The sequence below is a fragment of the Pseudomonas sp. GL-R-26 genome (assembly GCF_019947365.1).
Classification (GTDB): Bacteria; Pseudomonadota; Gammaproteobacteria; order Pseudomonadales; family Pseudomonadaceae; genus Aquipseudomonas.
Genome location: NZ_JAGYGI010000026.1, coordinates 1 through 55691, shown reverse-complemented (window position 1 = coordinate 55691; position 55691 = coordinate 1). Strand labels below are relative to the sequence as shown.

Annotated in this window: 55 protein-coding genes and 1 pseudogene (1 of these 56 running past the window's edge); 25 read left to right on the top strand and 31 right to left on the bottom strand. The window is 61.2% G+C overall.

Translation table 11 applies throughout. The features are described from left to right. Positions 1–502 carry the 5' portion of a phosphatidylcholine synthase gene (gene pcsA, locus KGA96_RS23165; RefSeq protein WP_046040311.1) on the bottom strand. The gene continues 221 nt to the left of window position 1, outside the view, so the window shows 502 of its 723 coding nt (coding positions 1–502); the start codon lies at positions 500–502; its stop codon lies beyond the left edge, outside the window. A gap of 257 nt (positions 503–759) precedes the next feature. On the opposite strand from pcsA, the gene KGA96_RS23160 reads away from it, so the two are divergent. After that, positions 760–1491 (top strand): tellurite resistance TerB family protein, encoded by a 732-nt coding sequence (locus tag KGA96_RS23160; RefSeq protein WP_223515085.1) that lies wholly within the window; start codon positions 760–762, stop codon positions 1489–1491. 102 nt (positions 1492–1593) lie between these two features. Here KGA96_RS23160 and KGA96_RS23155 read toward each other — a convergent pair whose 3' ends face one another. The 8 genes from KGA96_RS23155 to potE form a co-directional block, all read right to left on the bottom strand. Then, complete coding sequence (locus KGA96_RS23155; protein WP_223515083.1) at positions 1594–2268, bottom strand: DUF3313 domain-containing protein; 675 nt, start codon at positions 2266–2268, stop codon at positions 1594–1596. 50 nt (positions 2269–2318) lie between these two features. Continuing rightward, positions 2319–3587 (bottom strand): OmpP1/FadL family transporter, encoded by a 1269-nt coding sequence (locus KGA96_RS23150; protein ID WP_046040315.1) that lies wholly within the window; start codon positions 3585–3587, stop codon positions 2319–2321. Between the two features lie 68 nt (positions 3588–3655). Continuing rightward, on the bottom strand, positions 3656–5269 hold the full coding sequence (locus KGA96_RS23145; RefSeq protein WP_046040316.1) for an arylsulfatase: 1614 nt from the start codon (positions 5267–5269) through the stop codon (positions 3656–3658). A gap of 216 nt (positions 5270–5485) precedes the next feature. Continuing rightward, entirely contained in the window at positions 5486–5767 is a 282-nt protein-coding gene (locus KGA96_RS23140) for a DUF3303 domain-containing protein (protein ID WP_046040318.1), read from the bottom strand. A gap of 204 nt (positions 5768–5971) precedes the next feature. After that, positions 5972–6511 (bottom strand): HD domain-containing protein, encoded by a 540-nt coding sequence (locus KGA96_RS23135; RefSeq protein WP_046040320.1) that lies wholly within the window; start codon positions 6509–6511, stop codon positions 5972–5974. Next, positions 6511–6912 (bottom strand): hypothetical protein, encoded by a 402-nt coding sequence (locus KGA96_RS23130; protein WP_046040322.1) that lies wholly within the window; start codon positions 6910–6912, stop codon positions 6511–6513. Before KGA96_RS23130 ends, KGA96_RS23135 begins: the two co-directional genes overlap by 1 nt. Before the next feature lie 180 nt (positions 6913–7092). Next, on the bottom strand, positions 7093–9378 hold the full coding sequence (locus tag KGA96_RS23125; RefSeq protein WP_223515080.1) for an Orn/Lys/Arg decarboxylase N-terminal domain-containing protein: 2286 nt from the start codon (positions 9376–9378) through the stop codon (positions 7093–7095). Then, positions 9375–10784, bottom strand: a complete 1410-nt coding sequence (gene potE / locus KGA96_RS23120; protein ID WP_046040324.1) for a putrescine-ornithine antiporter — start codon at positions 10782–10784, stop codon at positions 9375–9377. The genes KGA96_RS23125 and potE overlap by 4 nt, the downstream gene beginning before the upstream one ends. Positions 10785–10970: 186 nt before the next feature. Between potE and KGA96_RS23115 the strand changes: the two genes are divergently transcribed. Further along, the gene (locus tag KGA96_RS23115) at positions 10971–11300 is read left to right on the top strand and encodes a hypothetical protein (RefSeq protein ID WP_046040326.1); all 330 of its coding nucleotides are present in this window, start codon (positions 10971–10973) and stop codon (positions 11298–11300) included. Between the two features lie 123 nt (positions 11301–11423). After that, positions 11424–11840 (top strand): organic hydroperoxide resistance protein, encoded by a 417-nt coding sequence (locus KGA96_RS23110; protein WP_046040328.1) that lies wholly within the window; start codon positions 11424–11426, stop codon positions 11838–11840. 117 nt (positions 11841–11957) lie between these two features. Here the strand turns inward: KGA96_RS23110 and KGA96_RS23105 are convergent, their stop codons facing one another. From KGA96_RS23105 to KGA96_RS23095, 3 genes are all read right to left on the bottom strand, one after another. After that, complete coding sequence (locus KGA96_RS23105; protein WP_046040329.1) at positions 11958–12467, bottom strand: copper chaperone PCu(A)C; 510 nt, start codon at positions 12465–12467, stop codon at positions 11958–11960. 1 nt (position 12468) lies between these two features. After that, entirely contained in the window at positions 12469–13074 is a 606-nt protein-coding gene (locus KGA96_RS23100; protein ID WP_046040331.1) for an SCO family protein, read from the bottom strand. A gap of 227 nt (positions 13075–13301) precedes the next feature. Continuing rightward, on the bottom strand, positions 13302–14984 hold the full coding sequence (locus tag KGA96_RS23095; protein WP_046040332.1) for a sigma-54-dependent Fis family transcriptional regulator: 1683 nt from the start codon (positions 14982–14984) through the stop codon (positions 13302–13304). Between the two features lie 378 nt (positions 14985–15362). On the opposite strand from KGA96_RS23095, the gene KGA96_RS23090 reads away from it, so the two are divergent. The 7 genes from KGA96_RS23090 to KGA96_RS23060 all read left to right on the top strand — a co-directional run bounded on the left by KGA96_RS23090 (position 15363) and on the right by KGA96_RS23060 (position 21097). Next, a complete protein-coding gene (locus KGA96_RS23090) occupies positions 15363–15638 on the top strand; it encodes a phenol hydroxylase subunit (RefSeq protein WP_046040333.1) in 276 nt (91 codons plus the stop codon). A gap of 17 nt (positions 15639–15655) precedes the next feature. Further along, on the top strand, positions 15656–16651 hold the full coding sequence (locus tag KGA96_RS23085; RefSeq protein WP_046040335.1) for an aromatic/alkene monooxygenase hydroxylase subunit beta: 996 nt from the start codon (positions 15656–15658) through the stop codon (positions 16649–16651). Beyond that, positions 16648–16920: an MmoB/DmpM family protein gene (locus KGA96_RS23080; protein ID WP_223464972.1), complete on the top strand. Its 273-nt coding sequence runs from the start codon at positions 16648–16650 to the stop codon at positions 16918–16920. The genes KGA96_RS23085 and KGA96_RS23080 overlap by 4 nt, the downstream gene beginning before the upstream one ends. A 53-nt stretch (positions 16921–16973) precedes the next feature. After that, positions 16974–18521 (top strand): aromatic/alkene/methane monooxygenase hydroxylase/oxygenase subunit alpha, encoded by a 1548-nt coding sequence (locus tag KGA96_RS23075; protein ID WP_046040337.1) that lies wholly within the window; start codon positions 16974–16976, stop codon positions 18519–18521. A 131-nt stretch (positions 18522–18652) separates the two neighbouring features. After that, positions 18653–19012, top strand: a complete 360-nt coding sequence (locus KGA96_RS23070; RefSeq protein WP_046040338.1) for a phenol hydroxylase subunit P4 — start codon at positions 18653–18655, stop codon at positions 19010–19012. Between the two features lie 10 nt (positions 19013–19022). Further along, positions 19023–20084 (top strand): NADH:ubiquinone reductase (Na(+)-transporting) subunit F, encoded by a 1062-nt coding sequence (locus tag KGA96_RS23065; RefSeq protein WP_046040339.1) that lies wholly within the window; start codon positions 19023–19025, stop codon positions 20082–20084. Between the two features lie 101 nt (positions 20085–20185). Continuing rightward, a complete protein-coding gene (locus tag KGA96_RS23060) occupies positions 20186–21097 on the top strand; it encodes a transporter (protein ID WP_080925304.1) in 912 nt (303 codons plus the stop codon). A gap of 59 nt (positions 21098–21156) precedes the next feature. Here KGA96_RS23060 and KGA96_RS23055 read toward each other — a convergent pair whose 3' ends face one another. From KGA96_RS23055 to KGA96_RS23040, 4 genes and pseudogenes are all read right to left on the bottom strand, one after another. After that, positions 21157–22041, bottom strand: coding sequence for a ChaN family lipoprotein (locus tag KGA96_RS23055; RefSeq protein WP_223515076.1), 885 nt, complete (start codon positions 22039–22041; stop codon positions 21157–21159). Between the two features lie 52 nt (positions 22042–22093). After that, the gene (locus tag KGA96_RS23050; protein WP_223515074.1) at positions 22094–22861 is read right to left on the bottom strand and encodes a heme ABC transporter ATP-binding protein; all 768 of its coding nucleotides are present in this window, start codon (positions 22859–22861) and stop codon (positions 22094–22096) included. Continuing rightward, a complete protein-coding gene (locus KGA96_RS23045; RefSeq protein ID WP_185754776.1) occupies positions 22861–23844 on the bottom strand; it encodes a FecCD family ABC transporter permease in 984 nt (327 codons plus the stop codon). Before KGA96_RS23045 ends, KGA96_RS23050 begins: the two co-directional genes overlap by 1 nt. A 149-nt stretch (positions 23845–23993) precedes the next feature. Then, positions 23994–24128: pseudogene (locus KGA96_RS23040) on the bottom strand (hemin-degrading factor); the annotation flags it as partial. A 138-nt stretch (positions 24129–24266) separates the two neighbouring features. On the opposite strand from KGA96_RS23040, the gene metE reads away from it, so the two are divergent. After that, entirely contained in the window at positions 24267–26555 is a 2289-nt protein-coding gene (gene metE / locus KGA96_RS23035) for a 5-methyltetrahydropteroyltriglutamate--homocysteine S-methyltransferase (protein ID WP_223515071.1), read from the top strand. Between the two features lie 139 nt (positions 26556–26694). Here metE and KGA96_RS23030 read toward each other — a convergent pair whose 3' ends face one another. The 8 genes from KGA96_RS23030 to KGA96_RS22995 form a co-directional block, all read right to left on the bottom strand. Next, the gene (locus KGA96_RS23030) at positions 26695–27366 is read right to left on the bottom strand and encodes a class I SAM-dependent methyltransferase (protein ID WP_223464984.1); all 672 of its coding nucleotides are present in this window, start codon (positions 27364–27366) and stop codon (positions 26695–26697) included. 94 nt (positions 27367–27460) lie between these two features. Then, positions 27461–27679 (bottom strand): DUF4287 domain-containing protein, encoded by a 219-nt coding sequence (locus KGA96_RS23025; protein ID WP_046040348.1) that lies wholly within the window; start codon positions 27677–27679, stop codon positions 27461–27463. Positions 27680–27789: 110 nt separating this feature from the next. Beyond that, positions 27790–28311 carry a cytochrome C gene (locus KGA96_RS23020; protein ID WP_223464988.1) on the bottom strand — a complete coding sequence of 174 codons (522 nt, stop codon included), beginning with the start codon at positions 28309–28311 and terminating at the stop codon, positions 27790–27792. Positions 28312–28410: 99 nt separating this feature from the next. After that, the gene (locus tag KGA96_RS23015; RefSeq protein WP_008050506.1) at positions 28411–28932 is read right to left on the bottom strand and encodes a methylamine dehydrogenase light chain; all 522 of its coding nucleotides are present in this window, start codon (positions 28930–28932) and stop codon (positions 28411–28413) included. Between the two features lie 18 nt (positions 28933–28950). Beyond that, the gene (gene mauD, locus KGA96_RS23010) at positions 28951–29577 is read right to left on the bottom strand and encodes a methylamine dehydrogenase accessory protein MauD (RefSeq protein WP_223515069.1); all 627 of its coding nucleotides are present in this window, start codon (positions 29575–29577) and stop codon (positions 28951–28953) included. A 5-nt stretch (positions 29578–29582) separates the two neighbouring features. After that, positions 29583–30122, bottom strand: a complete 540-nt coding sequence (locus tag KGA96_RS23005) for a MauE/DoxX family redox-associated membrane protein (RefSeq protein WP_223464990.1) — start codon at positions 30120–30122, stop codon at positions 29583–29585. A gap of 11 nt (positions 30123–30133) precedes the next feature. After that, positions 30134–31282 carry an amine dehydrogenase large subunit gene (locus KGA96_RS23000; protein ID WP_223515066.1) on the bottom strand — a complete coding sequence of 383 codons (1149 nt, stop codon included), beginning with the start codon at positions 31280–31282 and terminating at the stop codon, positions 30134–30136. Between the two features lie 383 nt (positions 31283–31665). Beyond that, the gene (locus KGA96_RS22995) at positions 31666–33138 is read right to left on the bottom strand and encodes an ATP-binding protein (protein ID WP_223515063.1); all 1473 of its coding nucleotides are present in this window, start codon (positions 33136–33138) and stop codon (positions 31666–31668) included. Positions 33139–33369: 231 nt separating this feature from the next. On the opposite strand from KGA96_RS22995, the gene KGA96_RS22990 reads away from it, so the two are divergent. The 8 genes from KGA96_RS22990 to KGA96_RS22955 all read left to right on the top strand — a co-directional run bounded on the left by KGA96_RS22990 (position 33370) and on the right by KGA96_RS22955 (position 40306). Beyond that, complete coding sequence (locus KGA96_RS22990) at positions 33370–34533, top strand: acyl-CoA dehydrogenase family protein (protein ID WP_046040354.1); 1164 nt, start codon at positions 33370–33372, stop codon at positions 34531–34533. Between the two features lie 37 nt (positions 34534–34570). Beyond that, positions 34571–34942 (top strand): hypothetical protein, encoded by a 372-nt coding sequence (locus KGA96_RS22985; RefSeq protein ID WP_046040355.1) that lies wholly within the window; start codon positions 34571–34573, stop codon positions 34940–34942. Between the two features lie 3 nt (positions 34943–34945). Continuing rightward, entirely contained in the window at positions 34946–35452 is a 507-nt protein-coding gene (locus KGA96_RS22980) for a nuclear transport factor 2 family protein (RefSeq protein WP_223515061.1), read from the top strand. Beyond that, complete coding sequence (locus tag KGA96_RS22975) at positions 35449–36597, top strand: amidase (RefSeq protein WP_223515058.1); 1149 nt, start codon at positions 35449–35451, stop codon at positions 36595–36597. The genes KGA96_RS22980 and KGA96_RS22975 overlap by 4 nt, the downstream gene beginning before the upstream one ends. A 23-nt stretch (positions 36598–36620) precedes the next feature. Next, the gene (locus KGA96_RS22970) at positions 36621–37904 is read left to right on the top strand and encodes an aromatic ring-hydroxylating oxygenase subunit alpha (RefSeq protein ID WP_046040359.1); all 1284 of its coding nucleotides are present in this window, start codon (positions 36621–36623) and stop codon (positions 37902–37904) included. Further along, positions 37901–38401 carry an aromatic-ring-hydroxylating dioxygenase subunit beta gene (locus KGA96_RS22965; RefSeq protein ID WP_046040360.1) on the top strand — a complete coding sequence of 167 codons (501 nt, stop codon included), beginning with the start codon at positions 37901–37903 and terminating at the stop codon, positions 38399–38401. The genes KGA96_RS22970 and KGA96_RS22965 overlap by 4 nt, the downstream gene beginning before the upstream one ends. 10 nt (positions 38402–38411) lie before the next feature. Continuing rightward, the gene (locus KGA96_RS22960; RefSeq protein WP_223464997.1) at positions 38412–39152 is read left to right on the top strand and encodes an SDR family NAD(P)-dependent oxidoreductase; all 741 of its coding nucleotides are present in this window, start codon (positions 38412–38414) and stop codon (positions 39150–39152) included. A 203-nt stretch (positions 39153–39355) separates the two neighbouring features. Then, positions 39356–40306, top strand: coding sequence for a PDR/VanB family oxidoreductase (locus tag KGA96_RS22955; protein WP_223464998.1), 951 nt, complete (start codon positions 39356–39358; stop codon positions 40304–40306). Here KGA96_RS22955 and KGA96_RS22950 read toward each other — a convergent pair. Next, on the bottom strand, positions 40303–40458 hold the full coding sequence (locus KGA96_RS22950) for a hypothetical protein (RefSeq protein WP_223457861.1): 156 nt from the start codon (positions 40456–40458) through the stop codon (positions 40303–40305). The genes KGA96_RS22955 and KGA96_RS22950 overlap by 4 nt on opposite strands. Between KGA96_RS22950 and feaR the strand changes: the two genes are divergently transcribed. Continuing rightward, positions 40457–41377 carry a transcriptional regulator FeaR gene (feaR, locus tag KGA96_RS22945; protein WP_223464999.1) on the top strand — a complete coding sequence of 307 codons (921 nt, stop codon included), beginning with the start codon at positions 40457–40459 and terminating at the stop codon, positions 41375–41377. The two genes, KGA96_RS22950 and feaR, sit on opposite strands and share 2 nt — an antisense overlap. Before the next feature lie 153 nt (positions 41378–41530). Here the strand turns inward: feaR and KGA96_RS22940 are convergent, their stop codons facing one another. Further along, a complete protein-coding gene (locus tag KGA96_RS22940; RefSeq protein WP_046040364.1) occupies positions 41531–42160 on the bottom strand; it encodes a response regulator transcription factor in 630 nt (209 codons plus the stop codon). A gap of 259 nt (positions 42161–42419) precedes the next feature. On the opposite strand from KGA96_RS22940, the gene hpaC reads away from it, so the two are divergent. Together hpaC and KGA96_RS22930 are read left to right on the top strand one after the other, a co-directional pair. Beyond that, positions 42420–42932, top strand: coding sequence for a 4-hydroxyphenylacetate 3-monooxygenase, reductase component (gene hpaC, locus KGA96_RS22935; RefSeq protein WP_046040366.1), 513 nt, complete (start codon positions 42420–42422; stop codon positions 42930–42932). Between the two features lie 508 nt (positions 42933–43440). Further along, positions 43441–43737, top strand: coding sequence for a DUF6124 family protein (locus KGA96_RS22930; RefSeq protein ID WP_223465000.1), 297 nt, complete (start codon positions 43441–43443; stop codon positions 43735–43737). 167 nt (positions 43738–43904) lie between these two features. Here the strand turns inward: KGA96_RS22930 and KGA96_RS22925 are convergent, their stop codons facing one another. The 4 genes from KGA96_RS22925 to KGA96_RS22910 form a co-directional block, all read right to left on the bottom strand. Further along, positions 43905–44936 (bottom strand): phosphotransferase enzyme family protein, encoded by a 1032-nt coding sequence (locus KGA96_RS22925; RefSeq protein ID WP_223465002.1) that lies wholly within the window; start codon positions 44934–44936, stop codon positions 43905–43907. Positions 44937–44946: 10 nt separating this feature from the next. Further along, positions 44947–46227 carry an aspartate aminotransferase family protein gene (locus tag KGA96_RS22920; RefSeq protein WP_046040370.1) on the bottom strand — a complete coding sequence of 427 codons (1281 nt, stop codon included), beginning with the start codon at positions 46225–46227 and terminating at the stop codon, positions 44947–44949. Continuing rightward, the gene (locus tag KGA96_RS22915) at positions 46220–47533 is read right to left on the bottom strand and encodes an amino acid permease (protein WP_046040371.1); all 1314 of its coding nucleotides are present in this window, start codon (positions 47531–47533) and stop codon (positions 46220–46222) included. Before KGA96_RS22915 ends, KGA96_RS22920 begins: the two co-directional genes overlap by 8 nt. A gap of 458 nt (positions 47534–47991) precedes the next feature. Then, entirely contained in the window at positions 47992–49314 is a 1323-nt protein-coding gene (locus KGA96_RS22910) for an alginate export family protein (RefSeq protein WP_223465003.1), read from the bottom strand. A 282-nt stretch (positions 49315–49596) separates the two neighbouring features. Between KGA96_RS22910 and KGA96_RS22905 the strand changes: the two genes are divergently transcribed. The 3 genes from KGA96_RS22905 to KGA96_RS22895 all read left to right on the top strand — a co-directional run bounded on the left by KGA96_RS22905 (position 49597) and on the right by KGA96_RS22895 (position 53357). Then, positions 49597–49986 carry a c-type cytochrome gene (locus KGA96_RS22905; protein WP_223465004.1) on the top strand — a complete coding sequence of 130 codons (390 nt, stop codon included), beginning with the start codon at positions 49597–49599 and terminating at the stop codon, positions 49984–49986. A gap of 48 nt (positions 49987–50034) precedes the next feature. Continuing rightward, the gene (locus KGA96_RS22900; RefSeq protein ID WP_223465005.1) at positions 50035–51525 is read left to right on the top strand and encodes an aldehyde dehydrogenase family protein; all 1491 of its coding nucleotides are present in this window, start codon (positions 50035–50037) and stop codon (positions 51523–51525) included. Positions 51526–51773: 248 nt separating this feature from the next. Continuing rightward, on the top strand, positions 51774–53357 hold the full coding sequence (locus KGA96_RS22895) for an ABC-F family ATP-binding cassette domain-containing protein (RefSeq protein ID WP_223515055.1): 1584 nt from the start codon (positions 51774–51776) through the stop codon (positions 53355–53357). Between the two features lie 45 nt (positions 53358–53402). Here KGA96_RS22895 and KGA96_RS22890 read toward each other — a convergent pair. Then, on the bottom strand, positions 53403–55691 hold a 2289-nt coding region (locus tag KGA96_RS22890), incomplete at its 5' end, for a DUF3772 domain-containing protein (protein ID WP_223515053.1).

Sequence of the window (55691 nt, the reverse complement as noted above, 5' to 3'; positions counted from 1 at the left end):
TCACGGTCAGCAGCGCCAGGCCGATGACCGTGACGAAGGTGATCCACGGCGACGGGGCGATGATGTACAGGCACAGGGCAACTACGTTCCAGGCGGCGGGGAAACCCTGGAAGTAGTTGTCGGTGCTCTTCATGTTGACGTTGCAGAAGCAGAACAGCGACGACACCAGAATCAGCGACACGCTCAGCAGCAAGGTGTAGTCCGGCAACGGGATGTAGCGATAGATGAACAGTGCCGGGATAAACACGTACGTCAGGTAGTCGATCACCAGGTCGAGGATCGAGCCATCGAAACTCGGCAACACCGACTGCACGTTGACCTTGCGTGCCAGCGCACCGTCCAGTCCGTCGACGATCAGGGCGACACCCAGCCACAGCAGGCAATGGGTCGGCTGGTTATCCAGCAGGGACAGGGTGGCGAGGAAAGCGGTGACCACGCCAGTGGCGGTAAAGCCATGGGCGCCCCATGCTTTGAGCCTGGCGATGTACAGGGTTGAAATCACGGGGGCGTTCTCCAGTGAATGAAGCAAGCCAGTTGTCACCCCGCGTACGGGGCGGTGGCAAACCGGGTCGGGTTGCAGGTATCGACCGGGTATCCGGGAATAAGGTTCACCACCTATGAATCTTAGCTGCGCCCTAAAGAAATACCCCGGAGCAATCCGCGGTAGCGCGGGCGGGTCAGCCCAACGGTGCTGGCACATTCGCCGGCGGGGGCTATCGTTGCCTGACTGGATAAACGCCCTTCAAGAGGAAAAACGTCATGAACACCAGCGATCTGCTCGAACAATTACTGCGCGCCGGCCAGGGCTCGATGGCGCAACAGGGTGGCGCTGGCGCGTCGGCCCAGGGCGGGCTCGGCGATCTGGGTGGTTTGCTCGGCGGCTTGTTGGGCGGTGGTGCTGGTGCAGGTGGCGGCGGTGGTGGCGCAGGGTTGGGCGATTTGCTCGGTGGCTTGCTCGGCGGTGGTTCGCAGATGGGCGGCGCACCGCAAAGTCGTTCCGCTGGCGGCACCCATTATGCGGCGCTGGCGTCCCTGGGCATGATGGCGTTCCAGGCGTACCAGGCCTGGCAGCGCAGTCAGGCGTCAGCACCGCAAGAAGCGCCACGGACCGTGGACTTGCTGGCTGGCCCGGAGGCCGAGGAGCACAGCCATGCGATCCTGCGGGCATTGATTGCCGCGGCCAAGGCCGATGGCCGCATCGATGAAGCCGAGAAGCAGATGATCAGCACTGAAATCGGCCGTCACACCGACGATCCGCAATTGCAGCAATGGCTGGACGACGAGGTCGCCAAGCCACTGGACGCCAATGACGTCGCGCAATCGGCCACCGACCCCGGCATAGCTTCGGAGATGTATCTGGCCAGCGTGATGCTGGTGGACGACCAGCAGGACGCCGAGCGCAACTATCTGGATGAACTGGCCGCGGCGTTGCGGATCGACCCGCAGCTGCAATTGCATCTGGAGCAGCAGGCAAAGGGCAGAGCGGCCTGAATCGCCTTGGGCAACTGAAACGAGGGGATGAAGGAGTGACCGCAAGAGTCAGGAAGGAACTCCATGTGGCGAGGGAGCAAGCTCCCTCGCCACCTGAGCGTGTTACTTGAGGAACGCCTGGAAGTCGGTACCCAGTTTGTCGATCGCCGCCTTGAAGTCCTTGGCGGTAATCTTCTGGCTTTCGTTTTCCAGGGCGGTACCGAACACCTTGCGTACCACTTTGGCCACGGTCTGGTTGCTCTTCGCGTCGATGAACTCGGCTTCGATGAACAGGGTGGTGTCCTGGTCACGGTGACCGGTGGCTGCCTGAGTCGCCCCGACTATGGCCGCGACGGGGACCACTTCATACCACTTCATGCCTTCGTTCTCGGCATTCACCCCGGTAATCGCCGCACGCATGATCAGAGGGCGGGAACCCGCCGGAGCGGACGAGGTGTTGGACACTACGCGGTACTTCTGACCCAGGGAGGCCTTGGCCTTGCTGGTCATGTAGTTCTGAATGTCAGTCAGCGTCTGTTTGTTGACACGCTCGTCGGGTTTGGGGGCCGGGTAGAGCTCCAGTTTGTTGAACACCACGGTGTCATAGGCATTCGGGTTCCACGAAGGGCTGACCCAACGCATCGCGGTACCGCCGCTCGGCGTTTCGACTTCCTGCAGGTTGTTGTAGTTGGACAGGAAGCCTGAGTATTGCTCCTTCTCCGTCACTTTCGAGGTGCAACCGCCTAGCAGCAGGCTGGCCAGCGTGGCGCCGACGAGCAGTTTTCGGGACAGATTCATAGTGGTGTTTACTCCTTGGAAGAAATCTTCGTTCTTTTGTTTACAAGACATCAAAATCGCCAGGTCATGTTCCCGGTCAAAGCTTGAATCCAGGCATTGTCGAATTGACCGGATACTCGATCGCCCGATACGGATTTGGTCTGCTCAACCGGCATGTCGCCGAGCCAGACCATGGCCCAACTGACGTTGACATCGGTGTCCTTGTTCAGAGCATAGGTGGCTCCTGTGGCAATACGCCAGGATTCATTCATTGGCACCACCACACTGCGGTTGCTGTCCGAGACGGCGCTGCTGTCGTAGGCCACGCCGAAGTTCCACAACCACTGCTCGGTGGCCTGGTATTGTGCGCCAAGGGAGAGGTGCCAGGTGTCCTTGAAGCCGGCGTCGACCGTTTTCGATTGCGCTCCAAACGCGGTGGTGTCGACCTCTACGGCAATGTCGCCGAACTCCGACCAGTCCTGCCAGTTGGCCGAGGCCAGCAGCGCCCATTGCCGGTCCAGTTGCTGGAACAGGCTCAGGGTGACGGTTTGCGGCACCTTCATGTCCAGTTCGGTATTGGTGTTGTTCACGCGGTCCAGCAGCCGGCCATCGCCCTTCACGTCGAGCCGGTCCTCGAAGTCCAGGTCGACCTGGCTGGTGTAGGTCAGGCCGATGCGCGTGCCGGGTTGCGGGGCGTAGATCACGCCGACGTTGGCGCCATAGCCCCAGGTGTTGTCCCGGTACTTGTATTGGCCGTCAGCGCGGTCAGTGAAGCCGAAAGGGGAGCGGTCGATGGCGGTGTCGGCCTTCAACATGCCGTACATGGCCTTGATGCCAAGGCCCACCGACCACTGCTCGTTGAAGCGATACGCCACGCTGGGCACCAGCGACAAGCCGAGCAGGCTGGAGTTTTGTGCGAAGTAGCGGCCGGACCAGTCATTGTCGTAATTGACCGCCAGGCCGAAGTCACCGTACTGGCCGAAACCGACGCTCCAGTGCTCGTCCAGTTCATGGCTGATGAAGAAGCTGCCACCGGGAATCGGATCAAGGGCATTGCCACTGCCGCTGCCCGGGGTATTGCTGCCAGAGTCGCGGTCGAAGCTCAGGTCGCCGTACAGGACCTGCAGGCCGGCGGTGATTTGTGTACCGGGCAGAAAGCTCATGCCCGCGGGGTTGCTGGCGATGGTCGAGGGGCCTTGGGCACGGGCGGCGGCACCGGCGTTGGCCAGGCCGGCGTTATCGGTGCCGATTTCATAGAGCATGATGCCGCCGGCCCAGGCTTGCTGGCAGCACAGGGCAAGTAGCGCAGAGGCGGGCAGGGTAGTTGTTTTTATCTGCATTGAAATCCCTCAGCAATTGTCCATTTCGAATACGGGTGGACTGCACCAGCCACCCGTGGATTCGGCTGTTACTTGGCCATCTCTGCTCGAGCCTTGGCGATCTTGGCTTTAACCGAGTCGAGGTTGAAACTCGCGCCTTTTTGCATCGGCGGGAACTCGATCGCTGTTTCAGCCAGTTTGGCCACCTGCTGCTGGACGAACACGAAACGCCAGAATTGGAACTTGAACCAGTCGAAGTATTGTTGCGAACCCTGTGCGGCCTGATTTTCCGGCCAGCCCATGCGCTCGAATGGGTCGAGTCGAAGATTGGTCAGGTTCGGCACGTCCACATCAACTTTAGCCCCCAACCAGCCACCCGGTTGGTCAATGAAGCGATATTTGTAGTCGTCTATGCGCACTGCACCCAAGGAGCTTTCTCCGAAGTAGAAAACTTCATGTCGGTTCGACGGACCTTTTCCGGTGATCATTGGAGTTTGATCATAGCCGTCCAGGTGAACTTTGTAGGTGGTATCGCCCAATTGTTTGCCTTTGAGCAGTTCGGCGGTGATGTTCGGGTTGCCTGCCGCCGCGACCAGGGTCGGGAACCAGTCCATGCCGGACATGATGCCGTTGGCGATCTGATTGGCCGGCACCTTGCCTGGCCAGCGAATGATTGCCGGCACCCGGAAGCCACCTTCCATGACCGTGCCTTTGCCCATGGCGAACGGGGTGGTGCCGCCATCGGGCCAGGTGAAGTTTTCCGCACCGTTGTCGGTGGTGAAGATCACGATGGTGTTGTCGTCCATGCCGTCTTTCTTCAGCTTCGCCAGGACGTCGCCAACGATGTCATCGAGCTGCGCCATGCCGGCTTCCTGTTCCGACCAGCCATTCTGCGAGTTGCGCATGGCTTCGTACTTGTCGGACAGGTGCGTGACGATGTGCATGCGGGTCGGGTTGAGCCAGACGAAGAACGGTTTGTTGTCCTGCTTGGCCTTGTCGATGAAAGAGAAGGCCTTGTCGCGAATCTCCTCGTCGACAGTTTTCATCCGCTCCGGATAGAGCGTGCCGGCATCCTCGATTTTCTGCTTGCCCACCTTGCCCCAGCGCGGCATCACGGTCGTGTCATCGGTGGTGGAGGCCCAACTGTGGACCATGTTGCGTGGGCCGACGCTGTCCAGCAGCTCCTTCGGATAATTGGGGTGCGCCGGGTCTTCCATGGCGTCGAGGTGATAGAGGTAGCCGAAGAATTCATCGAAACCGTGGACGGTGGGCAGGAACTGGTTGAGGTCGCCCAAGTGGTTCTTGCCGAACTGGCCGGTGGCATACCCCATGGCCTTGAGCGCGGTCGCGATGGTGACGGCTTCGGCGGGAATCCCCACGGGCGAGCCGGCCTGGCCGACGGTGGTCATGCCCGTACGAATCGGCAGTTCGCCGGTGATGAAGTTGGCGCGTCCGGCGGTGCAACTGGCTTCGGCGTAGTAATCGGTGAAACGCATGCCTTCATTCGCCAGTTGGTCGAGGTTGGGGGTTCTGCCGGCCATCATGCCCTGGTTGTAGACGCCGATATTCGACCAGCCGATATCGTCGCCCATGATCACCAGGATGTTGGGGGCCTTGTCGGCGGCCAGGGCCTGACCGGGAAACGCCATTGCAGACAGCAACAGGGGGACTGCAAACATCGAGGATAAGGTTGTCCGGTTCATGTCGAGCTCCTGCGTACTAGCGTGAGTACATCGAGACGAGCCCCCAACCGTCGTTGAAATGCGTTACCCCCCGCGAAGAGAGTAGGTTTGAATTGCGAAATATCCAGTAATGAATAGTCAGAAAGTGAGTGTTTCAGGCACTTTTCTGCGAAATAGCGTTCCGCTAAAGCAGCCGCTCAAATCGGGCGGCGAGCGATACTCGCCGCCCTCCCTTCGTCATTTCCGGTCGGCAGTGGCGGCCAGCAATGGCGCGATTTGCTCATCGGTCAATGCGGCATGCACGTCCATGCTCATCAGGTCGTTCCACTCCAGTACCCATTTTTGAATCGGCACAAAATCACTCGCCTCGGCAATGCCGAAGCCGGCCGAACTCCCTACAGCGTGCCAGCGCCCGTGCATGGTGACGCCTGCGGGCGGTGCGCCACCGGTCTTGAGAAAACGTGCGATTGCGGCATCACGGTTGTCCGGGCTGATTGTCCAGCTGACGATGAATAACATCGGCCACCTCCTGTTGCACATCGGCACCTGTTGTCTGCGCGTACCTGGCTGGCGCCGGGGCCGTGGCCACGCTTGGGTTTCCAGTTCCGTCCTGGCTGGCTTGCGGCAAAATCTCCCAAGGAAGGCATAGCAGTGCCTCGCGATTCCTGTATGACCGCTGATCCTGTTCCGGTGCATTTTCGAGGGGGGTAACAGACGCCTGTTTCACCAGCGCAACATGGGCAGCGGGCGCAGCGGCGAGCGGATGAGTTGCCGGGCTGAAAGCTTCATCAGCATCGAGTGAAAACCGTGATCGGGAAAGGTCGCCTGCACGGTTTTGATGAAGCTGCGGGGCAAGCCGAAACGCACCAGACCCAGGGACACGTCCACCAGATCGGCCTGGCGGAAGGGTTCGACGCTGTCGGCGTAGGCACCGCGATATCGGCGCAGCTTGTGATGCTCAAGTATCAACGCGCTGACTTCATCCTTCAGTTCCGGCCGTTGCTGGTTGTCGAGGTACTCGGTGGCCAGGGCAATGGACGGCGGCAGGTAGTCGAGGGTGTCATCGGTCCAGATACCCATGTCATGAAACGCCGCCGCGATTTGTACGGCGTCCGGGGACAGGCCATCGGCACCGCGCAGGGCACCATGGAAATTCAGCACTCGGTAAATGTGGTTGCGGTAGCCCTGCAGGTCGGCCCCGATGGCCAGGGCGAACGAGGTGAGAATCTCGTCGGTGAGGGGGAATTCGAGAGGAGGTTTCATCAGGCGTCACGCAACAGGTCGTTGGCATTGAGCAGGTCGTAGGCGATCTCCGGGCGCTTTTCCAAGGCCCGGCGGATGGCGGCGGGGATGTTGGCGCGGGTCTTGCGACACAGCCCCGGCAGTTCACCAACCTGGATACCGATGCCGCGCATGGTGCGCACTTCGTTGAAACCGGGGGCGATGTCCACGCGGATGCCCAACTGTTCGAGCATGCGCCGTTGCAGGTGCTCCAGATCGCTCAGGCTCTGCAGGTTCTCCAGGCGTTCGATCAGGCGTTTTTCTTCGTTGCGGGTCAGAAACAGAATGCGCAGGTCCGCCCCTGGTGTTTCCAGCAACGGGTCACGCCCGCAGTCGCAGGCGCCGGGCGGGCAGGGTGAGCGGATCGCAGCGGTGGTGGTCATGGGGATCAATCATAGAGCGCTGTGATCGAGTTTGCCCATAGGGATTTTTTGGGGGATGCAAAGCAATGTGGGAGCGAGCTTGCTCGCGATGGCGTCGTGTCAGGCAACAGTGATGTTGACTGCAAAAACGCTATCGCGAGCAGGCTCGCTCCCACAGGTGTTGCAGTGAAACTGCGTGACCTATTTCAGTACCAGCATCCGATAAACGCCGTCTTCGACTTCGATCCCGTGGGTGTCATGGGTGAAGCCGGGGAAGGATTTGTCGAAGGCTTCCAGTGCCTTGAGATACGCCAGCAACGGACCGTCCGCTGGGCCCGCGTTCTCTCCCGGCATGAGCAACGGGATACCTGGTGGATACGGCACGATACCGGTCGCGGCGAGGCGTCCGGCGGCTTCGTTGAGCGTCACCAGCTCGATGTCGTTGCGCACCAGTTTTTCGTAGGCCTCCACCGGGCTGAACTCGGCTTTTGGCAGGGTGCCGAAGGCCTGGGACATGTTGGCGGTGGTCTTGTGTTTCTTCATGGCGGCGAAGATTTCGTCGGCCAGATCCTTCAGGCCCATGCCGGCATAACGATGCTGGTTGGCGTTGTACAGGTCGGGCAGGCACAGCTCGAGCTCGGCGTTGTCGTCGTAGTCACGCTTGAAGTCGAGCAGGGCGTTGAGCAGCGTGCCCCACTTGCCTTTGGTGATGCCGATGGAGAACAGGAACAGGATGGTGAAGTCGGTAGTCTTCTCGACCACGATACCCTGACGACCCAGGTACGCCGTGACCACGCAGGCGGGGATGCCGTTGGCGAGCAGGTTGCCGTCGTCGCCCATGCCCGGGGCAAGTACCGAAACCTTGATCGGGTCGAGCATGCAGTAGCCGTCTTCGATGTCGCCGAAGCCGTGCCAGACCGCGTTCGGGTGCAGGACCCAGCAGTTCGGGTCGGTTTTCAGCGTGGCCGGGTCGACCTCATGGAACGGCACGGTCGCTGCGCCAACCTGTACGGTCGGCGGCTGCCAGCAGGTGAAGAACCAGTCATCCTTGCTCAGCATCTCGTTGTGCATGCGCGAGAGAACCTGGCGGAAACTGATGGCTTCTTCGATCGACTCGTTGGTGAGAATCTGCCCGCTCGGAGCTTCCATCATCGCCGAGCTGACGTCGCAGGAGGCCATGATCGCGTAGTTCGGCGAGGTCGAGGCGTGCATCATGTACGACTCGTTGAAGCGCGCATGTTCGATCGGGTTACGCCCGTTACGCACGTGGATCATCGAGGCCTGGGACAGTGCGGCCAGCAACTTGTGGGTCGACTGGGTGGCGAACACGGTCGGCTTGGACTTGTCGTGATCGGCCGGGTTGCCGTGCATGGCATGGCGTCCGCTGTACAGCGGGTTGAAGCGCGCATAACCGTACCAGGCTTCGTCGAAATGCAGACGATCCACGCTTTCGCCCAGCAACTCTTCGACGCGGGTGACGTTGTAGGTCAGGCCGTCGTAGGTGGAGTTGGTGACAATGGCGTGCACTGGCGTCGGGTCGATGCCTGCCTTGACCAGCGGGTTGTTGGCGATGGCGGCTTTCACGCCTTCGGCGCTCAGGGTCTGCGGCAGGATCGGGCCGATGATGCCGTAGCGGTTGCGGGTCGGTACCAGGTAGGTCGGAATCGCCCCGGACAGGGTCATCGCGTGCTCGGCGGACTTGTGGCAATTGCGGTCGCACAGGGCGATCTGGTTGCGCGTGACGCTGGCCATGAGGATGACGCGGTTGGACATCGACGAGCCGTTGGTCACGTAGTACGTGCGGTGAGCACCGAAGACCTTGGCGGCATAGCGTTCGCCCTGGCCGATAGGGCCGCTGTGATCGAGCAGCGAACCGAGTTCGCCCACCGAGATCGACAGGTCGGAACGCAGCAGGTTCTCGCCGAAGAACTCGTAGAAGGCTCGGCCTGCGGTGCTTTTCAGGAACGCGGTGCCGCCGGCATGGCCGGGGGTGTGCCACGAGTATTCATAGCTGCGGGCAAACCTCACCAGCGCGCCGAACATCGGCGGCAGGGCGGCCTGGCGATAGCGTTCGATGGCCGCCAGGATGCGCCCGCTGAGGAAACGGGAGGTGTCCTCGGGCAGCCAGATGAAGTCGTCGGCGTGTTGCATGACCAATAACGGAATGGTCGACGCGGTGGTACGGTCACTGATCAGGAACACCGGCACCCGGGTGTTGCGCTCGCGCAGCTTGACCAACAGTTTGGTGCAGTCGGCGTGGCCTTCGCTGGTGTCCATTTCCCATCGGATGAGCACGCATTGAATGGCAGGGTCCGAGCGCAGGATCGAGGCGGCATCGGTGAGGCTTTCCGAGGCCAGTACGCTGACACCACGTCCCTCTACGTCGTGGACCAGTTGATCCAGGGCGCGGCCAAACACCGTTCGTTTGTCCGGCGGACTGCTGACCAGTAGCGCCAACATGCCCAGCGAGTGTTTATATTCCGTCATGCTTGAACCTCCATAGTGGCTGTATTCAGATTGTTCACCGGCACTGGCTCGGCAGTGAGGTGCTGCGCGCTGACGGTTTGCGTCGGTACGCTATTGTTGAGTGCTTCGAGGCGGATCAGACGGTTGTTGACGAAGCCGAACAAGGTGTAACCAACGATCGTGGCCACGCCGCCCAGCATCAGGGCCTGCTCACCGGAACTGTACAGCGCCAGGTAGCTGTAGGCCGCCGCGATCAGGGCAATGACGTTGGTCACCAGTGCCTTGCCTTCCGGCACGTTGGAGACTTTCTGCATGGTCATCAGCGCGGCCATGGACAGGATGTAAGGCACCAGGTTGGTCACCACCGCGAGATTGACCAGGGTATCGAACTGCTTGCTCAAGTCGGGGCTGATGGTGAGCAGGGCCAGCGCGGTCTGTGCGGCGAGCAGTACCAGCATGCCGACAATCGGTGTGCCCGCCTTGTTGGCCTTGGCGAAGATCGACAGGAAGTAACCGGTGTCGGCCGAGCTTTTGTACACCTGGGCAATCGTGAACTGCCAGCCCAGCAACGAACCGATGCAGGCGAGCACCATCGCTGCCATCACGATGTCGCCAACCATTGGAGTGAACATCTTGGCGAACACCAGGCCGAACGGCGCGGTGGACGCGACCAGTTCTTCGTTGCCGACGATACCGAAGATGACGTTGGTGGAAACGATGTAGATCACCGCTGCACCCAAGGTGCCGCCCAGCACCGCAATCGGTACGTTGCGCTCAGGGTTTTCCACCGCGTCGGTGTTGGCGCAAGCCGATTCCAGACCGAGGAAGGCCCACAGGGTAATTGCCACCGAGGCGCCTGCCGCTTCGAACCAACCCTTGTCGTGGGGGTTCCAGCCAGCGGCGTAAACGCTGCTGTCGAACCAGAACCAGCCCACCGTGGATACCAGCACCACCGGTGCAATTACACCCCAGACTGTGATCGCGCCAATCCGGCCGGTAATGCTCGCACCGCCAAAGTTGGCGAAGGTGGTGATCCACAACAGAGCAATAGTCGCCAAGCCTACTTGCAGTGAATCGAGTTTTATCCCGAACAACACCTGGATATAGCCGACCGCGGTAATACTGATCGCCACGTTGGCAATCAACAGCGAGAGACCGTAGGTGTAGTTGGTGATGTAGTTACCCGCTTTACCGAAGGTGTATTCGGCATAACCGCCCATGCCGCCGGTCTTTCGGCTGAGCATCCCGCATCGCGCAAAGGCGTAGGCCAGAGCGAGGGAACCGGTGGCCGTCACCAGCCAGGAGAGGATCGAAATCGCACCGACTTCCGCTAGTTTCGTCGGTAGTAGCACAATGCCTGAGCCCAACATGTTGACGGCGGTCAACATTGTCAGTTGCCCCACACTCATTTTCTTTGCGACTGACATTCCGTTGCCTCACTTAGTTGGCGATTGAGAACCTTAGCTATAGCAAAGGTTTGAAAACTCGCAAGAAATTGACGGCCCCCCCCATCCGGCTTTTTCATTTATTTGCAAAAAAGGCACGATGCTGGCCCCCAAGTTTCAAAGTTCTCTTCAAAATTACTTGGTTTTCAATTGGTTAGATAGGTCGAAATGCGCAAGATATGGATCGCATTAATCCCGCTAATAGTTGCGGGCATAGCTAACTCGGCTCAAGCAAAAGAACTTGCCGCCAATGATCAGTACATGTGCAGTTGGGGTGCAGGCACCGCTGCAAGGGCACAGGAACTCAAGCTTTCAGGTGTTTCCTTGTATGCCGCCCGGCAGAAAATCCAGGTCTACAAGTTCGCCAAAAGCTGGATGCGCATGATGGCTCTTGGCATTACAGAGCAAACTTATGACAGTCCGTCGCGATTCAAACCGACTGCTGTGCGCCAGAGCTTTTATGAGGACTGCGTCAGGTACAAGTTGGCGCGTAAATAAAGAAGAAGCGGGCGCCGGTCGGATCGACCGCGGTGTGGGGCTGTGGCGTCTATATTGATTGACCATCCCAGCGACCCGATGGGGTGCAAAACCGGTTTCTTACAACTCAATCAGGAGGTCACCATGAGCCAGATCGATAAAGTGTTGTACACCGCCCAAACCCACACCACCGGCGGGCGTGACGGCGCGTCCCGCAGCTCCGACGGAATCCTCGACGTGAAGCTGTCGTCGCCGGGTGCGGGCGGTGGCGGTACTAACCCCGAGCAACTGTTCGCTGCCGGGTGGTCAGCCTGTTTCATCGGCGCCATGCAGGTTGCAGCCAGGGAAATGAAAGTGGCGCTGCCCAAGGATGTGGCCGTCGATGCCGAGGTTGATTTGGGCACCAATGAAGGCGGCTACCTGCTGCAGGCACGGCTCAATGTCAGCCTGCCAGGGCTGGACCGTGAAACCGCACAGAAAATCGTCGACACTGGGCACCAGTATTGCCCGTACTCGAAAGCCACGCGCAACAACATCAACGTGGTGCTCAAGCTCGTTTGAGTTGACATGAAAAGGTCTTGATCAAAAAAAGATCGCAGCCTGCGGCGGCTCCTACACCGATTTCATAGGAGCTGCCGCAGGCTGCGATCTTTTTGGTGTTGCGATACTACGAGAAAATCAATTCATCTTGCTGTGGTCATGCATCATCTTGCTGTGGTCCATGGTGCCAATCGCCTTGGCAACGGCTTCAACCTGAATCGACTCTTTCTCGCCCTTGGCGTTTTCGACGGTCAGGGTCAGCGGTACCTTGTCGCCTTCCTTGATCTGACCTGTGAGATTCATCAGCATGATGTGATAGCCGTTGGGATCGAAGCTCACCGGCTTGCCGGCCGGCAGCGCAACGGACTGCACCTGCTGCATTTTCATCACGTCGTCTTTCATGCTCATTTCATGAATCTGCACCAGCTTGGCAGCCGGCGTTTGCACGCTCAGCAGTTTGCTGTCGCTGCTCGCGGTGACGGTCATGAAGGCACCGCTCGACGGCTGGCCGGCCACGGTGGCGCGGACCCAGGCGTCGTCGACCTCGGTTTGTGCCGACACTTGAAAGGCCAGGCCGACCAGGGACAAGCCCAACGCCAGTTGCTTGCAGCGTTGTGCGAAACGGTTTTTAGCCTGCGGGGCATTCATTTCAGCAAACCTCCATCACGGTGAGCAGGTCTTCTGCGCACTCTTGGGCCGTCAGGGACGTGGACAGTCCCAGGCGCAGAGTGCCCCGGGAGTCGAAGACATAGCTGGTCGCGGTATGGGAGAGTGTATAGGTATCGCCGCTCGGCACTTTTTCAAAGAACACGCCAAATTCCTTGGCGGTGGTGGCGGTTTCTTCCAGGGTGCCGTACAGCGCTTCGAAACTCGGGTCGAAGGCTTTCACGTATTTATCGATCATCTCTGGCGTGTCGCGCTCAGGGTCCAGGGTGATGAAGATCACCTGCAGCCTTTCGCCGTCGCGACCCATCAGTTTCTTGGCTTGGGCCGCACGGGCCAGTGTGGTGGGGCACACGGCCGGGCACTGGGTGAAACCGAAGAACACCATCGGCATCAGGCCGCGATAGCTGCCCAGCATCCGGGTTTCGCCCTGAGCGTTCTTGAGCTTGAAGTTACGCCCCATGATCTTGTCGCTGAGGTCTTTGCCGTACTTGAACGACAGCTTGCTGCTGTCGTCGCAACCGGCGAGCAGGCCCAGGCTCAACAGGCCCATGCCTTGCAGGACGGTTCGGCGGGTATACAAAGTACTCATGGAAAAAAGCATCCTGTTGAACAGGCTGAAATGACAGCGTGATGACTGTACAGACGAAAAAATCGCGGGGATGTTAACAAACTGTGCCGGTGCGCGGGGCTGGATTAGACGATTGGACCGGGGGGTGGGGCGTAATGACGCAGGTGCGGCATTGGAACAACCGGCATTGAGCAAATGATCACTACCGGCTGTCAGGATTGTTCAAATGAACAATCCTGGAGCAGGGATCAGGTCGGGGACTTTTTCAAGCGGTAGGCCAGCGCGGGGCGGGTGATGCCGAGCAGGCGAGCTGCTTCCGACACGTTCTGCTGGCTGCGCTCCATGGCGGCGTGAATCAGCGCGTCTTCGACCGAGTCCAGTGGCATGCCACTGTCGATGATCTTGTCGACCCAGCCCGTGTTATCGCTCGGTGTCGCCTTGACCAGGCGCCCGTCGCTGGCCAGCCCGATGCTTTCGGCCAGTTGCGGTGAATGGGGGAACAGCGCATCAACGGTGATGCTCTGGTTCTCGTCGGTGATGATCACGCCGCGTTCCATCAGGTTTTCCAGCTCACGGATATTACCGGGCCAGTCGTAATGCAGGCATACCTCCAGCGCTCGGTCAGACAGGCCCAGGGTTTTTTTCCTGTAGCTGGCATGGAGTTTTTCCAGGAAGTGTTCGATCAGCAGCGGGATGTCCTCGCGACGTTCGCGCAAGGCCGGGATACGTACCGGAAACACGTTCAGGCGATAGAACAAGTCTGCCCTGAATCGGCCTTGGCGGACCGCGTTTTCAAGGTCTTCATGGGTCGCGGTGATGACCCGTACATTGACCTGACGAGTCTGTGAGTCGCCGACGCGCTCCAGTTCTTCCTCCTGCAATACGCGCAGCAGCGAGGCTTGGGCACGCGGTGTCAACTCGACAATCTCATCGAGAAACAACGAGCCTCCATTGGCCCGTTCGAAGCGGCCCATGCGCGACTGCTGCGCCCCGGTGTAGGCGCCTTTTTCCACGCCGAACAACTCGGCTTCGATCAGGTCTGGCGGGATGGCTGCGCAGTTCAGCGCGATGAAAGGGCCGCCAGCGCGCTCGCTGCGCAAATGCAGGCTACGGGCGATGACTTCCTTGCCAACTCCGGTCTCACCCAATAGCAGCACCGAGGCCTTGCCCAGGGCCACTTTGTCGATCAATGCGCATGTTTTGCGGTACACCGCCGACTGGCCGATGCCGTAGAACTTGCCGGCTTCGATCTGCAAGCGCTGGCGCATATTGGCCACCTGCACCTGCAGTGCCTGCAGCTCATCGATGATTGGATCGCTCTGGAAGTAGCGCATGATTTCTTCGGCATCCTCCCATTGCTCAGCGGGTTTGCCGATGATCCGGCATTGCTCTCCGCCGCATCCCCGGCAACTGACCTCCTTGTAGATGATCTGGCGACCGAGGAAAAACGAGCTGTAGCTGATGGCATAGCCGAGCAGCATCCAGCACACCGGCTGGTCGGAATGCAGGTTTTCCGTTTGGCAGTTTTCGACCTCGAAGGAGTCCTGCCACTCGATGTCGGCATAGAACTGGCCATTCTCCAGGTCGATATCTATTTCCTGGGGGCGGACGTTGACCATTCCCTTGAGCGAGTGCAGTTGCGGGCCGGTGAAGAACATCTCCACATCACTGCCATGTGGCCGAAGTTTGCGTGCCAGTTCCGCATCCTTGAGTCCGGACTGGTAGCCCAGGCGCATAAAAAAGCCCTTGGCCCGTTCGACGCCGAGCATCTCGATCAGCTCGCGTCTGCATGAGGCCATCATCGAAACCTGGATCAACAGCATGCGTTGCTCATCCAGCCAGATCTTGCCTTCGCTGCCGAGAAAGCGCACCTGGTCGGTCAGGTCCTTGAGCGACGGCGGGTGCTGCGAGGCCTTGTACTTGGTGATCATTCAGTGCGCCCCTGATTGTAGTTATTTGGGGTGGAGATGCTTTTCCGCTCAGGCAATGGCGGTTTTTTTTCGCATCGTAACGACCGGAATTTCTTGGGCAAGGCAGGTCGGTTTTTCTTTTTCTAAGCGGCCTGAAAGTACATCAAAAGTCAATCTCCGCACGATTGGTCATTTGCTCGAAGGGGTTGGCAAGGTTTGAGCAAATGATCAAATCGTTGGTACGACTGCTTGCTCCCGACAGTGCTCATGAACCTTCGCATCTCTCTTTTATTTTTCATAAGACGTTGTTTTAAAGGGTATTTAAATCTTTGTTCGAGTGGATTTCCACCGCTGGCACCCTTGTTGCTCCATACCCGGAACAACAAGGGAGACCCGAGCATGAACCAACCTGCCAATACCTTCGACCAGATGCCGCGCTACATCCGTGTACGCAGCATGCCGGGCGATGCCTTTGTCGAATTCGATTTCGCCATTGGCTATCCCGAGCTGTTCGTTGAACTCGTGTTGCCGCATCAGGCGTTCAAGCAGTTCTGCGAAAACCACCGGGTCCAGCACATGGACGCGCAGATGGCCGAAGCCCTCGATGCCGATGCGCGCAAGTGGCGCTACGGCGAAACCCGAGATGCCGAATCCGACCAACCCCCCCAACAATAATTACAGGAGTCCACTCCATGAGTGTCGAGATCAAGACGACGACCGTCGAGACGATCCGCAACACGTTCAGCCACACTCGTCGCCGGTTTGGCGACAAGGTTGCCAGCCGTTACCAGGAAGCCAGTTTCGACCTGGAGTCAGCGACCAATTTCCATTATCGGCCGCTATGGCAACCGGACAAGCTGCTCAACGATGCCACACGTACCGCGGTGGTCATGGCTGACTGGTACGCCGTCAGCGACCCGCGCCAGTATTACTACGGCGCCTACGTCCAGGCCCGGGCCAGGATGCAGGAAAACGCCGAGCACGATTACGCGTTTTGCGAGAAGCGCGACATGCTTGCCGGCCTCTCGGCGACCAATGCCCAACTGATCAGCCGGCTGCTGTTGCCACTGCGCCACGCCGAGATGGGCGCCAACATGAACAACAGCAACATCGCGGCCGACGGTTTTGGCACCAGCGTGACGCAGATGCACATGTTCCAGGCCATGGATCGCTTGGGCATTGCGCAATACCTGTCGCGCATCGGCCTGATGCTCGATGACGGCGATGTCCTTCTCCTGGCTCAAGCCCGGCAGCAGTGGCTGGACGATCCCGCGTGGCAGGGCGTGCGCCGCTACGTCGAGGACACGCTGGTGGTGCGCGACTGGTTCGAGTTGACCGTGGCGCAAAACCTGGTCAGCGATGGCCTGGTATACCCGCTGCTGTTCCACAAGCTCGACGAACAACTGTCAGCCAATGGCGCAGGCCAGGTCGGCATGTTGACCGAGTTCATGCGCCTGTGGTTTGCCGAAAGCCAGCGCTGGGTCGATGCCCTGCTCAAGACCGTGGTCAACGAAAGCACCACCAACAAGGCCCTCGTTCAAGGCTGGATCGACCACTGGAGCCAGCGTTCGGTCGATGCACTCCAGCTGCTGGCTGGCCTGGGGATCGATGAGTCCGCACTGGATGCCGTGTGCAGCGAGTTCAACGCCCGCCTGAAGAAGCTCGGCCTGACAGGAGCCTGCGTATGACTTCCTTCGTGTACATGAACCTGCAGGACACCGACTACGCGCGCTCGATCGTCGAAGCCATCGTCCAGGACAACCCGAATGCCGCGATTGAGCATCAGCCATCGATGATCCGCATCGAAGCCCAGGGTCGACTGGAAATCCATCGCGAAACGGTCGAAGCGCTCACTGGCAGCCCCTGGGATATCCAGGAAATGCTGATGTACGTGATCACCCTTGGCGGCAACGTCGTGGAAGAGGACGACAGCTTCTCCCTGTACTGGAACAACTGATTGCCGGTTTCAAGCCAGGGTTTGATCCATAACAAGAATTCGGGAGTGCCATCATGGCCGTGAAAAAACGCCTCAATGCCAAAGAAAAATACCGCTGCATGACCCGTGACCTGGATTGGGAGCCCAGCTACCAGACACACGAGGATATTTACCCTCATGAGCGCTTTGAGGGGATCAAGATCACCGACTGGGACAAGTGGGAAGATCCGTTCCGCCTGACCATGGACACCTACTGGAAATACCAGGCCGAGAAAGAGAAAAAACTCTACGCGATCTTCGACGCGTTCTCGCAAAACAACGGCCATACCACACTGTCGGATGCCCGTTACGTCAATGCCCTGAAACTCTTTCTCTCGGGTGTCACGCCGCTGGAGTACCAGGCCTATCAAGGTTTCGCCCGGGTCGGCAGGCAGTTCAGCGGTGCCGGCGCGCGGATCGCCTGCCAGATGCAGGCCATCGATGAATTGCGTCACGTGCAGACGCAGATTCACGCCATGAGCCATTACAACAAACACTTCAACGGCCTGCATGATTTCGCCCATATGCATGATCGCGTGTGGTTCCTCTCGGTACCCAAGTCGTTCTTCGAGGATGCGCGCACGGCCGGCCCATTCGAGTTTCTTACGGCCATCTCGTTCTCGTTCGAATACGTGCTGACCAACCTGTTGTTCGTTCCCTTCATGTCGGGTGCTGCGTTCAACGGTGATATGGCCACGGTGACGTTTGGCTTCTCCGCACAGTCCGACGAAGCCCGGCACATGACCCTGGGCCTGGAAGTGATCAAGTTCCTGCTGGAGCAGCACGAAGACAACGTGCCGATTATCCAGCGCTGGATCGACAAGTGGTTCTGGCGCGGTTACCGCTTGCTGACGCTGGTGGGGATGATGATGGACTACATGCTGCCCAATAAAGTCATGTCCTGGTCCGAAGCCTGGGGCGTGTATTTCGAAGAGGCCGGCGGTGCGCTGTTCAAGGACCTTGAGCGCTACGGCATTCGTCCGCCCAAGCATGTTGAAGAGGCCAATATCGCCAAGGACCACGTCAGCCATCAGGCCTGGTCAATTTTCTACCAGTACAGCCAGGCGACCAACTTCCACACCTGGATGCCGACCGACGAGGAACTGGACTGGCTCTCGGAGAAGTACCCGGACACCTTCGACAAAATCTATCGGCCACGATTCGAACACTGGCGTGCCCTGCAGGAAAAGGGCGAGCGGTTTTACAACCCGACGCTGCCGATGCTCTGCCAGATCTGCCAGATCCCGCTGTCGTTCGGCGAACCGGATGACCAGACCACCCTCAGTCATCGCAGCGCCGAGCATGAAGGCGAGCGTTATCACTTCTGCTCCCAGGGTTGCTGCGACATTTTCGAGTACGAGCCGACCAAGTACATCCAGGCCTGGCTACCGGTGCATCAGATCCTGCAAGGCAACTGTGGTGGCGCGGATGTCGAGTCGGTGGTGCGTGACTACTACAACATCAATCCCGGCCAGGACAACTTCGAATATTTGGGCTCCGCCGAACATCGACGCTGGCAGGACTGGCATCCGAACGATCGCAATAGCGCTCCCGTTGACCCGGACCTGCAAAAGACCGGTTGACCCTGCGTATCACTGTGGGAGCGAGCTTGCTCGCGATGAGTCCATGACATTCACCGCTTGAGTGTCTGTTGCACCGCGTTCGCGAGCAGGCTCGCTCCCACATTCCAACTGACAACAATAAGGAAACGATCATGCCCGTGACTGCCATTGGCGCCTATGAGGCCCAACCCCTGGACCGCCAGGAAAATTTCCATGGCCTGCAACTGGTGTACCTGTGCTGGGAAAAACACCTGATGTTCTGTGCCCCGTTTACTTTTCCACTGCCCCCGGCGATGCCGTTCAGCGACTTCATCGAGCAGGTGGTCAAACCGTCGATTGCCTCCCACCCGGATGCGGCGCGGGTCGACTTCAGCCGTGCGCTATGGCGCCTCAACGATCAGCCGTTCTCTCCGGTCTACGGAGACAGCCTGGTTGCCAACGGCATCGACCATAAGAGCCTGCTACACCTCGACACCCCTGGCTTGAACGGCATTGCCGGCAGCTTCAATTGAGGACTCGGTGATGAGCTACCAAGTAACCATCGAACCCACTGGCGAACAGATCGAAGTGGAAGAGGGCCAGACGATTCTTCAGGCCGCGCTGCGACAGGGTGTCTGGTTGCCATTCGCCTGCGGCCATGGCACGTGCGCCACCTGCAAGGTCCAGGTGCTGGAGGGCGAAGCGGACCTTGGCGCGGCCTCGTCCTTTGCGCTGATGGACATGGAACGCGACGAGGGCAAGGTGCTGGCGTGCTGTGCGATTCCGCAAAGCGACATGGTGATCGAGGCTGACATCGATGCAGACCCGGACTTCCTCGGGCACCCCATCGAGGACTTCCATGCGGTGGTCAGTGCACTGGTGGATCTGTCGCCCACCATCAAGGGCGTGCATCTTAAACTCGATCGGCCGATGGCGTTCCAGGCCGGTCAATACATCAACCTGCAGTTACCCGGGATCGAGGGCACGCGAGCGTTTTCGCTGGCCAACCCGCCCAGCCGCGCCGATGAAGTCGAATTGCATGTGCGGCGGGTCGAGGGCGGAGTGGTCACCGGCAAGATCCACGATGACTTGAAGGTCGGCGACGCGGTGGAACTGTCCGGGCCCTATGGGCAGTTCTTCGTCCGTTCCTCGCAGGGGGGAGATTTGATCTTCATCGCCGGCGGCTCCGGTCTGTCGAGCCCGCAGTCGATGATCATCGACCTGCTTGAGGCGGGGGATATCCGCCAGATCGTGCTGTTCCAGGGGGCGCGCAATCGGGCGGAGTTGTACAACCGCGAGCTGTTCGAAGTGCTGGCGCGAGAGCACGCCAACTTCACCTATGTGCCAGCGCTCAGCCAGGCGGTCGAGGATAGCGAATGGGCAGGGTTCAAGGGGTACGTGCATGACGCTGCAAAACAGCATTTCGACGGTCGTTTCAGCGGTCGCAAGGCTTATCTGTGCGGACCACCAGTGATGATCGATTCCGCTATTACCTGCCTGATGCAAGGGCGGCTGTTTGAGCGCGACATCTTTATGGAGCGTTTTTACAGCGCCGCCGATGGCTCCGGTGAGAACACACGCTCGGCGTTATTCAAACGCATCTGAGTTTCACCGTCTCCGGGTTGCAAAAAATGCCGGACGCAGCAGATCGTCTTGACGATCGGCTGCGCCTGGCTGCCTATAAAAATAACAAAAGGTCCTCGATCATGAATGCTGTATTCAGAGCCACACGTGCAAACACCTTGTGCCATATCGGATTGAGTTTGCTGGCGATTGCCAGTACCGGGGTTCAGGCCACGGAGAACGGAGGTTCATCCTATCCGATGGGGGCGGAGAACTACATGTCCGGGGCGATGCCGCCGCCAGGTCTGTATTCACAGTTTTTTGTCGGTCACTACGAGGCGGATTCTTTGCGCGGCAATCACGGGGAGAAGCTCCCCGTGGATTTCAGTGTACGGGCCGACTCGATTGCGCCACGCCTGATCTGGGTGACCGATCAGAAAATACTCGGCGGCAACCTGGCCGTGCACGCCTTGGTGCCGCTGGTTGACCTCAAGGTGGAAGTCAACGGTCAGTCGCAAAGCAAGCAGGGCCTGGGCGACATCATCTTCGGGCCAGCGCTGGGTTTTCATCACAGCGAAAAGCTGCACAGTATTCTGGCACTGGATTTCATCGCACCTTCGGGTCGCTACGACCGTGGTGACCAGGCGAACATCGGTCGCAATTATTGGGTGATCGAGCCCGTGCTGGCGGTGTCGTATATCGATCCGAACGGACTCAACGTCGACGCCAAAATGATGTACGACTTCAACCTGCGCAATGATGCCACGGATTATCGTTCCGGCCAGGAAGCGCATGTTGACTACGCCCTGGGCTGGGGCCTTGGTAACGGTTGGGTGGTCGGAGTCGGTGGTTATGTGCTGTACCAGACCACGGATGACCGGCAGAACGGTGAGCGTATAGAGGACAACAAGGGGCGGGCGCTGGCAATTGGTCCGTCCGTGAAATACACCAGCAACTCGGGGTGGTTTCTCACGGCCAAATGGGAACAGGAGACCGAGGTGCGCAATCGGGCCGAGGGCAATGCCTATCGGCTGAAGCTGACCGTTCCTTTCTGAATGACGGTGCTCCGGTAAGGATCGGGCCTTGCACACTCGCAGGGCCCGTTCGATTCCGGTTAACGACGCAGCTTCGCGCAATGATCCTGTTGCGGTTGCGCGGCGGTGTACCAGACATAATCCGCACTTTCGACGGTCACGGTCTTGCCTGCTTCGGCCAGGATCAACACCGCATTCCCTTCACCGGCACTGAGGTCCTTCAGGTGCAGCGGCACGCCTAGATCCTTGCGCACGTGGAAGGCACCGGCCAGCAGCAGTGCAGGCGTCGGCGCAGCGATCAGGCGCTCGGCCATGCGCCGGTCACGTTGCTGCTGCACGGCGAGCATGGCCGGCATCTGCGCTTCGGGCAGCAGGCCGCAATGGGATTCGCGGATGTCGTCCAGCAAGGTCGCCTGCACCTGTTGGGTGGTGGACGCTTGCCCCGTGAGTACCGGGCGCTGTTTGTAGATCTGCATGATCTGCGCGCGGTCCAGGTTCGCCGCCAGCAGCGGATACGGCTGCCTTAGCGCATAGGTGACAAGTGCGCCATAAACACTCCAGTCCCAATTGGCCTGCCAGGCCAGCGCCTTGAACGCATCGGCCGGTGGCTGGCCCGCGCGGGTCGCGGCCTGCGCGGCATCGACCCTGGCCTGCTGATCGGGGTTGAGCATTTCCATCAGCAGGCTGCCCTGGGCCCGTTGTACCGCCAGTTCGCGCAGCAGCCACAATTGCAGGGCGTGGTGGTCCGGGTTGTCGTGTTGTTCACCGACCAATACCCGAGGCACAACGGCCAGGCGTTCGACCAGTTCTTGCGGTGTCAGCGTACGGCCCGTGGCGAGTTCACGGATGACCCCAAGGTCGGTGTGATCACGCCCTTGCGGAGTGATCGGCGCCGGCAGTGGTGTGACCTGATGGGTTTGGCAGGCAGCCAACAGGCTGAATGCACAGAGCAACAGAAAGCGCATCGGTTTTCCTTATTGGACAGGTGCCCCCTCGATGACAGAGGAGGGGGCGGCATCAGCGCGCGATGATCAACGGGTGGCCGCGCTCCGGGTGTTGCTGAATCAGCACCTCCAGCCCATACACCGCCGCCAGCGCTTCGGCGGTCAGCACCTCTGCCGGTGGGCCGTAGGCGTGGGGCAGGCCCTGTTGCAACAACAGTAGTTGATCGCAGTAACGTGCGGCCAGGTTGAGGTCGTGCAGGATCACCAGCACCGCGGCGCCGCGCTCGGCGAAATCACGCACGGCTTGCAAAATGGTGTGCTGGTGCAGCGGATCGAGCATTGACGTCGGTTCATCGAGCAGCAGGGTTTGCCCTTTGGCACCGGGCCAGAGCTGAGCGAGCACCCGCGCCAGATGCACGCGCTGGCGTTCACCGCCGGACAGGGCCAGGTAGCTGCGTCCGGCAAGATGAAGCGCATCGGCGGCTTTGAGCGCCTCGGCGACGATTTCGGCATCGCGCGCGCGGCCGCTGGCGTGGGGCAAGCGACCCATGCCGACGACTTCATTGACCGAAAACGCAAAGTTCAGGCTCGAACTCTGCGGCAGCACGGCCAGGCGTTTGGCCCGTTCCTGACCCGGCCAGTCGGCGAGTGGACGCTCGTCGAGGCTGACCCTGCCTTCGCTGGTCGCCAGGTCGCCGCATAAAGCGGCGAGCAGGGTGCTTTTGCCAGCGCCGTTCGGCCCCAGCACACCCAGCACTTCACCAGGGCGCAACTCGATATCGATGTTCGCCAGTACCGTGCGCTTGCCACGACGTACCAGCAAGTTGTTTGCCCGCAGCATCAGGAACGCCCTCGCACCAACAGATATAGAAAGAACGGAGCGCCGATCAGCGCAGTCACGATGCCGATGGGCAACTCGGCCGGCGCCAACAGCAGGCGCGCCGCCAGATCGGCCAGCAACAGCAGACTGGCACCGGCCAGCAACGAGGCGGGCAGCAACACCCGGTGATCCGGGCCGACCAGCAGGCGCATCAGATGCGGCACCACCAGGCCGATAAAGCCGATCAGGCCGGCTGCCGCGACGGCCGCGCCGACGCCGAGCGCCGTGCACAGCACCAGCTCAAGCTTGATCCGCTCGATGTCGAAGCCCAGGTGACGGGCCTCCGACTCACCCAGCAGCAATGCATTGAGCGCCGCCGCCCGGCGGGGCAACCACAACGCCACGCCCAGGGTGACGATCAGCAACGGCCACAAGCGCGGGTAGCTGGCGCCGTTGAGGCTACCCAGGTTCCAGAACGTCAGGGTGCGCAAAGTGGCGTCGTCGGCCAGGTAGGTGAACAGACCGACCCCGGCACCGGCCATGGCCGTCATCGCCACACCCGCCAAGAGCATGGTGGCAACGTCGGTTTGCCCGTTGCGGCGACCAAAACGATACACCACCGCCGTGACGATCAAGCCACCGGCGAAGGCGCTGACCGACAGCAGGTAGGGTTCGATCGCCGGCGGCAAGCCACCGAGCAGGCTGCCGCCGACGATGGCAAGGGCGGCACCGAGCGCCGCACCACCCGAGACGCCGACAAGACCTGGGTCCGCCAAGGGATTGCGGAACAACCCCTGCATTGCCACGCCGGACAACGCCAGTACCGAACCGACGGCGATGCCGAGCAAGCTGCGCGGCAGGCGAATCTGCCCGAGGATCAACTCCGCCTGCTGCGTGTCGCCACCTTCCAGCGGCAACCCCAGCAGTCGCATCCCGGCCAGCAAGGTATCGCCCAGCGGCAGGCTGACCGGCCCAAGGGCCAGGGACAGCCAGAAAACCAGCACCAGCAATAACAGCAAAAAGATCAACGTCGGACGCGGCCGAAAAATGGCCGTCATTGGCTGATCTCGGCGGCCTGCGCTGTGGTGTCCGGGTAGGACGTCGTGGCACAGGCCAGCAGTGTCTTGATACGCATCGGGACTATTCCTTAGTCGATCAGAGGGGGGCGGGCATCGAAACCTTCGTAGCGGGTGATGATGCCATCGACGCCCGGCTTACGCACACGCCACGGTTCGGTCACGCCAGTGGTTTTCAGGTGCAGGTTGAACATCGGGGCGAGTGCGCTGAATCAGGTGTCCATCCAGTGCAGGCTGTGCAGTGTCATCGATCATGAGAAGAACTTGTGATCATCAAGATTAAAATGAGTTTGTCTCACTCGTTGGCACTGTCGACAATGGCCCCATTGAACGCATTGGAGTTATTTGACATGGCTGTGGCCCATTCCCTTGGATTTCCACGCATTGGTCGCGACCGCGAACTAAAAAAGGCTCAAGAGGCGTTCTGGAAGGGCGAGCTCGACGAAGCCGGTCTGCGCGCTGTGGGCCGCGACCTGCGCAAGACCCACTGGGATTTGCAGAAAAAGGCCGGCATCGATCTGCTGCCCGTCGGTGACTTCGCCTGGTACGACCAGGTCCTGACTCACTCGTTGATGTTCGGTGTGATCCCGGAGCGGTTACGCCCGCACGATGGCAAGGCCAGCCTGCAAACCTTGTTCGGCATGGCGCGTGGTGTCAGCGACAGTTGCTGCGGCGGCGCGCATGCCCAGGAAATGACCAAGTGGTTCGACACCAACTATCACTACCTCGTCCCTGAATTCAGCGCCGATCAGCAGTTCCAGCTCGGCTGGGACCAGTTGTTCGAAGAGGTCGAAGAAGCCCGCGCATTGGGGCACAACGTCAAGCCGGTGATCATCGGCCCGCTGACTTACCTGTGGCTGGGCAAGGCCAAGGGCGCCGAATTCGACAAGCTGGAGCTGCTGGATCGTCTGTTGCCGCTGTACGGCCAGATCTTCCAGCGCCTGGCGGCACAGGGCGTCGAGTGGGTGCAAATCGACGAGCCGATCCTGGTACTCGACCTGCCACAGGACTGGAAAAACGCCTTTGAGCGGGCCTACAACCTGATTCAGCGTGACCCGTTGAAGAAGCTGGTCGCCACTTACTTCGGTGGGCTGGAAGAGAACCTGGGCCTGGCCGCCAACCTGCCGGTGGACGGCCTGCACATCGATCTGGTTCGCGCACCTGAGCAGTACCCGACCATCCTCGATCGCCTGCCAGCCTACAAAGTGCTGTCGCTGGGCGTGGTCAACGGCCGTAACGTCTGGCGCTGCGATCTGGAAAACGCTTTGGCCACCTTGCAGCACGCACAAGAACGTCTGGGTGATCGCCTGTGGGTCGCGCCATCCTGCTCGCTGCTGCACAGCCCGGTTGACCTGGGGCGTGAAGACAAGCTCGATGCCGAACTGAAAAGCTGGCTGGCGTTTGCCGTGCAGAAGTGTGAAGAAGTCGCGGTGCTGGCTCAGGCAGTCAACGAGCCGGAAGCGCCTAGGGTGCTTGAAGCGCTGACTCAAAGCCGCGCCGTGCAGGCCAGCCGTGCTGCCTCGCCGCGCATCCACAAACCGGCCGTACAGGCGCGTGTTGCCGCCATCACCGCCCAGGACAGCCAGCGTCATTCGCCGTTTGCCCAGCGCATCGAGAAACAGCGCGCCGGCCTGAACCTGCCGCCGTTTCCGACCACCACCATCGGTTCGTTCCCGCAAACCGCGTCCATCCGCCTGGCTCGTCAGTCGTTCAAGCAAGGCAAACTGACCGAAGCCGAATACACCGAAGCCATGCACAGCGAGATCCGTCACGCCGTGCAAGTGCAGGAACGCCTGGGCCTGGACGTGCTGGTGCACGGTGAAGCCGAGCGCAACGACATGGTCGAATACTTCGCCGAGCAACTCGACGGCTACGTGCTCACCCGTTTCGGCTGGGTCCAGAGCTACGGTTCGCGCTGCGTGAAACCGGCGGTGATATACGGTGACCTGAGTCGTCCGAAAGCCATGACCGTGGAGTGGATCCGCTATGCCCAAGGCCTCACCGACAAGGTGATGAAGGGCATGTTGACCGGTCCCGTGACCATGCTGATGTGGTCGTTCCCGCGCGAAGACGTGAGCCGCGAAGTGCAGGCCCGTCAACTGGCGTTGGCGATCCGTGATGAAGTGGTGGACCTGGAAACCGCCGGGATCAAGATCGTGCAGATCGACGAGGCCGCGTTCCGTGAAGGCCTGCCGTTGCGTCAGGCGCAGTGGCAGCACTACCTGGACTGGGCGACCGAAGTGTTTCGCCTGTGCGCCTCCGGCGTGCGTGACGAAACCCAGATCCATACCCACATGTGCTACAGCGAATTCAACGATGTGATCGAGTCCATCGCCGCCATGGATGCCGACGTGATCACCATCGAAACCTCGCGCTCGGACATGGAGCTGCTGGACGCGTTCGAAGCCTTCGCCTACCCGAACGAAATCGGCCCGGGCGTGTATGACATCCACTCGCCACGGGTGCCGGACTCCTCGGAAATGGCCAACCTGCTGCGCAAGGCCGCCAAGCGTATTCCCGCCGACCGCCTGTGGGTCAATCCGGACTGCGGCCTCAAGACCCGCGGCTGGCCGGAAACCGAAGCGGCGCTGGTGCACATGGTCAACGCTGCGCGCCACCTGCGTAAAGAATGGGCCTGACGCTTTACTGGATGCACCAGTGAAACCTGTGGGAGCGAGCTTGCTCGCGATGACGGAATGACAGCCAGCGATGCAGTGACGGCCAGACCGCTATCGTCGGAACGCCGCCCGGAGCAAGCTTCCAAAGGATTTGCATCACTCAGCGGCGCGGCTCTGCCACCAACAGCAATGACTGTGGCACGGAGCTTTGCGGGTGCTGTGGCTCTTGCAAGCCGGCCAGCACAAAACCCGCCATGTCCAGCGCGTTCAGCCAACTGGACAGGGTGCGGAAATACCACGGCATGGGCTGCCACTGTCCCTTGAAGCCTGCGAAGGTCTCTTCCCGCCAACCATCCTGATAATCACCCGCCGCAGCCGCCCACGGGTGCAGCGTCTGGATCACCAGCGCGCCACCCGGGGCGAGCAGGGTGTTCATGGCGGCGAGCAGGGGGATGATGTCCTGGTGCAGCAGGGCGAAGTTGGCGCAGATCAGGTTGTAGTCGCGGCCGATGTCGACTTTCGCGTCTGCCAACTGTTCATAGCTCGCCAAATGCACCGGCGCAGCGCCCGCCGCCCGCGCCGCCGCCACCAGCGTCCCATCGCCATCCACGCCGACCGCCTCGATACCCCGGTCTGCCAGCGCACGCAACAACCAGCCTTCGCCGCATCCCAGGTCGAGCGCACGCTCGGGCTGGCGACCCAGCACCGCCATCAGGATGGCCTGGTCGGTGACCTTTTGGCGGCTTTCGATGGTGCCGCTGCGGATGGCGTCGATCCAGGCCCGGGCGTTGTGGTGCCAACTGTCGAGGAGGGTGGATTCGGGGGCTGACATGGTCGATGTCCGGCGTGATGGGTTGGATGAAAGGATAGGGCAACAGAAGATTTACGGTGGAGCCGGTTTACCCGGCTCCGCCGACTGCGCATGGCTAGGCGCTTTTAGTGGCTGCCAGATGGTAGGCAACCAGCGCATTGGCGTGACCATGACCCATGCCGTGTTCGGCTTTGAGCCAGGCCACCAGTTCCATGTGTTTCTTGTCGCTGACGGTCTTGAGCAGGTCCAGCCAGTGGCTGATCGGCTGCCCGTACTTTTTTTCAATGGACGGAAAGTACGAAGCCGGTCCTTTGGTTTTTGTCTCTTCGGTCACGATGCAAACTCCCTTTTCGATTTTCCAGGTTCGAAAACAGCACCGTTACGTTACTTATTTGCCGTCAACGCGTCCATCGTCCAGATAGTCGAACCTGGAGCATGTCGATCTCAGTCATTCATCCCGTCATCGATCGCGATGCCCTGGGCACGCATGGCCTTGATCAACTCGCTACGGGTGCCGGGCAGGTTGAGCATGGTCTTGGCGCGCAACGCCGTGACTTCTTCGGCGGTGTAGGGCTGATAGTCGACCGGCAGGCTATTGCCAGCCATGCCGTCTTCACGCATCAGCCAGTTGAGCAAGTCCGCCAGTTGCGCGTTGTTCAGCGCCGACTGCGACATGCCCGGCACCCGCACGAGGAATTCGCGGCCGCCCGGGACTTTCAGGAAATTGCCGACAAAGCCTTTCATCCGTGGCGTGTCGTTGGCGGCGGAACCGCTGCCGTCGCCCAGGTGGCAACCGGCGCATTGCAGCTGGTAGTTCACGCCGACGCTGTAACCGGCCTGAGCAATCGGGGTTTGCAGTGATTCATTGCCCGGCGCGTGATGCTGGTTCGGGGTGGGAATGGCCCGGGCATAGGCGAGCGGGGCGCCAAGGGCGCAGATGAGACCGAGGAGTAGCAACTTGCGCATGACTGAGCACCTTTTGCTTGTTGCGGGCGAAAGTTAAAAAACAACCGGACAAAATAAAAAAGCCGCCGATTGCGCGAACAACCGGCGGAAAGCGCGTTTTTAAACGGCGACGCCGCGGATGACCGAAACGGTGCAGTGATAGATGTGCGATTTGGCGGCCAGGCACCAGTTCACATCGTTGTTGTTGAACGGGCGGTAGGCCGGTTCTTCACTGTCGTTACGGGTGCAGGCGCACTGGGCGCAGCTTTGCTTACCGCAGCAGTCGTTGTACGAAATGATGTAGTCCTTGCCGTCGGCCGGGTTGCGGCAGGTGCCGATCCAGGTCACTTGCGAGGCTTCGGTGCCCGGTGGGCAGGACGTCACCGACCCGCCGCAGCAGCTGCACAGAAAGCCGTCGATGGAGCAGTAGCGCCAGTAGTCGCAGCTGTTCGGATCACCCGGGTCGCCGGCCTGTGCAGGCTCCGCGGCCAGGGCCTTGCTGGTGCGATCCAGCGGCAACAGCAGGGGCAGGGCGGCACCGGCCACCATCAGCGAACCCATGCGGGCCAGCAGTTTGCGGCGCGACGTGGTGTCGGCGACACGGCGGGACGAACGCTCAAACAACAGATCCAGCAGTTTCATAAAGGTCTCCCTGCCTTATCAGTGGCTATGGCCGTGGCTGTGGTCGTGATCGTGGGTGTGCGGTTGGGCATTGAGGTACTGCTGCAGCGTGGCGTGCTTCAGGTGCTCGACTTCGAACAGGCTGTCCAGGTGCTCGCGGGAGTTGACCAGGCCTTTGGCGCGCAGGGTGCCGGCCTTGTCGATCAGCGCGGCGTACGGCAGCTTGCCGATCTGGTAGGTCATGCCCACTTCCGGGCCGACCACGTAGGTGGCGTCTTCGAGTTTGTGTTCGCGGATCAGCGCTTGCTGGGCGTCCATGTCGCCGTCGCTGACGAACACCACGTCGAGGGTACCGGCCTGTTCCTTGGCGATGGATTTGATCGCCGGCAGCAGCGACTTGCAGATCGGGCAGGTCGGCGAGAGGAAGAACAGCAGTTGCGATTTCTCGCCGGCATAACCGAAGTTCACCGGACGACCGTGACGGTCGCTGGCGGTGACTTGCGGCGCGGGTTCATTGACCGCCACGCCTTTGTCGACCATCAACGCGCCGGCCGGCGCCAGGCGACCGTGCAGCACGCCAATCTGCCGCACCAGGCCCATGACGACAAACGCCACAGCCACCAGCAGCACCCAGAGCAGAACGTTGGAAACAATCAAGCCTTCCATTTCGATTACCTACCAATCAATTTGAGCAGAAGAGGGGAATTCGCCAGCAAGCCATCGGCCGCGGCGTAGATGAGCAGCGCGACCGCAGCGGCGGCCAGGGTCACGAAGCCATCGAACAGGTTCAGGTCGCGGGCAACCGGCGCCACGCTGGCGACCAGCGCCAGAGCCACCAGTGCGCTGTTGCGCAGCAGCAGTATCGGGCGCAGTGGCTGCGCCTGGTCGGGACCGGCGCAACCGCAATCGATGTCCGCACGACCGCGCCATAGGTTGATGCCGATGGCGGCGGCGTACAGCGCCAACAGGCTGGCGGCGCTCAACGAGGCATAACCACGGCTGACCGGCACCAGCAGGGCAAAGGCGATGGCCAGTTCCAGCAACGGCACCAACCGTGCCGTCGGGCGCACCAGCGCCTCGGGCAGCAGTTGATAGTCCGCCAGCTGCCGGGCGAAGCGGGCCGGCGCGCGCAACTTGTGGGTCGCGGCGCTGGCCAGCAACACCGCGATGGCGACGGCGCTGGCAATGATGAAGATCGGATCTGTGTGCATGGCCGAACCTCTTAGTAGCTCAGGACTTGAGTCGCGGTTTTGGCGACTTTCGGCATGCTGCCGGTGAGCTTGTTGGTCTTCAGATCGAAAATCTGCAAACCGCCTTCCACGTCGGCGCCGAGCAACAGCGGCTTGTCGTCGCCAGTGGCCTGCATGCTCCACACCGGAACCGGGGCCTCCAGGGTCGCCACTTTCTTGTGGGTCTTGAGGTCAAACGCCCAGATCAGCGGGCTAGGGTCTTCCCACTTCATCGCTTCGTGGGCGTCGTGCATCAGCACGTACAAGCGGTCCAGCTTCGGTGCCACGGCCATCAACTGCCAGCCACCCGGCGCCCAACCGGCTTTCTTTTCCTCGTCGGAAACCAGTGACCAGGACGGCAGGACCTTCGGCGCGTCGCCGGCGAAATCCACTGGGTGTACGGTGCCGGTCGTGGTGGTGAAGTAGTAGGTGTCGCCGACGTTGACCGCGCGCTCTACCAGTTTTTCTGCGTTCGGATCAAAGAACGGCGTGCGGCTGCGCGCGGTTTCCTGGCCCTGATCGTTGAGGGTCACCACCTGCAGGCTGCCGTCACCGCACAGCGAGGCGAAGCGGCGGTTGCCGACCGGGTAGTTGAGCACGCAACCGGGGATGGCGATTTCCGTGGCAACGGCCTTGGCCTGGGTATCGACCACGGTCACCGACGTCGACGGGGTGAAGTTGTAGACGTAGACGAACTTGTCGTCGCCGCTCGGCTTGAGCGAGTAACGCTGGGTCAGCGATTCGGCGCGCCTGTTCGGAATCAGTACTTCCCAGGCCGGCGACAGGGTCGAGCTGTCCCAGGCGGTGAGCACGTCGGTGCGGGTGCCACGGGTGCCGCGCGAATACCAGATGTCCGCACTGTAGAGGGTCTTCTTGTCGTGACTGAGGGTCGACGGCGCAGCAAAACCGGTCGGCACCATGCCGAGGATGCGCTTCTGGTCCGGGTCGACCACGGTCACGCGGCCAGCCACGAAGCTGTCGAACTCGACGTCGATGACAAACGCGCGGTGAGCTTCGGGTGGAAACGCCAGAACGGTCTGGCCAATCGTACCGGCGGGCAAGTCCGCGCGGGCACTGTTCAAACCGAGTACAAGCAGGCTCAGGCCTAGCGCTGACTGTACGGAGATCCTGTTTGTTCGCATAAGGGGAACTTCCTGAATTGTTGGTAACGCGGATCGCGGGTGCTTTGGCAGATTTTTACCCTTTGATTCTGCCGTGCCCCGCGATCGGGAGAATTGCCCTGCCTGCCAAGTGTTTGTGTGTCTGTGCCAGTGTCATGAAACTGGCTGCACAAGCTGATAAGGCGGGGGGTTGACTGGAATGAGAGGGAGAAGGATGTAGGCGAATTTGTGGCGAGGGGGCTTGCCCCCGTTCGGTGGCGAAGCCGCCGCAAATTCAGGCGATTCGGTCTGTCTGTAGGATCGTTGGGGGCCGCTTCGCGACCCAGCGGGGGCAAGCCCCCTCGCCACAGGGGTTGTGTAAGGCCACAGGGTTTGTGTAGATCAGGCCACAGGACTTGTGTGCTTCAGGCGAGGGGCAGGGAGAAGCTGAACACCGCGCCGCACGGCTCGAGGTTTTGCGCCCAGATATCGCCACGGTGGCGGCCGATGATGTTCTTGCACAGCGCCAGGCCGATGCCGTTGCCGCTGACCTTGGACGAGAAGAAACCGTCGAACAGTTTCTCTTGCGCCTGGGCCTGGATGCCGCGCCCGCAGTCCTCGATGCGCACCAGGGCCACATCGTTCTCTCGGCTGGCATGGATGCGCAGCAATCGACGTTCAGTAGGCAGGTCAGCCATTTCTTCAATGGCGTTGAAGGCCAGGTTGAGGATCACCTGACCGATCAGCACCTTCTCGCAACTCACCCGCAGCGGTTCGGGCGCGGTGACGATTTCCACGCGCACCAGGCTCGGATCGGCCCGCAGGCTGATGAAGTAGCGGGTTTCGCGCAACAGCTCATTGAGGTCGACCAGTTCTTCGGTCTGCTCCAGCTTGACCACGTAATCGCGCACACTCTTGATGATCACCGAGGCGTGCTCAATCTGCCGCACGGCGCTCTGCAAACCCCAGGCGACGCCTTGATCGGTTTCGCCGGCGTTGCCCAGGCGAATCACCGCGCCTTCAATAAAGTTGCGAGTCGCCGCCAATGGCTGGCTCAACTCGTGGGCGATGGCCACGGCCATTTCACCCATGGCGTTGTAGCGCGCCAGGTATTCGATTTTCTGCTCGCTGACCCGCCGCGCCTCTTCGGCCAGCACTTGCTCGGTGACGTCGCGGAACAACAGCAGATGGCCGACCAGATCGTCCTCGATCTCGATGTAGCGGCAGGTTGCGTCATGCCAGCGCCACTCGCCATCGCGGCGCTGCACCCTGTAATGCACGTTGAACGGCGCGTGCTTCGGTCTCTCATGGGCAAGCTGTTGCAGCAGGCGCTGGCCGGATGCGTCGTCGCACCAGGCCAGGAAGTTCTTGCCCATCAGCTTGTGCACTTCGCTGTTGAGCAGGTGCGCGCCGGAGTCACTGATAAAAACGATGTCGCCCTCGGGGCCGAGCACCGCCACGCCTTCGGCCAGGTCCTGCATGAACGCCGTGAGTCGGCTTTCGAACCGCTTGAGGTCGCGCTTGACCTTGTCCTCCTTGGAAATGTCGCGGAACTGCACCATCAACACATCGCGACCGTCCAGGTGCACCAGGGTCGCCACCGCCTCGGACAGAATCTCCACCCCTTGCTTGGAGCGATAGCACCACTCGATGGCCCGTTGCCCGGTGCGCGCGGCACCTTCCAGCCAGCGCAAACCCACCGAGCGCCGGTACTTCGGTGCGTCGCGGGTCATGTCCGGGGCCTTGAGCGGCGTCAGTTCTTCCAGGGTAAAGCCCAGTGCGGCCAAGGCAGCGGCGTTGGCCCAGAGAATTTCCTTGGTGTGCGCGTCATGAAGAATGATGCACAGCGGCATGGCTTCGATCAGCGCATAAAAGTCGTTCGGTTTTGGCTGGTACATCGCACGGCCCCTGGCGGCAGAGATTTGCAGTATGGCGTTTTATACCTGCTCGCACAGCGGGATGCGCTCAGAGGTAACCGGTGGGGGTCTAGGGGTTTTCTTTAGCGAGGGGGCTGCACGCACCAATAGTTGTGCCGGGACGCGGTTTTTACACTGGACCTCAATGCAAGGGCAGCCACACCTCTTCTCGGTGCAGCCCCACTAACAATAATCAAAACGGAGAACTAGCCCATGCTGCGTTCAGCTGTCGCGCAACAAGACCCTGTGTCCGCCCCGGTCGTACCAATGGTCGAGAGTCAGCTATTTCAGCAAGTGCTGGATGAGGTTCGCCAGCGTCGCGAAGAATTCGACACTGTTTCCCACGTACCTCGGGACATGATCGAGCGCTTCAAGCAGGTGGGCATCTACCGCGCCGCCACGCCGAAATGCTTCGGCGGCGATGCCCTGGCACCGTCGCTGTTCCTGCAAATGATCGAGCGCATCTCCGAAGCCGATGGCTCGGCGGGCTGGGTGGCCAGCTTCGGCAGCGCCGGCGTCTACCTTGCCGCCTTGCCGCGGGAAACCCTGGCGGAGCTCTACGCCGAAAGCCCTGACCTGGTATTCGCCGGCGGCCTGTTCCCCTTGCAACCGGCCGAGGCCGTGGAAGGCGGCTATCAGGTCAACGGCACCTGGAAATTCGCCAGCGGCTGCAAAGGCGCAGACCTGCTGGGCGTTGGCATCGGCGCCGCCGGCGGCAAGCCGCGCACCGCTGTGTTCCGCCCGGAGCAGGTAGACATCGTCGAGAACTGGGAAGTGGTCGGCCTCAAAGGCACCGGCAGCCATGACTTGCGAGTGAGCGATAAACGCGTTGATGAGCGCTGGACGTTTATCCGTGGCGGTGCCGCGACCATCGACGAGCCGCTGTTCCGCTACCCGTCGATCGCCTACGCCGCGCAAGTGCTGGCAGTGGTCAACCTCGGCCTGGCCCGTGCCGCACTTGACGAAATCAGCCGCATGGCTGGCGGCAGCGGCATCACCGGCGCGCCGAAATTGTCCGACCGCGCTTACGTGCGCATCGAGATCGCCAAGGCTGAAGCCAAGCTCAGCGCCGCCCGCGGTTTCTTCTACAACGCCACCGAGCAGGTGTGGAACTCGATCCTGGCCGGCAACCCGGTCACCCCGGAGCAGACCAGCCTGTTGCGCCTGTCGGCCATTCATGTGTCCCAAGCCGGTGCAGAGGTGGTGCAGAGCGCCTACAGCCTGGCCGGCACCACCGCCATTTACCTGCGCCATCCGCTGCAACGCTACCTGCGCGACTCGATGGTGGTGACCCAGCACGCCTTCCTCAGCGAAGGCCTGTACGACGGCGCTGGCTCGGTGTTACTCGGCGTGCCGCCGTTCCCGGGTTACATCTGAACCCTATTGATTTTTCACTTTTTCAAGGATCAACAGCATGTCCCAAGCTACCCAGGAACCGTTGCGCGTCGTCTTCTGCATCGGCATCACCCAGAACTTTTTCGACCTGCCCACCGGCGAAGGCCTGAGCGTGTGGAAAGGCTTCAGCCAGATGATGGGTGACCTCGGCGCCATGCCCGGCATCACCGTGCTCGGCGCGATGGACGACGACCGCCTGATGGTCGGCCCGTCCACCACTTCGCCCTGGACCGTGTACATCATGGCCGACGTCGACTGCCACCAGTCGGTGATCGACGCCTGCAACCTGTTCCGCACCACGCCGGTTGGCCAATACAGCCTGTGGCGCTACGCCAAGATCGAAGCGCGCATCGGTCGCCCGTTGACCATTCCTGATGCGGCCAAGGTGTAAGCCATGAACGAGGCCTTGCTGCAGCGTCTGGCGACGCTCGAAGGGGATCTGGCGAAGCTCGAAGGGGAAAGCGCAGTGCGTCGCCTGATGGCGCACTACATGGACCTGTGCGACGTGCCGCGGGCGGCGATTCATCTGAGCCAGTTGGCGCAATTGTTCACCGAGGATGCGATCTGGGAAGGCCTCGGCACCCAGACCGCACAGACTTTCGGTCAGCACCAGGGGCGTGAGGCGGTGGCCGCGTTTGTCGGCGGTTATCTGCCGCCGTCCGACCACTTCAAGCTGAACCTGCATTACCTCACCAGCGAGTCGATTGTGGTCGACGGCAAGGCAGCGCAGGGGCAGTGGATCATGCAGCAGATCTCGACGTACGCCGATGGCCGCAACGAGTTGTTCGGCACGCGACTGAACATCGATTTTCGTTGTGTCGACGGCGTCTGGCTGATCGCGCATTTCCGTACGCAACGGCTGTTCAATACGGAGCTCTTCACCTTGGGAGCGGGCGCATGAGTACGTTCATCAGCGAATTCCTCCTCGGTGGCAACGGCAAGCGCGTCGCCATCAAGGACTCCATCGACATCGCCGGCCATCCGACCCGCTCGGGCAGCCGCGCGTTTGCCGATGCTCCGGCGGCGACGAAAAACGCCGAAGTGGTCGATGCGATCCTCGACGCCGGCTGGCAGATCGTCGGCAAGACCAACCTGCATGAACTGGCGTTCGGCGTCACCGGCATCAACGACTGGACCGGCACACCGATCAACCCGCAAGCGCCGGATCGTGTTCCTGGCGGCTCGTCCAGCGGCTCGGCTTCGGCGGTTGCGGCCGGGTTGGCGGACATCGCCATCGGCACCGATACCGGTGGTTCGGTGCGGGTGCCGGCAGCCTGCTGCGGGATTGCCGGTCTCAAGCCGACTTATGGTCGCGTCAGCCGTGTCGGCGCCCATCCGCTGGAATCCAGCCTCGATTGCGTCGGGCCGTTCGCCAAAAGCATGGACGACCTGATCGCCGCGATGCAGGTGATCTGCCCGGGCTTTGCAATTCAAGACTTGCCGGGCGAAGGCGCCAAGGTCGGTTTTCTCGAGGTGGCCTGCGATGCGCACCTGCAAGCCAGCCTGGGTGCCGCCGCGGACCGCGCCGGATGGCGTCGAAGCAACCTGCACCTGAGCGAATTCGAAGCGGCGTTCGCCGCCGGCCTGACCGTGATCAATTTTGAAAACTGGGCGGCGTTCGGTCACCTGACCGGCAAGGGCCTGATCGGCGCCGATGTGGAAACACGTCTGCTGGCAGCCAGCCGCACCACTCGCCAAGACCTGGCCGAGGCCGAAGCCGTGCGCACGGCGTTCACTCAACAAGTGGACGCGGCGCTGGAAGACTTTGCCGTATTGCTGCTGCCGACAATGCCGACCCTGCCGCCGACCCTCAGCGAAGTCCGCGCCGGCAGCAAGGCCGTGGCCGGCATGACTCCGCTGGTTCGGCCTTTCAACCTCAGCGGCCACCCGGCTCTGACGGTGCCGGTGGAACTCGACTGCGGCGGGCTGAAGGTTGGCCTGCAAATCGTCGGTCGTAAAGGTCAGGACGAACTGGTCTGCGCCTTCGGCGCGCAACTGCAACAGAGCATGGCCGCCGAGCGGCCTGGCTCTAAAACAAAATCATAAAAAGAAGCCATGAGGAGAACCGCATGAGCACTCATGAATATCAGCTGATCGCAACGTCGAAAAGCCCCGAAGACCTGGTCCAGCACGACCGCGTCGATGTCTCGCTGTACAACGACCCGGCGCTGTTCGAAGCCGAGCTGGACAAGATTTTCTACCGCACCTGGGTGTGGGTTGCCCACGAAAGCGAAGTGCGCAACAGCGGCGACTTCAAGACCGCCACCATTGGCCGTCGCCCGGTGATTGTCGTGCGCGACAAGAAGAACAACATCAACGTGCTGGAAAACCGTTGCCGGCACCGTGGCGCCACCGTGTGCGAGAAGCACAAGGGCAACGCCACCGGTTTCACCTGCCCGTACCACAGCTGGTCCTATGGCCTGGACGGCAAGCTGCGTGCGCTGCCGTATCCGGATGGCTACGAAGGTATCCTGGAGAAATCCGAACTGCCGCTGACCAGCCTGCGCGTCGAACGCTACGCCGGCATGATCTTCGCCAGCTACAACGACGAGATCGAACCGCTGGAAGACTTCCTCGGCGGCGCCAAGCACTGGATGGACCTGTTCATGAAGCAGGGCGCCGGTTACCCGATCAAGACCCAGGGCGAACACAAGTTCAGCTTCAAGGGCAACTGGAAGATCCAGCTGGAAAACACCACCGACGGTTACCACTTCCCGATCGTGCACAAGTCGTTCATGTCGTCGGTGGATGAAGAAACCTCGGAAATGCTCTCGTTCATGACCGACGAACAAGCCGTCACCCACTCCCTGGGCAACGGCCACAGCGTGATGGTGATGGTGCCGGAGCACGTCGATCTCGATCATGACGACGGCACCGAGCAGTTGCAGGAGCGCTTCGCCCATGTGACTGAAGAACTGTCGAAAACCATGCCGGCCGATCAGGTCCGTCGCATCGTGCGCTCGCTGCACGGCGCCGGTTTCAACCTTAACCTGTTCCCCAACGTGGCGATGTCGATGTCGTTCTTCCGCGTGCTGCGCCCGGTATCGGTCACCGAAACCGAGATCCGTCACGTTGCCCTCGGCATGGACGGCGGCCCGGAAATCGCCAACCGCGAACGCATGCGCATCCACGAACACTTCCAGGGCCCGTTCGGTTTTGGCAGCCCTGACGATGCCGAAGCCTGGGATCGCGTGCAGCGCGGCTCGTATGCCGGCGTCGATGCGCCAATCCTGGTCAACCGCGGCCTGAACCGCGAAATCACCGCTGAAAACGGCGACAAGGTCAGCCACGCCACCGACGAAGGCGGCATGCGCGGTGCCTACGACATGTGGAAAAGGATGATGAGCCAATGAGCAATCACGACACCCTGAATGGTTTTTCCGGCCCGTTGGCCCAGGCCATCGAATTCATCTGGCGCGAAGCCGAACTGCTCGACCACAAGAACTACGCCGAATGGGCGACCCTGTGGAGCGAAAGCGGCAAGTACATCGTGCCGATCGACCCGGACACCGAAGATTTCGAAGCGACCCTCAACTACGCCTACGACGATGCGCGCATGCGTGACCTGCGCATCGAACGCCTGACCGCCGGCTACTCGCCGTCGGCGGTGGACGCGGCGAAAACCATTCGCACGATCTCGCGTTTCCGTCTGGTGGAAGCGGCCGGCGACATCGTCGAAGTCAACTCGGCGCAACTGCTGTACGCCTACAAGCGCGGTGTGCACACGCCGTTTGTGGCTGACCTGAACCACCGTATCCGCTTCACCGATGGCGTGCCGACCCTGGAGCGCAAAGTGGTACGGCTGATCAACTCCACCGACAGCCTGAGCGCGCTCGGCTTCCTTTTGTGAGGGTAACATCATGAGTCGAGTAGCCCTTGTAACGGGTGCCTCGCGCGGACTGGGCGAGTGCATCGCCCGTCGTCTGCATGCGGCGGGTTATCGCGTCGGCCTGGCCGATGTGCGCCTCAATGGCGTGCGGCATCTGGCCGCCGATCTGGATGGCAGCGGCTCCACGGCCGTCGCCATCGAGCTGGATGTACGCAGCAAGGCCGACTTCCAGCGTGCCCGCGACCTGCTCGCCGCGCACTGGGGCGGCACTGACATTCTGGTGAACAACGCTGGCGTGTCGAAAGTCGCGGCGCTGATGGACATCACGCCGGAAGAATTCGACGAGTCGATGGCGATCAACCTGCGCGGCACCTTTGTTGCCTGCCAGGTGTTCGGCGCGCACTTCGCCGAGCGCGGCTTCGGGCGCATCGTCAACATCGCTTCGCTTGCCGGGCAGAACGGCGGCACCGCCACCGGCGCGCACTACGCGGCGGCCAAGGGTGGCGTGGCGACTCTGACCAAGGTCTTCGCCCGTGAACTGGCGCCCCAGGGCGTGACGGTCAACAGCATCTCGCCGGGTCCGCTGGACTTGCCTGTGGTGCGCGAGACCGTGGCTCCGGAGCGACTGGAACAGATCCTCAAGATGATCCCGGCCGGCACCCTCGGTGACCCCGAGTTCATCGCCGACAGCGTGTTGCTGTTGGTCGCCGACAACGCGACCTCCGTGACCGGCGCGTGCCTGGACGTCAACGGCGGTTTGTTCATGCGCTGAGAAAGCAGGGGTGATTTAGAACCTGTGGCGAGGGAGCTTGCTCCCGCTGGGCTGCGAAGCGGCCCCCAAATATTGCTGACACTGAAGAGTTTTGCGACTGCTGCGCAGTCGAGCGGGAGCAAGCTCCCTCGCCACAGGGTGGTGCCTGGCTCAAGACTGTTAGCTGTCCGAATTAACCGAAATAACCAGTTTTAGGTGATGCAATGATGAAGGTGAAGATCGAAAGGATCGTCGACGAAGCGCTGGATATCCGTTCCTTTCGCCTCGTGCGCAGTGACGGCCAGCCGCTCGACACCTATGAACCGGGTGCCCACGTCGACCTGACCGGGCCGACCGGGGTGACCCGCCAGTATTCGCTGTGCAGCCCGCCACAGGATCGCCGCGCCTACCTGGTGGCGGTGAAGAAAGAAGCGCAGTCGCGCGGCGGTTCGCTGGCGCTGCACGAGCAAGTGGAAGAGGGCATGGAGCTGGAAATGGGTGCGCCGCGCAACCTGTTCCGTCTCGATGAAAGTACCAGCGAACATGTGTTGTTCGCCGCCGGTATCGGTGTCACGCCGCTGCTGAGCATGGCCTACAAATTGGCGGAAAGCGGCCAGCCGTATCGCCTGCACTATTTCGCCCGCTCGGCGCAGTACGCGGCGTTTACCGAGCTGTTGGCTGCGAACTTTGCTGAATCCGTGGAGTTTCACTATGGCGTGGAACCCGCGGATCTCGACGCAGCGTTGAGCGCATGCCTGGAGCGTGCCGGCAGCGCCGCCCACGTCTACACCTGCGGCCCGGCACCCTTCATGAACAAAGTGGTGGAAGTGGCGTCCCGCAGTCGCTCGGACGATGCCATTCACCTGGAACACTTCGCCGCAGACCCGGCCGCCAACAGCGCGCCGGCGGGTACGTTCGAAGTGGAACTGGCCAGTTCCGGCGTGGTGCTGCAAGTGCCGGCCAACACCAGCCTGGTCGATGTGTTGCAGGCCTATGGTTGCGACATCGACACCGAGTGCCGCGAAGGCATTTGCGGTACGTGCATCGTCGAGGTGCTGGACGGCTTGCCGGAGCACCGCGACAACTGTCTGTCGAACAAGGAAAAGGCGTCCAACAAGCAGATTTGCGCCTGTGTATCACGGGCGCTTTCCGCTCGTCTGGTATTGGACCTTTAACTGAAAGTCGACTGGAAAGCTTGGGCCGGAGCCTGTTGAATGGGCGCCCGGCGGCCGTCGAGGGAGGCGATGGCTACAGAAACAACCGTTTTGACGAACCGCTCGATGAAGCGGTCGAAAAATAACAACAAAAACCTGAGGCTTGCGGACATGATTACAGCATCGACGGTGCGCAACGAGGCGTTCGAAAGTTGGTTGAGCCAGGTGAACCAGGCCTGTGGGCGTTTCGATGCCCGGGCGCTGGACACCGATTTCTACGGCGAACTGACGGAATTTCGCAGCGGTGCGATCAACCTCAGTGTGGTCGACATGGCGCACGTGCATTTGTACCGCACCAGCAAGGACGTCAGCACCAGCAGCGACGGCCACTACTACGCGGTGTTCCAGCTGCGTGGCAGCTCGCAACTGGAGCAGGGCGACAACCGCGCGCAACTGGGCTGTGGCGACATCGCCCTGATCGACGCCAGCCGTCCCAGCGACATGATCTACAACGACGATTGCCGACAACTGTCGCTGATTCTTCCGCGCCAGGTGGTTGAGCGCGGTTCGCACTTCAATGCCGTCAACTGCGCCACGCGCATCGCGGCCGGCAGCCCCCTGGCGGCGATGGCCAACAAGCTGGTGCTGGACACCCGCCAGCAGGACGGGCTGGACATGCAGGAAAGCGAGGCCGTGCTCGATGCCCTGGCCAGTTTGTTGCTGCCGGGCATCAGCGCCCGCGACTGCGGTGCAGACGCCCATGAGCGGCAATTTCGCAAGATCATCGCCTTCATCGACGCGCACCTGAGCGACGAAGAACTGTGCCCCGAGCTGATTGCCCGTGAAGTCGGGATTTCCGTGCGCGGCCTGTACCGGATGTTCTCCAAGCGCGGGCTGGTGGTGGCGCAATACATCAAGCACCGCCGCCTGGACTTCTGCGCCGAAAACCTGCGCCGCGCCGATGTCGAGCAGAAGCTTTCGGCGCTGTGTTATGCGTGGGGGTTCTCGGATTCGAGCTACTTCTCGTCGGCGTTCAAATCGCGCTTCGGCGTGTCACCGGGTGCTTATCGCAAGCGGTATAGCCAGATCTGACACCCGCCATTGATGTTGAGTCTGCCGGCCTCATCGCGAGCAGGCTCACTCCTACAGTGGATCTCCAGCGAACACAGAATTTGTGCCTGGCCGGGATCGACCTGTAGGAGCGAGCCTGCTCGCGATGGCGGCCTCATGACTGCCGCAGATCCCTCAGTGCCGCGCCGGCTCATCCACCGGTAAATGCAGCACCTCGCGCACCAGCATGGCGATGCTGCTCACGCCCATCTTCTCCTTGATCTTGGTGCGGTGCACATCAACGGTCTTCACGCTGATGTTCAGTTCCCGGGCAATCACCTTGCTGGCCTTGCCATCGATCACCAGCATCAACACTTCCCGCTCTCGGGTGGTCAGCAGTGCCAGCTTGCCCTGCAGGTTCTGACGCTGCTGCTGATCGGCCTGGGCGTGCACGGCGGTCTTCAGCGCGGCCTGGATGCGGTCGATCATCTGTTGCGGGTTGTAGGGCTTCTCGACGAAATCCAGCGCGCCGTTCTTCATCGCCGTGACCGACATCGGAATGTCGCCATGGGCCGAGACGAAAATGGTCGGCAAGGTGCTGCCGCGCTGGTTGAGGATTTCCTGCAACTGGAAACCGCTGGTTTCCGGCATGCGCACGTCGAGCACCAGGCAGGCGGGCTGCTTGGGGTCGTACTGGCTGAGGAACTCTTCGGCGCCGGCAAAGCACTGCGCCTGCACGCTCACCGACTCCAGCAACCAGGCCAGTGAGGTTCGCAGGTCCTTGTCGTCGTCGACGATATAAACAATCGGTTTACGGATTTCCATCGGGGCTGCCACGAAAGTTTTCTAATTATTGTTTTCGCACGGGAGCGTGCGGCACGCATTGGCTCATCTTTCTGGAGCCAGTATGCAGAATACCCACTGTGGCCGGCCCTTGCGATAAAGAAACCACCTAGTCGACTAGCGGAAACCCAACCCTGCCATGGGGATCGTCAGAATGGTTGTACCGCGCCCGCAGCCTTAGTCTTGTTCCATCACCTACGGGCCGCAAGATAGCGGCCCTCCTGAAGGAAGGGGCATCGACATGGCCGACCTGAGCCAGCAGCAAATCGACTTTCGCAACGCCATGGCGCAGCTGCCTGCCGCGGTGAACATCATCACCACCAACGGCCCCGGCGGTCGTTGCGGCATCACCGCCAGCGCCGTGTGCTCGGTGACCGACTCGCCGCCCACCGTGCTGGTGTGCGTCAACCGCAACAGCGCCACCCACGACGTGTTCCGCACCAACGGCCACCTGTGCGTCAACGTGCTGTGTGGCGAGCAGGAAGAACTGGCCCGTCATTTCGCCGGCATGACCAAGGTGCCGATGGACGAACGCTTCGCCTGGGACCTGTGGGACGACGGCGCCGCCGACGTGCCGGTGCTGCGCGATGCCCTGGTGCAGCTTGAGGGGCGGATCACCGAGTGCAAGGAAGTGGGCTCGCATTCGGTGATGTTCGTGGAACTGACGAAGGTTGGGGTGCGGGAGCCGCGCGACAGCCTGGTGTATTTCAACCGGTTGTTTCATCGCGTTGAGCATGCCGGGGCGCATTGCTGATTGTGGCGAGGGAGCTTGCTCCCGTTGGGCTGCGAAGCGGCCCCAAAAGCTGAATTTGCGATGAGTCAGTCAAACCGCGATTACCTGTTTTACGACTGCTGCGCAGCCGAGCGGGACGGTGCGGCGATCCGACAAGCTCCCTCGCCACAAATGCGTCCGCTCGATATGCGTGTTTAACGGCTGTAGGCGTCACTTCCTGCAAGCTACAACGCCTTGCGTCGTTGCCTACAGGTACGCCAGAATCCGCCGGCTTGTGCGCCCTGGAGGCCATCGGTAACTTGGTCCGCGTCACTGATTCCCAGTGATCGGGTTTAGCAGCCCGTGGTGTTACGAAGCGCATCTGCATTCCAAACAGTCAGGTCTTTTCATGCCTGGACTTCATGGTAGCTGTGCGCAGGGCGTCTTCGGGCGCGCCGGTATCGTACTCCCCGGTCTGCTAACCTGCGCACAGCTGCCACCCATCGTTTAGCAGCGACTCGGTGACGGCTCCATTTTCGGAGTTCGAAACATGTCAAAGGTTACCCCTGATCCACCGGACAACGACGCTTGCCCCAACCCGGCCCTGCACATCATGGCCACCCCGCACCAACCCTCCACGATGTTCACCATCAACCCGCAAATCGACACCGAAACCCTGCTGGCCCACGCCTGCGAATCGCTGGCCTCGGCGAACGTGATGGTCAATGACCTGGCGGGTTTCCTGGAAGGTACGCACCGCAACACCCTGCTGGGCATCGCGCAAGTGATCATGCTGGGGGAGTTGGCGGTGAATCGGGCGCTGGACAGGCTTGATCCGGCGGGATAGCGGCTCTTGAGGCGGAAGGTAATCCTGTGGCGAGGGAGCTTGCTCCCGCTGGGCTGCGAAGCAGCCCCAAAATCAGCCATTGCGGTGCTTCAGAAGTACCGCAATGACCGGGTTTACGACTGCTGCGCAGCCGAGCGGGAGCAAGCTCCCTCGCCACAAAAGCATCGTTACTGCTGCAAATATTCCCGAGCCAACAAACAAGCCCGCTCAATCAACATCGGCGCCATTTCTATCGCCGTCGGCGTGCCCTGGCGGGTGTGAATCCAGCCCAGGTACGTGGTGCCACGCAGCATCAGGAACAGCGCCAGGGTCTTGCGATCCGCCTCGGTCAGCGGTTTGACCGCGTTGTAGCCGTCGAGCAGCGCCGCCTTGATCTGATCAAAGCGCGGGTCATCCAGGCAGAAGTACAAGGCCGTGGCCAACTCGAACATGTGCCAGCCAAACCCGGCATCGTCGAAGTCGATCAGGCGCAGACGCGGGCCTTCGATCAGCAGGTTCTCGGGCACCAGGTCCGCGTGAATCATGCCGAAGTTGCCCAGGTGCCGCCCGTATTGACGCAAGTCCTTGCGCGCCTTGCGCCGGGCCTGTTGCAACAGATCCCGCTGCTCATCGCTGAGCTGCGCAAGCTCCCAGAAACGCCCCCAGAACGGGTTGGCACCGATCAAGCCTTCTTCATCCCAGGCATGCCGGACAAACTCGTCTGGCTGTTGCCAATCCGCCGAGTGCAGATGGATGCGCGCAGCAATCGCACCGGCTTCGTTGAACAGGAAATCGATTTCAGTATCGGCCTGCACCCCGGCCTCGGAAGTGCCAGCGATAGCACCGGGTAGCCAGGCGAGCATGTCGATGTGCCGCGCCTCGCCGATGGCCGGGTGGGTGACTTCGATCAGATGGCTTTCATTTTGCGCACGGATAATCTGCGGCACGGTAATGCCTGCGCCGGCCAGGGCTTCCATCCATTGCAGCTCGGAGCGCAGCGCGGCCTCGCAGTGATAGCCATTGCGATGGATACGCAAGGCCACCCGCTGACCGTCGTGGCGGCGGGCCGAGAACACCGCGTTCTCGCGAAACTTCACCAGTTCGATGTCGGCGAATTCGCCGTCCCACTGTTGCAGGGCATGGCGCGCCAGTTCGTGCAGACGGGTCACTTGCTGGTCATGGCTCAGGGTGTCGAATGCAAGGGTGTGGAATTCAGTCATGGCAAAAGCCTCAAATCGCGCTCAGGGCGCTGTCCAGTGTGTCGACGAACAAGTCAGCGTGGTCGAGGCCGAACACCAGCGGCGGGCGCAGCTTGAGAATGTTGTCGCCGGCGCCGATCTTGCTGATCAGCACGCCGTTCTCGCGCATGTCGTTGACCACCTTGCGCGCCTCCAGTCCGGCCGGCTCCTTGCTGGCGTGGTCGCGCACCAGTTCCATGGCGAAGAACAGGCCCTTGCCGCGCACGTCGCCGATGATCGAGTGTTTGCTCGCCAACACTTGCAGGCGTTGCTGTACATAGGCGCCGACGTTTTGCGCATTCATCAGCAGTTGCTGTTGCTCGATCACATCCAGCACCGCCATGCCCACCGCTGCCGCCACCGGCGAGCCGCCGAAGGTGTTGAAGTACATGGCGTGGCGACCGAAGGATTCGACCAGCGCCTTGTGGGTGATCAACCCGGCCAGGGGATAGCCGTTACCCATCGGTTTGCCGAGGGTGACGATGTCCGGCACCACGCCGTGGGCCTGATGGCCCCACAGGTGATCGCCGGTACGACCGAAACCGGACTGCACTTCATCAGCGATGAACAGGCCACCCGCAGCGCGGATCAGCGCCGCGGCCTTGTTGACGAAGCTGGCTGGAACCCGTGGCAAGCCTTCGTTGGCGAACAGGGTGTCGATCAGCAGCGCGGCGGGGCGAATACCCTGGGCCTGCATCGAGGCAATGGCGGTGGCGATGTTGGCTGCGTATTGCTCGGCCAGTTGCGCCTCGGTGGTGCCGGCCGGTGCCCGGTACAGGCACGGAATCGGCACGGCGCGGGCGTGGGCGGCAAAGGGTTCCGGCGAGGGCAGGGCGGTGGTGACTTCGGCCAGTGACGCCGAGTTACCGTGGTAGTTGTAGTCGCTGACGATGATGCCGGTACCGCCACTGGCGAACCGCGCCAGGCGCAGCGCCAGTTCATTGGCCTCGCTGCCGGTGCAGGTGAACATCGCGGTGTCCAGCGGTTCGGCGAAGGTCGCGGTCAGGCGCTCGGCGTAGCGCACCACTTGTTCATCCAGGTAGCGGGTGTGGATGTTCAGCGTGGTGGCCTGGCGGTGCATGGCCTCGGTCACGTGGGGGTTACAGTGACCGACGCAGGGCACGTTGTTGTAGACGTCGAGGTAGCGGCGGCCATCGACGTCGAACAGCCAGACGCCTTCGCCACGCACCAGATGCAGAGGTTTGTCGTAGAACAGCGGCGAGGCGCTGCCGAGCACGCGATGGCGGCGTTGTAGCAGAGTGTCTTCAGGCATGGTCTGGAACCTCGATGGCGGTGGTGCGACGGTTGCGCAGCAGGTAGTTGAAAATGCACAGGGTGAAGGTCACGGCGAGGGCGATCAGCATCAGCATGTCGAGCTGGAAACAGGCGGCGATCACCACCAGCGTCAGGACCAGGCCCAGCCAGGCAACCAGTTTGCCGCCGACCAGGGTGAACGGCCGTGGCAGGTCCGGTTGGTTGCGTTTGATATGCAGGTACGCGCCGAAGATCAACAGGTAGCAAACGTTGAGCAGCAGCACGACCGCGAGCATCACGGTGGCCGGGTCCACTTCGGACAGCGGCAGGCCGATCATGCCGATCAGCATCAGCGCCGGGTAAGGCGTGCCGCGCTTGCCGGTCTTGCCCAGCCACTGCGGGAACAGGCCATCGCGGGCCATGGCGAACAGTTGACGGGACGCGGCGTACACCAGCGAGAAGAAGGTCGCGATCAGGCCGAACACCGCGCCGCAACCAATCACCTTGGCCAGCCACGAACCCTCACCGAAGGCGCTGTTGCTGGACATCGCTGCGTACAGCGGATCACCCGCCGAACCCACCAGCTCGACACCACCGGCACCCGGTGCGCATACCAGCACCACCAGCGCCGTCACCAGCAGGGTACCGATGGCTGCGAGAATGCCCCGGGGCATTGTGCGGCCGGGGTTGTGCGCTTCCTCGGCTGCCGAACCGGTTTGCTCGACGGTGATGAACAGCCAGATCGCGAACGGCACACAGGCGAAGATGCCGCCGAGGCTGACCGGTGTCGCGACGTTGGCCGGCAATGTCAGCAAATTGGCCAGTTCGACATGGGGCGCCATGGCCACGCCAAACGTGAGCAGGGCGACCACGGCGATCACGCCGGCAATGAACGTCAGGCCCATGGCCTCACCGACACCGCGCATGTGGATGCCGATGATCACCGCGAACAGGGCGATCTTCACCGGCCAGCCACCGAGGCCGAAAATCGATTCGGTGTAGGCGCAGATAAAGGTCGCGGCCGCGCCGGTACCGATGGTCAGCGCCAGTGCGCAAGCCACGCCGACCAGATAACCCACGAACGGCCCGAAGGCACTTTGCGCATAGACGAACACGCCTCCAGCGCTGGGCAGCGCGGTGGACAGCTCCGCCACGCACAACGCCAGGCCGCCGCAGAGCAGGGCCATCAACAACATGGCGATCAACATGTTCAGCCAGCCACCGGCCGCCAGCCCGAAGTTCCAGCCGGAAAACTGCCCGGCCACCACCAACGCAATTCCGAGGCCGGCAATCTTTGGCCAGCCCAGCGCACTTTTCTTGAGCACAGAAATCTCCCGCGACCCGAAGGTCGATTTATTGTTGTTAGTGAGAAATGGAGGGGGTTCAGCGTTGCATTGCAGGGCACCCTGGAGCGGGTATTGCTCCGAGGTCGGCTTCGATACTACGCCCGGGGTGCGCGGCGACATGTTTGCGCGCATGCCATGTGGTTGGTTGTGGGTGCCAGATTTATGTGGGCTGGCGTAGATCTCTGTGGGAGCGAGCCTGCTCGCGATGGCGGAGTGTCAGTCAGCATTGATGCTGGATGTGATGGCCTCTTTGCGGGCAAGCCCGCTCCCACAGGGATCTTTGGTGAACGCAAGATTTGTGTATGGCAAAAATCCAGTGTGGGAGCTTGCTCGCGAAGGTGGTGTATCAGGCACGGCAAATCTCAGATACGAAAGCTCCCCACCAACTGATTCAACTTCCACGTGGGCAACGACAGCGCCGTTGCCCGCGGCCGAGATTAGAAACCGGTGGCGAACACCACCTGGGCGTAGACGTTCTTATCGTTGTTACCCAGTTGGGTACCACCGTCTTCGGCGCTCTTGTCCGGTTGGTAGATGCCCACCAACGGCATCACGGTCAGGTGGTCGTTGACGTGCCATTCGGCGTACAGGTCGACTTCGTGGCCATCGGTGTTGCCCAGGTTGCGGTCGATGGTGTCGTAGTTGAAGTACATCGCGCCGACGTTGAGGTTTTCCAGCGGCGAGACTTTCAGCGTGACGTTCTGGATGCGCGAGTTGCTGTTGAACGGCCCGGCGTAGTTGCCCGCCACTTCACCCTGGAACCAGGTGCCGTAGCCACGGCTGAAACCGTAGAACAGGGGGTCGTAGCCTTCCGAGAAGCGGCTGTAGCGGTAGCTGGCGCTAGGTGTCCAGACCGCGTCGGAGAAGGTCCAGCCGGCTTCCAGGTACCAGGCGTCTTCGCTGGAGGTGTGAGGCTTGTCCTGCTTGGCGTATTCACCGGACAGGAACAGGTTTTTCACCCCGGCGTTGCCCGCCGCACGCAGGCTGTAGGTCTTCATGCCGTCGCGTTCGAGCTGGATCGGCGAGGCGTACTGTTCATCGATATCGGTGGTCTTGATGTAGGTCAGGCCGACCGTACCGGCCTCGGCCACGTGCTCAAGGGTGCCGACGTACATTTCGGTCTTGGCCTGGGCGCGGTTGTCGGATTTGAGCCACATCAGGTCGCTGCGCCAGCCTTCCTTGCCGCCCAGACGCAATACGGCCGTTTCGTCGAAGGCCTTGCGTGCTGCCAGGTAGTAGGCGCCGCCACGGTTGAATTGGCCGTCGGCCAGGCCTTTACCCATGTTCAGCGCGTCACCGTCGATCAGGAAACCGTCGCCAACCACGATGTTCTGGCGGCCGAAAGACAGGTCGACACCATCCTTGCCCAGTGCGCCAAACAGATCGGCCGAACGCCAGCCGAGGTAGGCGTCTTCGAACTTGGTGGTGCGTTCCGAACCGTCGGTGAAACCGGCGGTATCGCCGTCGCCCCAGGTGCCGGAACTGAGCATGTTCCCCGCGCCGTACGCGGTGCCCACACCGCCCAGGCCTTGATCGAAGCTCAAGCCGTATTTGATGTAGCCCTCGCGCCACGATGAGCTGCCTTCATTCAGGCGACCGGACAGGGCGTAGTTTTCCTGGCTGTGGAAAATGCCGAATACGGCTTCGAGGGTAGCGTTCAGGTGGCTGTCGTCATCGGCGTAGAGTTCATAGGCACCGGCATTGCCGGCACTGATCATCAGCGCGAGCGTCGAGAGACGAAGCAAGGGGGACTTGAGCATGGTGTGGCATCCGTTCTTGTTCTTGAGCGCAGGTTTGCGGTCTGTCCGGATACTAAGGCGAGGCTATTGTTTGCCCTTTTCCCTGTTTGCCAATTAGTTGGTTGTGCATGCCAGATTGCCCGGTTTGGCAGCCCGGCCAATACAACTGGCACGCAGGGCAAAACCTGCGTGCCGGCGACCACCGACAATCCCTACCAACCTGCCGAAGCACCGTTGCTTCGGCATTTTTAGTGTTGGCGTTCGCTTGCTGGCGAACGCGTGGATTTTCAAGGTCGTTTTCCTATGTTCACTTCGCTGCGTTTGCCCGTGATCGGTTTGCTGTCCTTCACCCTGGTCCAGGTGGTGTCCGCCGCCGAGTGCGCCCCGGACACGCGCCGTGGTGGCGAGGTGTTTGCCACCGAGTGCAGCGTCTGCCACGCGGTGACCAAGGGCACCACCGGCATGATGGGGCCGAACCTGTTTGGTGTGTATGGGCGAAAATCCGGCTCGCTGGCGGGTTTCAGCTACTCCCAGGCGATGCGCGACAAAGACGTCGACTGGCTGGCCGAGAACATCACGCAACTGATCACCCAGCCTCAGGCCTTCGTGCCGGGCACCTACATGCCCTACATGGGCCTGGCTTCCGCCGACGACCGCCAGTCGGTCGCGTGCTTCCTCAAAGAACAACACTGATCAGGCCGGATTGGCGCCTGAACAACTCGTCTGAATGAAAGGTGAATTATGAGCAACGTTGAAATCCTGCCCCAGGTTGCTGCATTCCTCGAACGTCGCCACGGCTGCTTCATCGATGGCCAGTGGGTGCTTGCCGAGGGCGACAGCAACGCCGTGGTCAACCCGGCCACCGGGCAAACCCTGTGCGAAACCCTGGATGCGCCGCTGGAACTCGTCGAGCGCGCCGTGCAGTCGTCCCACAAGGCGTTCAAGTCCGGCGTGTGGTCGAGCCTGCGCCCGGCGGACCGTGAACGCATCCTGTTGAACTTCACCCGCGTGGTCGAAGAACACGCCGAAGAACTGGCCCAGTTGGAAACCCTGAGCCAGGGCAAGTCGATCAACATGGCCCGCGCGCTGGACCTCAACGCCACCGTGGAATTCATGCGCTACATGTCCGGCTGGGCGACCAAGATCGAAGGCCAGACCTTCGATGTGTCGATCCCGCTGCCACCGGGCGCCAAGTTCACCGCGTTCACCAAACGCGAGCCGGTGGGCGTGGTGGTCGGTATCGTGCCGTGGAACTTTCCGCTGCTGATCGCCGCCTGGAAGCTGATGCCGGCCCTGGCCACCGGTTGCACGGTGATCATCAAGCCAGCCATGGAAACCCCGCTGACTGCCATGCGCCTGGCTGAATTGGCGCTGGAAGCCGGCATCCCGGCCGGAGTATTCAACGTGGTCACCGGTGGCGGCGCCTCCGTTGGCGGCGTGTTGACCTCGCATCCTCTGGTGAGCAAAGTGTCGTTCACCGGTTCCACCGCCGTGGGCAAGAGCGTCGGCGTGGCGTGCATGGAAAACATGACGCGCTTCTCCCTGGAACTGGGCGGCAAAAATCCGATGATCGTGCTCGCCGATGCCGACATCGAAAAAGCCGTGCAAGGCGCGATCCTCGGTGGCTTGCTGAACAACGGCCAGGTCTGCGCCGCGGCTTCGCGCTTCTACGTGCACCGTTCGATCCACGACCAATTCGTCGAAGCCCTGGCCGCCGTCGTCTCCTCGATGCCGATTGGCGCTGGCATGAATTGCGACGCGGCCATCAACCCGCTGGTGTCGCGCAAGCAACAACAAAGCGTGCTCAAGCACATCGAACTGGCCCGCCAGCAAGGTGCACGGGTGGTGACTGGCGGCGAGTTGCTGCAAGGCGACGGCTTCTTCGTGCAGCCAACCATTCTGGCGGACATCGACCACAGCATGGCCGTGGCCCGCGAAGAAGTGTTCGGTCCGGTGCTGGGCGTGATGCCGTTCGACGACGAAGACGCCGTGATCGAACTGGCCAACGACAACCGCTACGGCCTGGCCGCCAGCCTGTGGACCAACGACCTGGGCAAAGCCATGAACCTGGTGCCGCGCATCGAAGCCGGTACGGTCTGGGTCAACGCCCACGTGCTGCTCGACCCGGCGATGCCGTTCGGTGGCGTCAAGCAATCGGGCATAGGCCGCGAGTTTGGCCGAGCGGTGATCGAGGCTTACACCGAGCTCAAGTCGGTGTGTATCGCCCATTGAGTTATATCTAGCAGTTGGCGCAGCTTACGTTCGGCTGCGCCAGCTACTACAGGGATTTGTCCCACCAGTGCCATTGCGGCGCAGGCAAAACATCTAAAAGCGGCTCATGCCATCGATATTCGCTTAGAAGGCTAAGTGAATGGTTATTGCCTGGGGCGACAATGAACTTTCAGCATGAGTCTGACGGAGCTTTCTGAAAATTATGGCTGCTGTTGCGATCAATGCGGTTTGTTGGTTGTATGGGCGTCATGACTCAACGGTTACTTCAACTTGATCAAGTGTCGTTCAACCTGCCCGATGGGCGCGTTCTGTTCGATCACTTGAACCACACCTTCAATACCAGGGCCACCGGCATCGTGGGCGCCAATGGCTGTGGCAAGTCCTTGCTTGGCCGGATCCTCACTGGCGAGCAACTGCCCACCAGCGGCATCGTCCGTCGCGAAGGGCGGGTTTACGCCGTGCCCCAACTCCTCGAACCCGAACGTTATCCCAGCGTCGCCGCGCTGGCCGGTGTCGACCATATTCTGGCGGCGCTTGCGCGCATTGCCCAAGGTAGCGTCGATGATGACGACCATGTGCTGGCGGTCGACCAATGGGATTGCGCCGCGCGCCTTGAGGTGGAGCTACAGCAGATCGGCCTGGGTCACTTGAACGCCGACGCGCGCACCGACGCACTCAGTGGTGGCGAACGGCAACGGGTAGCGCTGCTGGGCGCGTGGCTATCGAGGGCCGACTGGCTGATTCTCGATGAGCCCAGCAACCACCTGGATATTGATCAGCAACACAAGCTTGCGCAGCAGATCGAGCGCTGGCCCAACGGTCTCGTGTTGATCAGCCACGACCGCAGCCTTCTGGAACACGTCAACGAAATTGTCGAGCTTTCACCCCTGGGGCTGGCGGCTTATGGCGGCAACTACAGTCAATATGCAGCGGCGCGCGAGCAGGAGCAGCAGGCGTTCCAGTCGGCATTACAAGGTGAGCGGTCGCAGGCCAAACGTGAGCAACGCGAGATGATCGTACAAATGGAGCGTCAGCAACGGCGTAATGCCCGCGGTGACCGTCAGGCTCGAGAGGGTAGCCAGACCAAACTCATCACCAATGCCCAGAAAGAGCGCAGCGAAAACAGTCAGGGAAGATTGCGCCTCAATCAACAGGTGGCCCGGGAACAGCAGCAACAACGGATCGCCGAGGGCCGTGCGCGGTGTGCACCGGACATTCAACGCATGATGTTGTCTCCGGAAAGCGTAGTGCCCAATGGCAAGCTGATTGTGCAACTCAACGACCTCATTCTCCCGTTCGGCTACGCGGCACCGATCAATCTGACGTTGACGGGGCCTATGCGCATGGCAATCCTGGGCGCTAATGGCAGCGGCAAGTCGACCCTGTTGCGAGTGATTGCTGGCCAACTGCCGGCGCACGAAGGCGAACTCATCCGCAGTTGCCATGTCGGCTGGCTGGATCAACACGCCGGATTGCAGTATCCCGAACGCACGGCGGTGCAATGGCTCTACGAGAGCAATCCTGAATTGCCCGAAGCCGAGGCACGAACCCGCTTGGCGCAGATGGGGATTGATGCTGACCGTGCGATGCTTAAGACCTGCCAGTTGAGTGGCGGCGAACGCCTGAAAATAGCACTCGCTGCGCAATTGTATGCACGGCGGCCACCGCAATTGCTGTTGCTGGACGAACCAGACAACCATTTGGACTTGCCCAGCCGAATCGCACTGGAGCAAATGCTCAATCAGTATCAAGGGGCATTGATCGTGGTCTCTCACGACCGTGCTTTTTTGCAGGCGATTCATCTGGATAGCGAAGTCCATCTCAAACGCTAGTTGTCCATGTAAGGCTACGGTCGCATCTTTAACACTTTCAAAGCATCACGCGGCAGGCGATCTCGCCAGTTCAATCCCGGCAGCCCCCAGCCGCTTGAGAATTTCAAACAGCAGCTCGCTTTTGATCGCGCCGACCGTGCGTGGGCTGCCGACATAACCGGTGATGGTCAATGTGATGCCTTCCGGTTTCAGCTGACTGAAGCGCAAAAACGGCACTGGTTTATCCAGAATGGATTCATGCTCGGTATAGGTGTCCATCAGCAGGTTTTGCACAAGCTCCGGGTCGATGTCCAGCGGGAACATCAGTTCGAGTATCACCACGCCCTGGGCGCTGCCGCCGAGGGTGACGTTGCGCAGGTTCTGGGAAATCAGGTGGGAGTTGGGCACGATCATGATCGAGCGGTCGGCCAGTTGTATTTCCGTGGCCCGCACGTTGATCCGTCGTATATCGCCTTCGACGCCGCTGATGCTGATCAGGTCGCCGACCTTCACCGGACGCTCGGTGAGCAGGATCAGGCCGGAGATGAAATTCTTCACGATCTCCTGAAGGCCAAAGCCGATACCCACTGACAATGCACTGACGATCCACGCCAGGTTGGTCCACTTGATCCCCAGCGACGACAGCGTGAGCAGCACCACGGACGCGTAACCGATGTTGGCAAACAGGGTGCTGAGCGAGGCGCACATGCCCGGGTCCATCTCGGTTTTGGGCAGGAACTCGTTATCCAGCCAGCGTCGAAAGGAGCGAATCAGGTAGATGCCGATCACCAGGGCGAGGACGGCATTGAGCAGGTTGTCCGGGACGATGTTGAGTTTGCGCAGCCCTTCGCCGCCGAGTACGGCCACGGTGCCGGTGACCAGTTGCCCGAGCGTCGTCCCCACGCCGCCGACAAACAGGGCAATGACGCCGATCAGCATCAGGATGGCGCGGCCAGCCCCGGACATGACGGTGCAGATCTGCTCCAGGCGTGGATTGCCGATGCCCAGCAGTTGTTTGATTACTTTGCCGGTGGGTTGCCGGGGCGAAAAAACGTAGTCGCAGGTGTCCTGGTAGACCTGTGTGAGCAGGTAGAAACCGGCGCAGATGATGAATATCCAGACCATTTCATAGGTGATGAACCGGGCCATCGTCACGTAGCCGATCAATAGGGCGAACAGGGACACCACCACGGCAACGCCGGTGAAGGTGTAAATCAGACCGGCGAAGGTGGTGACGCCTTCGGGGGCTTCGCCGGCAACGATCAGGTCTCTGCGCGTCTTGCTGACGCGCAACAACAGCGCACCGATCACCAGTGCCGCGACCAGGGCCACGATGCCCCGACCGAACAACACCACTTCGGCGCTCATGCCGGTGACATTGCTCATCTGCACCAGGGTCACCAGCACCAGCAGCAGGCTGGCCAGCAACTGCGGATAAGGCTCCATCGCCAGCGCTACCGGATCGGCAATATCGGGCAGGCGCCATGAGGGATGTTTGGTCGACAGCAGTGCGCGGCTCAGCCCGGTGATCAGCACGCAGGTATAGGCCAGCTTTTCCAGATACTGCGCCAGGTCGTCCAGCAGGGGGGGGTAGGGCAGTTGCCGGGTCCCGGCAAAATGCAGCAATTGCAGGGCGATGCCGGCAGTCAGCACCGTCGCCATCACCGACGCCAGCGCAAGGGAGCTGCGCCGCAGCCGGCCTGCTGGCATTCGATGAAAGCACAGCCACGCCAGGCCCCGGCCGGCGAGGTTTCGACCTACGGTCCAAATGACCAGGGCCAGCAAGAGCAGGGCGGCCGTGATCCCGCGTTGTCCGGGTTGCCAGGCGGCCCGGTGCGTGGCCTTGAGTTGCTCGATGAGGGCGCTGAAACGTTGACGGTCCTCATTCGGAAGAGCGAACAATGGCGACCAGAAACTCGGGCTCAGGATGCTGCTGGTCTGCTGGGTCACTTCCGCTTCCAGCAGGCTGCGCCGGATGCTGGCAATCTGCGTGATCAGCTCGGCGGCACTTATTTTTAGCGCGGCCAGGGTTTTGAGTTGACTGTCGATCTTGTCTTTTTGCTCGCCGAGGGCGTCTCGTTGGGAGGTAATGGCAGTCGTCACCTGAGCGTTCTCGTCAAGCGGCACTGGCCCCAGCACGTTGAGTTGCGCCTGCAATTGCGCCTGTCCAGGCAGCAGCGATGTGGACAGGCGTTCAATCTCCTGAATCAGTACTTGCACCTGGCCCTGTGAGCTTTCCAGTTGGGTGTAATTGGTGGCCAGGGAAACCTGCTGCTTGAGGCTGTTGAGCTGGCTTTGCACCCCCAGCAATTCGCTGTCGGAGATGCTGATGATCGGGGCTGCGGGGGCGGGGGC

Bases quoted from the DNA above. Each gene is read 5' to 3' on its own strand.
- KGA96_RS23015 (WP_008050506.1), bottom strand. From the start codon at position 28,932: ATGAAACTGCTGGATCTGTTGTTTGAGCGTTCGTCCCGCCGTGTCGCC.
- KGA96_RS23075 (WP_046040337.1), top strand. From the start codon at position 16,974: ATGGCCGTGAAAAAACGCCTCAATGCCAAAGAAAAATACCGCTGCATG.
- KGA96_RS22950 (WP_223457861.1), bottom strand. From the start codon at position 40,458: ATGTCCGCAAGCCTCAGGTTTTTGTTGTTATTTTTCGACCGCTTCATC.
- KGA96_RS23140 (WP_046040318.1), bottom strand. From the start codon at position 5,767: ATGTTATTCATCGTCAGCTGGACAATCAGCCCGGACAACCGTGATGCC.
- KGA96_RS22925 (WP_223465002.1), bottom strand. From the start codon at position 44,936: ATGACTGAATTCCACACCCTTGCATTCGACACCCTGAGCCATGACCAG.
- KGA96_RS23130 (WP_046040322.1), bottom strand. From the start codon at position 6,912: ATGACCACCACCGCTGCGATCCGCTCACCCTGCCCGCCCGGCGCCTGC.
- KGA96_RS23005 (WP_223464990.1), bottom strand. From the start codon at position 30,122: ATGCACACAGATCCGATCTTCATCATTGCCAGCGCCGTCGCCATCGCG.
- KGA96_RS22940 (WP_046040364.1), bottom strand. From the start codon at position 42,160: ATGGAAATCCGTAAACCGATTGTTTATATCGTCGACGACGACAAGGAC.
- KGA96_RS23080 (WP_223464972.1), top strand. From the start codon at position 16,648: ATGACTTCCTTCGTGTACATGAACCTGCAGGACACCGACTACGCGCGC.
- KGA96_RS22930 (WP_223465000.1), top strand. From the start codon at position 43,441: ATGTCAAAGGTTACCCCTGATCCACCGGACAACGACGCTTGCCCCAAC.
- KGA96_RS22895 (WP_223515055.1), top strand. From the start codon at position 51,774: ATGACTCAACGGTTACTTCAACTTGATCAAGTGTCGTTCAACCTGCCC.
- KGA96_RS22960 (WP_223464997.1), top strand. From the start codon at position 38,412: ATGAGTCGAGTAGCCCTTGTAACGGGTGCCTCGCGCGGACTGGGCGAG.
- KGA96_RS22900 (WP_223465005.1), top strand. From the start codon at position 50,035: ATGAGCAACGTTGAAATCCTGCCCCAGGTTGCTGCATTCCTCGAACGT.
- KGA96_RS23145 (WP_046040316.1), bottom strand. From the start codon at position 5,269: ATGAACCGGACAACCTTATCCTCGATGTTTGCAGTCCCCCTGTTGCTG.
- KGA96_RS23115 (WP_046040326.1), top strand. From the start codon at position 10,971: ATGCGCAAGATATGGATCGCATTAATCCCGCTAATAGTTGCGGGCATA.
- KGA96_RS23070 (WP_046040338.1), top strand. From the start codon at position 18,653: ATGCCCGTGACTGCCATTGGCGCCTATGAGGCCCAACCCCTGGACCGC.
- KGA96_RS22975 (WP_223515058.1), top strand. From the start codon at position 35,449: ATGAGTACGTTCATCAGCGAATTCCTCCTCGGTGGCAACGGCAAGCGC.
- KGA96_RS22955 (WP_223464998.1), top strand. From the start codon at position 39,356: ATGATGAAGGTGAAGATCGAAAGGATCGTCGACGAAGCGCTGGATATC.
- KGA96_RS23085 (WP_046040335.1), top strand. From the start codon at position 15,656: ATGAGTGTCGAGATCAAGACGACGACCGTCGAGACGATCCGCAACACG.
- KGA96_RS22965 (WP_046040360.1), top strand. From the start codon at position 37,901: ATGAGCAATCACGACACCCTGAATGGTTTTTCCGGCCCGTTGGCCCAG.
- KGA96_RS23030 (WP_223464984.1), bottom strand. From the start codon at position 27,366: ATGTCAGCCCCCGAATCCACCCTCCTCGACAGTTGGCACCACAACGCC.
- potE (WP_046040324.1), bottom strand. From the start codon at position 10,784: ATGTCAGTCGCAAAGAAAATGAGTGTGGGGCAACTGACAATGTTGACC.
- KGA96_RS23105 (WP_046040329.1), bottom strand. From the start codon at position 12,467: ATGAATGCCCCGCAGGCTAAAAACCGTTTCGCACAACGCTGCAAGCAA.
- KGA96_RS23135 (WP_046040320.1), bottom strand. From the start codon at position 6,511: ATGAAACCTCCTCTCGAATTCCCCCTCACCGACGAGATTCTCACCTCG.
- KGA96_RS23090 (WP_046040333.1), top strand. From the start codon at position 15,363: ATGAACCAACCTGCCAATACCTTCGACCAGATGCCGCGCTACATCCGT.
- hpaC (WP_046040366.1), top strand. From the start codon at position 42,420: ATGGCCGACCTGAGCCAGCAGCAAATCGACTTTCGCAACGCCATGGCG.
- KGA96_RS22905 (WP_223465004.1), top strand. From the start codon at position 49,597: ATGTTCACTTCGCTGCGTTTGCCCGTGATCGGTTTGCTGTCCTTCACC.
- feaR (WP_223464999.1), top strand. From the start codon at position 40,457: ATGATTACAGCATCGACGGTGCGCAACGAGGCGTTCGAAAGTTGGTTG.
- KGA96_RS23055 (WP_223515076.1), bottom strand. From the start codon at position 22,041: ATGCGCTTTCTGTTGCTCTGTGCATTCAGCCTGTTGGCTGCCTGCCAA.
- KGA96_RS22910 (WP_223465003.1), bottom strand. From the start codon at position 49,314: ATGCTCAAGTCCCCCTTGCTTCGTCTCTCGACGCTCGCGCTGATGATC.
- KGA96_RS23125 (WP_223515080.1), bottom strand. From the start codon at position 9,378: ATGACGGAATATAAACACTCGCTGGGCATGTTGGCGCTACTGGTCAGC.
- KGA96_RS23060 (WP_080925304.1), top strand. From the start codon at position 20,186: ATGAATGCTGTATTCAGAGCCACACGTGCAAACACCTTGTGCCATATC.
- mauD (WP_223515069.1), bottom strand. From the start codon at position 29,577: ATGGAAGGCTTGATTGTTTCCAACGTTCTGCTCTGGGTGCTGCTGGTG.
- KGA96_RS23100 (WP_046040331.1), bottom strand. From the start codon at position 13,074: ATGAGTACTTTGTATACCCGCCGAACCGTCCTGCAAGGCATGGGCCTG.
- KGA96_RS22970 (WP_046040359.1), top strand. From the start codon at position 36,621: ATGAGCACTCATGAATATCAGCTGATCGCAACGTCGAAAAGCCCCGAA.
- KGA96_RS23150 (WP_046040315.1), bottom strand. From the start codon at position 3,587: ATGCAGATAAAAACAACTACCCTGCCCGCCTCTGCGCTACTTGCCCTG.
- KGA96_RS23000 (WP_223515066.1), bottom strand. From the start codon at position 31,282: ATGCGAACAAACAGGATCTCCGTACAGTCAGCGCTAGGCCTGAGCCTG.
- metE (WP_223515071.1), top strand. From the start codon at position 24,267: ATGGCTGTGGCCCATTCCCTTGGATTTCCACGCATTGGTCGCGACCGC.
- KGA96_RS23110 (WP_046040328.1), top strand. From the start codon at position 11,424: ATGAGCCAGATCGATAAAGTGTTGTACACCGCCCAAACCCACACCACC.
- KGA96_RS23065 (WP_046040339.1), top strand. From the start codon at position 19,023: ATGAGCTACCAAGTAACCATCGAACCCACTGGCGAACAGATCGAAGTG.
- KGA96_RS23020 (WP_223464988.1), bottom strand. From the start codon at position 28,311: ATGCGCAAGTTGCTACTCCTCGGTCTCATCTGCGCCCTTGGCGCCCCG.
- KGA96_RS23095 (WP_046040332.1), bottom strand. From the start codon at position 14,984: ATGATCACCAAGTACAAGGCCTCGCAGCACCCGCCGTCGCTCAAGGAC.
- KGA96_RS23155 (WP_223515083.1), bottom strand. From the start codon at position 2,268: ATGAATCTGTCCCGAAAACTGCTCGTCGGCGCCACGCTGGCCAGCCTG.
- KGA96_RS23050 (WP_223515074.1), bottom strand. From the start codon at position 22,861: ATGCTGCGGGCAAACAACTTGCTGGTACGTCGTGGCAAGCGCACGGTA.
- KGA96_RS22990 (WP_046040354.1), top strand. From the start codon at position 33,370: ATGCTGCGTTCAGCTGTCGCGCAACAAGACCCTGTGTCCGCCCCGGTC.
- KGA96_RS22985 (WP_046040355.1), top strand. From the start codon at position 34,571: ATGTCCCAAGCTACCCAGGAACCGTTGCGCGTCGTCTTCTGCATCGGC.
- KGA96_RS22995 (WP_223515063.1), bottom strand. From the start codon at position 33,138: ATGTACCAGCCAAAACCGAACGACTTTTATGCGCTGATCGAAGCCATG.
- KGA96_RS22920 (WP_046040370.1), bottom strand. From the start codon at position 46,227: ATGCCTGAAGACACTCTGCTACAACGCCGCCATCGCGTGCTCGGCAGC.
- KGA96_RS23160 (WP_223515085.1), top strand. From the start codon at position 760: ATGAACACCAGCGATCTGCTCGAACAATTACTGCGCGCCGGCCAGGGC.
- KGA96_RS22980 (WP_223515061.1), top strand. From the start codon at position 34,946: ATGAACGAGGCCTTGCTGCAGCGTCTGGCGACGCTCGAAGGGGATCTG.